Raw genomic sequence first — 54,833 nt, 5'->3', positions numbered from 1 at the left:
CATCTAATACATCTACTGGTACTAACGTGTTTATCGTTGCTCCTGTGACTACTTCATTGTCCGCTACTGGTGGTAAACTTACAGATAAATTAAGAGATATCGTCTGAGATAAACATTCGTTATCTGGATGTGTAATTATAACCTCATAAATACCTGAATTTGAAACTGTAACAGTTCCAAAATCAAATGTTTGACCGGTGGCTCCTGATTCTGTTGGTGTGACTGCTACAGGACCTCCACCGAGACCATTATCATAAGTCCATGAATAAACCAAATCGGTAGTTACATTAGATCCTAATCCATAATTTGGTAAAAAGTTTGGTGCACCATCCCAAGAAGTAGTCTGTCCTGAAACAGCATTTGACATTACAGTAAAATTATCTCCATCATTTAATGAAAGTGTAGTTGGTATAGAAGTATCACTTACTGTTAAACCAACTGCTATTACTTCATTTCCTGTAACACCGTTATAACTACCTGCTATAATTGTACCTCCTGTTGTTACTTGACCATCTGAATTAAAACCATCACCATCTATAACACCATCACTATTTGTATCTATAGCACCAGATTCTAATGAATCCGGGCAACCATCATTATCTGAATCTGTATCTAAATGATTTGGTAAGCTATCACCGTCTGTATCCCTAGCAATGCAATATTCTAATTCGTAAAATTGCATAGTCACATCACCACTATTACCATTCTGTTTTCCTACAGTCAACTGAATTTCTGTTACAGGTCCTTGAATTGAAACTGCGATACTATTGCTTGGTGCATTTGCACCACCTGCAGTACTCACAGCACTTTGTCCAGTAATTGTAACATTAGCACCAAGATTTAAGTCTGACAATTGTACAGGTACAATTTCGACTCCATTTAAAGCTGTAAAGTCAACTCTATCACTGTTATCTAAACCACCAAATTTAAAATTGACATTAAAAACTTGTTGAGAAAATGTATAGGTGTAAACCGCAACATCTCCGTTTGGAAAATCTGTATTATCTGGTTGTGTTTCAATATAATCACCAGAAACTCCAGCAACAGCCTCGCTATACACACCAGCAGACCATTCGGCTGTACCAAATAATTCAAAAGTTGCATCAAGACTTACGCCACTAGAAAGACTAAAGGGATAAATATCTGTTAAACTGGCTGTGGCGGTACCTCCGTTTGTTCCTGTATCATTATTTGTAAAGGCTTGATTTAAATCTACAAAACCTGAGGAACATTCTAATTCATTTATATCTAAAATACCATCATTATCATCGTCTAAATCTACTGAATTATTTACACCATCACCATCTGTGTCAGGTAGAACTACGAATGTCGCAGTAGCAGTATCACAATTTTGTGGTGTTGTTACTGTACATATTGTATAAACAATTGAATAAGATCCAATAGGACTACCTGCTGGTACATTTAAATTTCCAGAAGTATCTATAGTTACTCCAGATCCGTCATCGTCATCCAGAGTTATAGTCACATTTGATGCAACTGCTGGAGAACCGTTTACTATATCATTTACAATTACATTACCAGCTACACCACCAACTCCTTCTGTTAAACCTGATGAAACAAAATCGTCATTAACAGCATCAATAACAGTTACTGAGTTTGGATTAGTAAATGTTATAGGCTCAAATGCGAGTGCAAACTGTCTTGCCGTGGTACTTGTACCTGAATCTCTTAAAACACCTGCCCTATAAGTAAATGAAGATAATGAAGAATATTCCGTTTTTGCAAGAAATTGAGAATTTGCATTTATGCCAGGATTAACCAAATCTGTTGAAGCCTCAAATCTTCCCGACGGTAAGTAATTTAATTCTGAAGGATTATTTAAAACATAACCTCCAAAATCGCTTATAATTACATATTCTCTAATGTTTGTATTACTACCATCAATATCTAATGAATATGCATCTAATTCTATGAAAATAGGTAATGAGTTATCAGAATTTAGAACAAACTCAAACAAAAATTCTACAAAGCCACCATCGGCAGATCCGTTTACTATAGTACCACCATTTATCTGTACTATTGGGTCAAAACTCGACAAACCATTACCGATATGGTCTGCAAGGTCATCAAATTGAGTTAATATTGCAGCTTGAGAATTTGTAATTGTAACAAGTGCGTCAACATCTATTCCATCTGGTGTTGTCGTTACATTTTGAAAACGGTATTGCGTTCCAACCGCCAGATTTGTTCCTCCGTTAACTATTGTAGGATTTCTAAAATCTAATGTCACCTGAGCTTCTAAAGAGCCTAATCCAAAATTAAGAAAAAATGTAAGTAAAAATAATTTAATTGCAACGATAGGTTTTGTAAACAAGAAACAGGTAGAGATTTTCATATTATTGAAGAGATAAAATTATAATAGGATGTGAGTATTTTGGATTTTGAATATTTAAAATAAGTGTAATTAAATGCTAACAAAACAAAGAAAGAGTTTTGATGAAATACCGTTTTAAATCCAAAAAATCTGTTGAAATGAATCAATATTAATAGCTATTAGTTAAACATAATATGTTATAAGACGACCGAATCTATTTAACAAAATTTAACAATCGAAATTTAATGAAAAAAAAAATTAAATTATTGTAGGAATTATTCTATTCTTTTTTTAATCGATAAAACACGCATATTGTCGTTTAAATACAATGCTCTTTTTACTTACAATAAATCTTTATCTTTTTATCATATTGCGTTATAGGTAGTTTTGTTTAAAGTATAAACTAAAAAAAATGTATCAGTTTACAGTTAAAACAATATTTTTGTGTCACTAAAATTTAGACTTAATGAGTTTCTTATCAGAAATACAAAGACGCCGAACCTTTGGTATTATTTCCCATCCAGATGCTGGTAAAACAACGCTTACCGAAAAGCTCCTTTTATTTGGTGGTGCCATACAAGAAGCAGGTGCTGTTAAAAGTAATAAAATAAAAAAAGGCGCTACGAGTGACTTTATGGAGATAGAGCGCCAACGAGGAATTTCTGTAGCAACATCTGTTTTAGCTTTTGAATACAATGGTATAAAGATAAACATACTAGATACGCCTGGGCATAAAGATTTTGCAGAGGACACTTTTAGAACCTTAACCGCTGTCGATAGCGTTATCGTTGTAATTGATGTGGCAAAAGGTGTTGAAGAACAAACGGAAAAATTGGTGGAAGTTTGCCGTATGCGTAACATCCCGATGCTTGTTTTTATAAATAAATTAGACCGAGAAGGTAAAGATGCGTTTGATTTACTAGATGAAGTCGAGCAAAAACTAGGCCTAACGGTTTGCCCATTAAGTTTTCCAATAGGTATGGGATATGATTTTAAGGGTATTTATAATATTTGGGAAAAGAATGTAAATCTTTTTACTGGAGACCCTAAGAAAGACATTGAAGATACGATAGAGATTAATGATTTATCTTCACCCGAATTAGATACATTGATAGGTGAAAAACATGCAAATGAATTACGAGAAAATATTGAATTAGTTAGTGGTATTTATCCAAAATTTAATAAAGAAGATTACTTAAAAGGCACTCAACAACCTATGTTTTTTGGCTCCGCCTTGAATAATTTTGGAGTAAGAGAACTACTAGATTGTTTTGTGGAAATTGCACCAAAACCTAGACCAAAACAAAGTGAAGAACGATTGGTAAAGCCAGAAGAAAAAGATTTCTCAGGATTTGTATTTAAAATTCATGCAAATATGGATCCAAATCATCGTAATCGTTTAGCTTTTGTTAAAATCGTATCAGGTGAGTTTCATCGTAATAACCCATATTTGCATGTGCGCAATGGAAAGAAAATGAAATTCTCTAGTCCAAATGCGTTTTTTGCAGAAAAAAAAGAGATTGTTGACATATCATATCCTGGTGATATTGTTGGGCTGCAAGATAGTGGCAATTTTAAAATTGGAGATACACTTACCGAAGGAGAAATCCTAAATTATAAAGGTGTACCGAGCTTTTCTCCTGAACATTTTAGGTATATCAATAATGCTGATCCAATGAAGTCTAAACAGTTATATAAGGGCATTGACCAACTTATGGATGAAGGTGTTGCGCAATTATTTACTTTAGAACTTAATGGACGTAAAGTTATAGGCACAGTTGGTGCCCTACAGTATGAAGTAATTCAGTACCGATTAGAACATGAGTATGGTGCTAAATGTACATACGAAAATCTAAATGTACACAAAGCATGCTGGGTTGACCCCGAAGATTCAAAAAGTGAAGAATTTAAAGATTTTAAGCGCGTAAAACAACGTTTTTTGGCCAAAGATAAAAGTGGACAATTGGTATTTTTAGCAGATTCTATGTTTACTTTACAAATGACTGAACAAAAATATCCAAATATTAAATTTCATTACACCTCTGAATTTGATTAAAATTCCTAAAAATGAGGTAAAACTTATTTTTAAGCGATTTAAGAGCGTTTAATTATTTTTCAATAAAAATATATTAACACTTTTTATTATAGGCTTAATTAAACTGAAAATAATCAATTTTCGATAGGAAATAATTATAGTAAAATATGGTTTAATTCAATGTATCAATAACTAACAAATCCTTCTTTTCGAAGGATTTGTTAGTTAAAATTATTTTTTTATTGAAATTACGCTTGCCCAGTTGGCCCAAAATTAATTGGAACTTGTGGTTGCTCGTAATCTTTAATAGTTCCATGTGCTTGCTCAAACCGTTTCACATTTTCGTTTAAAGCTTTTACAAGTCGCTTTGCATGTTGCGGCGTTAAAATAATTCGTGATTTAACTTTACTTTTTGGGGTTCCAGGCATAATGTTAACAAAATCTATTACAAACTCCGATACCGAGTGGTTTATTATTGCTAGGTTAGAGTAAGTACCTTGGGCTACTTGCTCATCTAATTCAATATTAATTTGTCCTTGTTTTTGTTGTTTTTTATTATCTGACATAATATTATGTATTTTCTATTTAATTATTTTTTATTTAAAAAGCCTTCAAACTAGATTGTATGAAGGCTTTTAAAACTATATTCTCATTATCTTGAGATAAGAGTTGCTACTACTAATTGTAGTTCATTTCCTCTTTATGCTTCATCATTTCATCAAACTCCGACTTAGAACCTACGATAATATTTTCGTAATCTCTAACACCTGTACCGGCAGGAATTCTATGACCTACAATTACATTCTCTTTAAGACCTTCTAAAGCATCAACTTTACCATTTACAGCGGCTTCGTTGAGTACTTTTGTTGTCTCTTGGAACGATGCTGCTGAAATAAATGACTTAGTCTGCAGAGATGCTCTTGTAATACCTTGTAGGATTGGTGTAGCCGTAGCTGGACTCGCATCACGAGCTGTTACTAAAGCTTTATCTTCTCTCCTAAGGATTGAATTTTCGTCTCTTAACTGACGTGTTGTTACAATTTGACCTGATTTTAAATTCTCAGATTCACCAGCATCTTCGACCACTTTCATTCCGAAAATTTTATCATTTTCTTCGATGAAATCTGATTTATGGACTAATTGGTTTTCTAAGAAAATTGTATCACCAGAATCAATGATTCTAACTTTACGCATCATTTGTCTTACAACAACTTCGAAATGCTTATCGTTAATCTTTACACCTTGCAAACGATAAACTTCTTGTACTTCGTTTACTAAGTACTGCTGTACCGCTGAAGGTCCTTTGATGTTTAAGATATCATTAGGTGTAATAGAACCGTCTGATAATGGCATACCTGCTTTTACATAATCGTTTTCTTGTACAAGAATTTGATTAGATAACTTTACAAGGTATTTCTTAACCTCGCCTAATTTAGACTCAATTATAATTTCGCGGTTACCACGCTTAATTTTACCAAAAGAAACAACACCATCAATCTCTGTTACCACAGCTGGGTTAGATGGATTACGTGCTTCGAATAACTCTGTTACACGTGGAAGACCACCTGTAATATCACCTGCTTTTGCAGACTTACGAGGAATCTTCACTAAAATTTTACCGATGTCAATTTTATCGCCATCGTCAATCATTATGTGTGCACCTACCGGCAAATTGTAAGAACGAATAGTTTCACCCTTTTTATCTTCAATCAGTAATGTTGGAATTAACTTCTTGTTTCTAGATTCTGAAATTACTTTCTCTTGGAAACCTGTTTGCTCATCAATTTCAACTTGATATGTAACACCTTGTTCGATGTTTTCGTACTTCACCTTACCAGCAAATTCCGAAATAATTACACCATTATATGGATCCCATTGACAGACTACGGTACCTTTTTTAATTTTGTCACCTGGCTTAACAAATATGTGAGAACCATAAGGAATGTTGTTTGTACTTAAAACAATACCTGTTTTAGCATCTGTTAACTTCAATTCTGAAGTACGAGATATAACAACATCAACTTCATTGCCTTCATTGTCTTTACTTTTAACAGTTTTAAGATCTTCGATTTCAGCAATTCCATCAAACTTAGCAACTAACTTATTCTCTTCAGAGATGTTACCTGCAATACCACCTACGTGGAATGTACGTAACGTTAACTGTGTTCCTGGTTCACCGATAGATTGTGCGGCTACTACACCTACAGCTTCTCCTCGTTGTACCATTTTACCAGTTGCTAGGTTTCGTCCATAACATTTAACACAAATACCTTTTTTAGCTTCACAAGTCAATGGCGAACGTACTTCGATAGATTCTACAGGAGAGTCACCAATTTTCTTAGCAATAACGTCATCGATATGCTCGTTTGCAGAAACTAAAAGCTCTTGCGTTAATGGATTGTAAACATCATTCACAGATGTACGTCCAACAATTCTTGCTTCTAATTTCTCAATAATTTCTTCATTCTTTTTCAATGCAGAAACCTCAATACCTCTCAGAGTACCACAATCTTCTTCGTAAACAATTACATCTTGCGATACATCTACCAAACGACGTGTTAAGTAACCCGCATCGGCCGTTTTAAGAGCCGTATCCGCAAGACCTTTACGTGCACCGTGAGTTGAGATAAAGTATTCTAAAATTGAAAGTCCTTCTTTAAAGTTAGAAAGAATTGGGTTTTCAATAATTTCTCCACCACCTGCATTAGATTTTTTAGGCTTTGCCATTAATCCACGCATACCTGTTAACTGACGAATCTGCTCTTTAGATCCACGAGCTCCGGAGTCTAGCATCATAAATACCGAGTTAAATCCTTGCTGATCTTCACGAATACGCTTCATAGATAGTTCAGTTAACTCTGCGTTAGTAGATGTCCATATATCAATAACTTGGTTGTAACGTTCGTTATTAGTAATAAGACCCATATTATAGTTACCCATAATACCATCTACCTTTTTATTAGCCTCATCAATCATTCCGTGTTTTTCTTGTGGAATAATGATATCACCTAAACTGAAAGATAAACCACCTTGGAAGGCAAATTTGTATCCTAAAGTTTTAATTTCATCAAGGAATGCAGCCGTTTCTGGCACACTAGTCTTTTTAAGAATTCCATGTATGATATCTCTTAAAGACTTTTTAGTTAATACCTCATTAATATATCCTGCTGCAGCCGGTACTTTTTCGTTGAATAATACACGACCAACAGTTGTTTCGATAATTTGAGTTGTTAGCTCTCCTTCCTCGTTAAAATCTTGAGTACGGACTTTAATACCAGCATTTAAGTCAACTTTCTTCTCATTGTAAGCAATTGTTACTTCATCTGGAGAATAGAATGTTAAACCTTCACCCTTAACAGTGTAATCCTTATCTGTTTTTCTGTGCTTGGTCATGTAATATAAACCAAGTACCATATCTTGAGAAGGTACTGTTACTGGCGAACCGTTAGCTGGATTCAAAATATTATGCGAAGCCAGCATTAATAGTTGTGCTTCTAAAATAGCCTCTGGTCCTAATGGCAAATGCACCGCCATTTGGTCACCATCGAAATCAGCATTAAATGCTGTACACACTAATGGGTGTAACTGTATTGCTTTACCTTCGATAAGTTTAGGCTGAAATGCCTGAATACCAAGCCTGTGTAATGTAGGAGCACGGTTTAGAAGAACTGGATGTCCTTTTAAAACATTCTCTAAAATATCCCAAACTACAGGCTCTTTTCTATCTATAATTTTCTTAGCAGATTTTACTGTTTTTACAATTCCTCTTTCGATTAACTTACGAATGATGAACGGCTTATAAAGCTCGGCTGCCATGTTTTTTGGAAGACCACATTCAAATAATTTTAATTCTGGTCCTACAACAATTACCGAACGTGCAGAATAATCAACACGCTTACCCAATAAGTTTTGACGGAAACGTCCTTGTTTTCCTTTTAATGAATCTGAAAGTGACTTTAATGGTCTATTAGAATCTGTTTTAACCGCAGAAGACTTACGTGTATTATCGAATAAAGAATCTACTGACTCTTGAAGCATACGCTTCTCATTACGTAGAATAACCTCTGGTGCTTTTATCTCAACTAATCTTTTTAGACGATTATTACGGATAATTACACGACGGTATAAATCATTTAAATCTGAGGTTGCAAAACGACCACCATCTAAAGGCACTAAAGGTCTTAATTCTGGTGGAATTACAGGAACAGCCTTCATAATCATCCACTCAGGTCTGTTTTCTCTGTTTAAATTTGAGTCTCTAAAAGCTTCAACAACTTGAAGACGTTTTAAAGCTTCAGTTTTACGCTGCTTAGAAGTTTCGTTATTTGCCTTGTGACGTAAATCGTAAGACAACTGGTCTAAGTCAATACGTGCTAAAATGTCTATTAAACATTCTGCACCCATTTTTGCGATAAATTTATTTGGGTCTGTATCGTCTAGATACTGATTTTCCTGTGGAATACTATCTAAAATATTAAGATATTCTTCCTCAGTTAAGAAGTCCATTTTTTGCAATGGTTCTCCTTCAGCATTCATTGCAATACCAGGTTGAATTACCACGTAACGTTCGTAGTAAATAATCATATCTAATTTCTTAGAAGGTAAACCTAGTAAATACCCAATTTTGTTTGGTAACGAACGGAAATACCAAATATGAGCTACTGGCACAACTAAATTGATGTGTCCTACTCTATCTCTACGTACTTTCTTTTCTGTTACTTCTACACCACAACGGTCACAAACAATACCCTTGTAGCGAATTCTTTTATATTTTCCACAAGCACACTCAAAATCCTTTACGGGACCAAAAATACGCTCACAAAACAAACCATCACGTTCTGGTTTGTGTGTACGATAATTTATAGTTTCTGGCTTTAATACCTCACCACGGGATGCTGCTAAAACAGACTCTGGTGATGCTAAACCAATAGAAATTTTATTAAACTTCTGTACTGTATTCTTATCTTGTCTTCTTGCCATGTCTTTATAGTATTCAGTAGCAGTCACAGTTTTCAGTATTTACACACTGTAAACTGAGACTGATAACTGTAAATTTATTCTTCTAATCTAATATCTAATCCTAATCCTTTCAATTCGTGCATAAGTACGTTGAAAGATTCAGGTAGTCCTGGCTCTGGCATTGGCTCACCTTTTACGATAGCTTCGTAAGTTTTTGCTCTACCAATTACGTCATCCGATTTTACGGTTAAGATTTCACGTAGTGTACTTGATGCACCGTATGCTTCAAGTGCCCAAACTTCCATCTCACCAAAACGCTGACCACCAAATTGGGCTTTACCACCTAATGGCTGTTGCGTAATTAATGAGTAAGGACCAATTGAACGTGCGTGCATTTTATCGTCAATCATGTGACCTAACTTAATCATATAGATAACACCTACTGTTGCAGGTTGATCGAAGCGGTCACCAGTTCCACCATCATATAAATATGTATGACCAAAACGTGGTACACCAGCTTCATCTGTAAATCCATTGATTTGATCTAAAGTTGCACCATCAAAAATTGGAGTTGCATATGTGCGACCTAATTTTTGACCTGCCCAACCAAGTACCGTTTCATAAATCTGACCAATGTTCATACGAGATGGTACACCAAGTGGATTTAACACGATATCTACAGGAGTTCCATCTTCTAAGAAAGGCATATCTTCTTGACGAACGATACGAGCAACAATACCTTTGTTACCGTGACGACCTGCCATTTTATCACCAACTTTAAGTTTACGTTTTTTTGCAATGTAAACCTTAGCTAATTTAATAATACCAGCTGGTAATTCGTCACCAACAGATATTGTAAATTTCTCACGACGTAAAGATCCTTGAAGATCGTTTTCTTTGATTTTATAGTTGTGAATCAAGTCTGCTACCATTTCGTTTGTAGCATCATCTGTAGTCCATCTTCCTGAAGTTAAATGTGCATAATCATCTACAGCGTTTAACATTTTCAAAGTGTATTTTTTTCCTTTAGGAATAATTTCTTCTCCTAAATCGTTATAAATACCTTGAGCAGTTTTTCCGTTAACAATTGCAAATAACTTTTCAACTAAAATATTTTGAAGGTCATCAAATCGCTTATCGTAAGCATCTTCTAACTTTTCAATATCTTCTTTGTCTTGCGCTCTTTTTCGTTTATCTTTAATTGCTCTTGCAAATAACTTCTTGTCAATTACAACACCATTTAAAGATGGCGATGCTTTTAGAGAAGCATCTTTTACATCTCCAGCCTTATCTCCAAAAATTGCACGTAAAAGCTTTTCTTCTGGAGTAGGATCAGATTCACCTTTTGGCGTAATTTTACCTATTAAAATATCTCCTGGTTTAATTTCAGCACCTACGCGAATCATTCCATTTTCATCCAAATCTTTTGTAGCTTCTTCAGAAACGTTAGGAATATCATTAGTTAATTCTTCGTTACCTAATTTGGTGTCTCTAACTTCTAATGAATATTCATCAATATGAATAGAAGTAAATATATCATCACGAACTACTTTCTCAGAAATCACAATAGCATCCTCGAAGTTGTAACCTTTCCATGGCATAAATGCCACTTTCATATTTCGACCAAGTGCCAATTCTCCTTTTTGGGTAGCGTAACCTTCACAAAGTACTTGTCCTTTTTCAACTTTATCACCTTTTTCTACAATTGGCTTTAAGTTGATAGAAGTTCCTTGATTGGTTTTTCTGAATTTAACTAAAGGATAGGTTTTGGTATCGCTATCAAAGCTTACCATAGCTTCTTCTTCAGTACGTTCGTATTTAATGGTAATTTTTTCTGCATCTACATATTCTACAGTACCAGCGCCTTCAGCGTTGATTAATACTCTAGAATCTGATGCCACTTGACGCTCTAAACCAGTACCAACGATTGGGGCTTCAGGACGTAATAAAGGAACGGCTTGACGCATCATGTTAGACCCCATTAATGCACGGTTGGCATCATCGTGTTCCAAGAATGGAATTAAAGATGCAGAAATCGATGCAATTTGGTTTGGAGCAACATCTGTGTAATTTACATTTGAAGGATCAATTACTGGGAAATCACCTTCTTGACGAGAAATAATTTTCTCTGGAAGAATTTTTCCTTTTTTATCAACTTCAATTGTAGCTTGTGCTATTAACATATTCTCTTCCTCTTCGGCACTCAAATATGTTGGCTCATTTTTAATATCTACAACACCATTTTCTACTTTTCGGTATGGCGTTTCAATGAATCCCATTGGATTCACTTTAGCGAATACAGATAATGAAGAAATCAAACCAATGTTTGGTCCTTCTGGTGTTTCAATAGGACATAAACGCCCATAATGTGTATAGTGAACATCTCGAACCTCAAACCCTGCTCTTTCCCTAGATAAACCTCCAGGTCCAAGAGCTGATAAACGACGCTTGTGAGTAATCTCTGCTAATGGATTGGTTTGGTCCATAAACTGAGATAACTGGTTTGTACCAAAGAATGAATTAATTACTGAAGATAATGTCTTCGCGTTAATTAAGTCAATAGGAGTAAATACTTCGTTATCACGAACATTCATACGCTCACGGATAGTACGTGCCATACGTGCTAAACCAACACCAAACTGAGATGATAACTGCTCACCAACTGTACGTACACGACGGTTAGATAAGTGATCAATATCATCAATCTCTGCTTTAGAGTTTATAAGCTCAATTAAATATTTTATGATGGTTATGATATCAACTTTAGTAAGCACTTGCTTATCCATACCGATATCTAAACCAAGTTTTTTATTCATTCTATAACGACCAACTTCACCTAAAGAGTAACGTTGATCAGAGAAAAATAATTTATCTATAATACCACGAGCTGTTTCCTCATCTGGCGGCTCAGCATTACGTAGTTGACGATAGATATGTTCAACAGCTTCTTTTTCAGAATTTGTTGGATCTTTTTGTAATGTATTATGGATGATTGCATAATCTCCTTGTTGTCCACTTTCTTTATGAAGTAGAATAGTTTTTACACCAGCTTCAAGGATTTCTTCAATATTTTCTTTATCAACGATTGTATCACGGTCTAAAACAATCTCGTTACGCTCAATTGATACAACTTCACCAGTATCTTCATCAACGAAATCTTCATGCCATGTATTTAGTACACGTGCAGCAAGTTTGCGACCGATAACCTTCTTTAAACCAGATTTAGAAACTTTTACCTCTTCCGCGAGGTCAAATATCTCCAAAATATCTTTATCTCTTTCAAAACCAATAGCTCTAAAGAGAGTAGTAACAGGAAGTTTTTTCTTTCTATCAATATAAGCGTACATAACGCTATTAATATCAGTAGCAAATTCTATCCAAGATCCTTTAAAAGGAATTACTCTTGCTGAATATAATTTAGTACCATTTGCATGAAACGACTGGCTAAAGAATACACCAGGTGATCTATGCAGCTGAGACACAACAACTCTTTCTGCTCCATTTATACAGAAGGTACCGCTAGGTGTCATGTAAGGAATTGTTCCTAAGTATACATCTTGAACAATAGTCTCGAAGTCCTCGTGTTCAGGATCTGTACAATACAATTTCAAACGTGCTTTAAGTGGCACACTGTATGTTAGTCCTCTTTCTATACATTCTTCGATTGAATATCTTGGTGGATCAATAAAATAATCCAAGAATTCTAATACGAATTGGTTTCTTGTGTCGGTAATTGGAAAGTTCTCCATGAAGGTATTGTAAAGCCCTTCATTACCTCTTTGATCAGATTTTGTCTCTAATTGGAAAAAATCCTGAAAGGATTTTATCTGAATATCCAAAAAATCTGGGTATTCAGTTCTATTTACAATCGAGGAGAAATTTAATCTTTCAGCTTGTTTTGCTAACATCGATGAACGCGTTTTTGATTAAAAATAATGTAAAAAGTGTACATAATATTTATATACACAAAATGGTCTAGGCATTATCCCGCTTTTTTAGCGGGATAAACCTAAACCTTGTCTTGTAGGTATTAAGTAAGCTTACTTAAGCTCAACCTCAGCACCAGCTTCTTCTAACTGTGCTTTTAAAGCTTCAGCTTCGTCTTTTGAAACGCCTTCTTTAATTGGGCTTGGTGCATCGTCAACTAGACCTTTAGCTTCTTTTAATCCTAAACCAGTTAATTCTTTAACTAATTTTACAACTGCTAGTTTAGAACCACCAGCTGCTTTAAGGATTACGTCAAATTCAGTTTGCTCTTCTGCAGCGTCTCCACCAGCAGCAGCGCCACCAGCAGCAACAGCTACTGCAGCAGCAGCAGGCTCAATACCGTATTCTTCTTTTAAAATATCAGCTAATTCATTAACCTCTTTTACAGTTAAATTAACTAATTGTTCTGCGAAATCTTTTAAATCTGCCATTTTTCTATCGTTTTTGTAAGTGTGTTTTTATTTTAATTTTTAAGTGCGTAATTGTTAATTATCCTTCTTTTTCAGATAATGTTTTTAAGATACCTGCAATAGTTCCACCGCTTGATTTAAGCGCAGAAATAACATTTTTAGCAGGAGATTGTAATAATCCAACAATCTCTCCAATCAATTCTTCTCTAGACTTGATATCCACTAAGGCATCTAATTGGTCGTCTCCAATGTAAATTGACTCTTCAATAAAAGCGCCTTTTAAAAGAGGCTTTTCTGACTTTTTACGGAAAGCTTTAATTACTTTAGCTGGACCATTACCAGTTTCAGAATACATTACAGAGGTATTGCCTTTAAGCGTTGATGGTAAATCTCCAAACTCTTTGTCTGAAGCTTCCATTGCTTTTTCTAATAATGTATTTTTTACAACTGCTAACTGAACATTTGCTTTAAAACATGCTCTACGTAAGTTTGAAGTATCTACAGCATTTAATCCAGATATATCTGTTAAATATATATTTGTATTTTCTGCTAACTGAGTAGTTAACTCATCAATTACTAGGGATTTTTCTTCTCTTGTCATAATATTATAAGTTTAACTACTATCCTATTTTTGTTTCAATTGAAATACTTGGACTCATAGTACTTGACATGTAAATACTTTTTACATAAGTACCTTTAGAAGCTGTTGGTTTTAGCTTCATTAAAGTTGTAAGTAATTCGTTTGCATTTCCAACAAGTTTGTCTACACTAAATGATGCTTTACCAATTGGTGCGTGAACAATACCTGTTTTATCTACTTTAAAATCAATTTTACCAGCTTTTACTTCACTAACCGCTTTGGCTACATCCATAGTTACTGTTCCTGTCTTAGGGTTTGGCATTAAACCTCTTGGGCCTAATACTCTACCTAGTGGTCCTAACTTACCCATAATACTTGGCATTGTAACGATTACGTCAACATCTGTCCAACCATCTTTAATTTTTTGTAAGTATTCATCTAACCCAACATAATCTGCACCTGCTGCTTTAGCTTCGTCTTCTTTATCTGGAGTTACTAATGCAAGAACCTTCATATCTTTACCTGTACCATGCGGTAATGAAACCACACCACGAACCATTTGATTTGCTTTTCGTGGATCTACGCCTAATCTTACGGCTAAATCTACAGAAGCATCAAACTTAGTATATGTAATTTCTTTTAGTAAAGCTGAAGCTTCTTCTACTGAGTAAAGTTTATTTTTGTCAACTTTAGCTCTAGCTTCTTTTTGCTTTTTTGTTAATCTTGCCATTTTAAAAATTTTAATTTGGTGCTTCACCACCTTTAACAGTGATACCCATCGATCTTGCTGTACCTGCAACCATTTTCATTGCTGAGTCTATAGTAAATGCATTTAAATCTACCATTTTGTCTTCAGCAATAGTTTTAATTTGGTCCCAAGTTACTTTTGCTACTTTTCGTCGGTTAGGCTCTCCTGAACCTTTTTTTAATTTGGCCGCTTCTAATAATTGTACTGCTGCTGGTGGAGTTTTGATTACGAATTCAAAAGATTTGTCTTTGTAAACAGAAATTACCACAGGTAAAACTTTACCTGGTCTATCTTGGGTTCTAGCATTAAATTGCTTACAGAACTCCATGATATTAACTCCAGCGGCACCTAAAGCGGGTCCAACCGGCGGCGATGGATTCGCTGCGCCTCCCCGAACTTGTAATTTAACTACTTTGTCTAGTTCTTTTGCCATTTTTGATTTTAATATTGTGCGATGTTTTTATTAAAAATTGAAGCTTAAAAAACAATCGCGATATAGTGTAACAATTATTAAACTTTTTCTACTTGCATATAACTTAATTCTAATGGTGTTTTTCTTCCAAAAATCTTTACCATTACTTCAAGCTTACGCTTTTCTTCATTTATTTTTTCAATAGTACCATCAAATCCATTAAATGGTCCATCAATAACTTTTACAGTTTCACCGATAGTAAATGGTATCGCAACATTTGAATCAGCTTCTAAAGACAATTCATCCACTTTACCTAACATACGGTTAACTTCAGATTGCCTTAAAGGAACTGGTTCACCACCTTTAGTTTCTCCTAAAAAACCAATAACGTTTGTAATTGATTTAATAATATGAGGAACTTCTCCACTTAAATTGGCCTTTATCATAATGTAACCAGGAAAATAAGTACGTTCTTTATTTACTTTTTTTCCGTTACGGATTTGAATAACTTTTTCAGTAGGCACTAAAACCTGGTCAACAAAATCACCTAAACCTAATCTAGAGATTTCATTCTCAATGTAAGTTTTAATTTTGTTTTCTTGGCCACTGACAGCCCTAACAACATACCATTTTTTATTTGTGTTCTTTTCAGACATGTAATTGATGTGTTGTTTAATTAATTATTCCAAAATAATATTTAATCAATCGACTAAAAACAGTATCAATTCCCCAAATAGCTAATGAAAATAATATGGAGAAAACCGCTACAACAACTGTTAGCCTTTGCGCTTCTGACCAAGGTGTCCACGTTACATTATTCTTTAGCTCTCCGAAAGATTCTTTTACGTATGTTATTAATCCTGCCATTTGATTTATTTATTATTGCACGGGTTGAGAGACTCGAACTCCCGACACCTGGTTTTGGAGACCAGTGCTCTACCAACTGAGCTAAACCCGTTTATTAGAGTTTGCTATACATCACAAAACACATGGGATGCGCTAAACCCGTAAACATAAATCAAGGTATCCCGAAAAAAACGGGACACCTTAAGATATATTTAGATTTGTATTAGTCTAAAATTTCAGTTACCTGACCAGCTCCAACAGTACGTCCACCTTCACGGATTGCGAAACGTAAACCTACATTCATTGCAATTGGCTGAATTAAATCAACAGTAATTGTTAAGTTATCACCAGGCATAACCATTTCAACTCCATCAGGAAGCGCAATGTTTCCAGTTACGTCAGTTGTACGAACGTAGAACTGTGGACGGTAATTGTTGTGGAATGGTGTGTGACGACCACCTTCTTCTTTCTTAAGGATATAAACCTCAGCTTTAAATTTCGTATGTGGAGTTACTGAACCCGGTTTAACGATTACCATTCCTCTAGAGATTTGAGTTTTCTCAATACCTCTTAAAAGAATACCAGCGTTATCTCCAGCTTCACCTCTATCTAATATTTGACGGAACATTTCAATACCAGTAATTGTAGAGTTTAATTTCTCCGCACCCATACCGATAATCTCAACAGGATCTCCAGTGTTAGCTACACCAGTCTCGATACGACCAGTTGCAACAGTACCACGACCTGTAATAGAGAATACATCTTCGATTGGCATTAAGAAAGGCTTGTCCATATCACGTACAGGCTCTTCAATCCAGTTATCAACAGCTTCCATTAATTCCATTACTGTGTCAACCCACTTTTGCTCACCATTAAGTGATCCTAAAGCAGAACCAGCAATAACAGGACCATTATCACCATCGTATTCGTAAAATGATAATAAATCTCTAATTTCCATTTCAACTAATTCTAATAGCTCTTCATCATCAACCATATCCACTTTGTTCATGAATACAACGATACGAGGAATACCTACTTGACGTCCTAAAAGGATATGCTCACGAGTTTGTGGCATTGGACCATCAGTTGCAGCAACAACTAAGATAGCACCGTCCATTTGCGCAGCACCAGTAACCATGTTCTTTACGTAATCCGCGTGACCTGGACAGTCAACGTGGGCGTAGTGACGATTAGCAGTTGCATACTCTACGTGAGATGTATTAATTGTGATACCTCTCTCCTTTTCTTCTGGAGCGTTATCAATTTGATCGAAGTCTTTTGCTTCTGATAAACCTGCATCAGCTAATACTTTAGTAATAGCAGCAGTTAAAGTTGTTTTACCGTGATCTACGTGTCCAATAGTACCTATGTTAAGGTGTGGTTTTGAACGATCGAAAGTTGCCTTTGCCATGTTTAATTTATTTTAATCTTAATTTATATTAGTGTTCAATTTTATACTTAAAAAAAAGAGCCAATGACGAGATTTGAACTCGTGACCTCTTCCTTACCAAGGAAACGCTCTACCCCTGAGCTACACCGGCATAAAGATTTATCTTTATTACCTTTTATAAAACAAGGTAGTATCCCTGCTTTCACAGGAATACTTTCTCTTGAGCGAGAGACCGGGTTCGAACCGGCGACATTCAGCTTGGAAGGCTGACGCTCTACCAACTGAGCTACTCTCGCAATTGTTTACAGTTATTTTACTAACTGAAGGTATTTTCATAATTTAGATGGATTACCGCGCTTAGCTAAGTTATCCGCGAAAGGAAACCCTTCACTAAAAACCTGAAAAATTAGTCGATTAAAAGCTAAGCTTCAACAACTACTTATCTGGTTTTTATTGTGGGGAGAGCAGGATTCGAACCTGCGAAGTTAAAAACAACAGAGTTACAGTCTGTCCTCGTTGGCCGCTTGAGTATCTCCCCAATCATCAATTTTTAAGGCTGCAAAAATACAACATTAAAATTGATTTTCAATTCTTTTAAAAGAACATTTTTTTCTATCGAAAAAAAGAGCCGATGGAGGGACTCGAACCCACGACCTGCTGATTACAAATCAGCTGCTCTAGCCAGCTGAGCTACATCGGCTTTTTACTTCTTTTTAAGGTTAAAATTTAACCATAAAAAAGTCCGCTATTTCTAACGGACTGCAAATGTAATGCTTTATTTTTTTTTTCAAAACATTTTTGAAAAAATTTTAATTAAGAATGTGAACGTAGTTTCTCCTTGCGTCGTTTTAGTTGCCTTTCTAACGAAGAGGCTACAAGGTCTGCGCCTTCCTCAAAAGACTTTGATTGCTTCTTAACGACAAATGTATCTCCTGGTACGCTAAGCTTAGCCTCAAATATTTTATTTTCTTTATTACTCGTATTCTCAACTTTTAAGTAAACGTCTGTTTGAATTATTTTGTCATAAAACTGATTCAATTTTTCAAAACGCTTTTCAATAAAGTTTTTCAATTTAATATCTGCTACGAAATTGATAGATTGTGTGTTTACGTTCATGAGCTTACTTTTTTAGTTAGTTGTTATTTCTTGGGTGTGCTTTAGCATGCACTTTTTTTAGTTCGGCAATACTATTATGTGTGTAAACCTGTGTGGCTGCAAGGCTAGCATGTCCTAGTAATTCTTTTACCGAATTTATATCTGCTCCTTCATTAAGTAAATGTGTAGCAAACGAATGCCGAAGCACGTGAGGACTACATTTTAGTTTAGAAGAAACTTTACTAAAATACTTATTTATTACTCTATAAACAAGTGTTTCATAGACTTTTACTCCTTTTTCTGTAAGAAACAAATTTTCAACATCTAAGATTTTTGGAAGTTCATTTCGGTACGTATAGTAGACTTTAAGGGATTTTATAACTGAAGGTATTAAAGGAATGAACCGTTCTTTATTTCGCTTTCCTAAAACTTTAAGCATACTGCTATTAACGTCTATATCTGAAACCTTAATATTCACCAATTCTATACGACGTATACCTGTAGCGTAAAACATTTCTACAATAAGTTTGTCTCTAGCACTTTTGAAGTCATTAACATCATTTAAATTTTCTAAAACCACTTGAAGTTCTTTTTGTGAAAATGGAACTTGAACCTTTTTTTCTGTTTTTAATGCTTTATGAAGCTTAAGCGGGTTCGAAGAAATTTCTTTTATCTTAATTAAAAATTTATAAAAGGTATTTAATGATGATACTTTCCTGTTAATGCTTCGGTTTGAAATTCCACTATTAACCAATTCAACTATCCATTGTCTTATTAAGCTATATGAAACATCTTTAATTGAAGCTTGGTCGTGATTAGAATTTAAGAACTCTTGAAAACTCTTTAAATCATTTTTATAGGCAGTTACTGTATGCTTAGAATAATTTTTTTCTAGCAGTAAATAATCGAAAAATCTTTCTTGAAGCATTATAAAAGGTTATAAACTTAAAAATAGGTTTTATTTTTTCAGAATGAAATTTTAAAACATAAAAAAAATCCCAAACATTAAAATGAATGGGATTTAGTTTAAATATCTAACCTGATATTAATCTTTATATAACGATGCTCTTTGCGACAAATCATCTATCAACTGCTCATCTTCTTCACTTTCTAGAAGGACATTGTAATTTTTCCAGAAATCCTTGTTATATGGTTTGGTTTGAAAAATATCCATATCCCAAGGCTTATTTTCTAATTCGGCTCTTATAATTTCTCTATCTAAAATAATTTCGGAAAATAGAATTTCTTGTACTGTGGAATAATAGCGTTCTTCTCTATTATATCTATCGATTTCTTTTTGCGATACTTTTCTATCCGTCTTTAAACCTACATTTACCAACTTAGGCGTTTCGTAATAAATATAATTTGGGTACATTTTATCATTATACTCATTGTAATTAATGACTAACTTATGATTGGTTTGTGTCCCAAACAAACGCTTACTTCTACTTTTCTGTTGGGGTGATGCTGCGACTAACTCATACTCCACTTTTTTAATGGCGTAATTATCGTAATAAATATACAACCAACCTTGAGCCTTATAGCCATCGTTGTAGATACCCTTAGTTTCAAGATTAACAAAATCTACACTTTCATCAATTTTGATTTTATAGATTTTACGTCCATCATCAACCAGAACCGTATCCAATTCAAACTGATGTGTTTTCAACATATTTTCTCCAAAAAGTGCTTTTTCATCTTGCACATTTCGAAACATATTTAACTTTCCTTGAAATATATTTTGAAGTCCGTTAACGCGCGTATCATTCCATTTAATAGCTTTTACCAATTGAGCTTTTGTAACATCATTTCGGCGAATATCTTCAGCTTTTAATCTCTCACGACCCTTATTACGATTTCTATAAGAGACGTATGAAAAAATACTATCAACGTCTCGCAAATCATAACTCTTTCGCATTTCATCTACATTAACCTTTAAATGCTCTGTGCTTTTGCTTCCATAACCAGAATCGTAAACAGTTATTGCACTTTCTATAAGCCATTTAAATTCTAAGCTATTTTTTTCTCGATGACGTAAAAAACCACGTTGTAGATAAGACGAATCTGGCAAAGTTTCAGGTAACTTTTCTATAGCTTTTTGCACGATTCCATTTCCAGTGGTAGGTCTTGGATCAGCAACAATAACAATTTCATCTAATGTGGCTATGTCTTCGTATAAAAGAATATCATTAGAACCGTCGAATTCATTAACTGGTACCTTAAAACTTTTGTATCCAATAGATGAAATGACAAGTGTATCTCTGAGATTTGCATTCGGAACATTTAAAGCAAAACGACCATCGGAATTACTAATTGTACCAATGGTAGTATTCTGAATGTAAATGCTTGCATTTTCAACAGGAAACTCTAAATCGGCATCGATAAGTTTTCCTTTTATTTCAGTTTGAGAAAATGAAATAAATGCTGAAAAAAGTAGCGCAAAAGCGCATAGAAATTTAAAAGAATTAAAATTCATTATAAGTTGATTATTTGTATTTCTATTGACGTCATGACAAAATCCATTCCGTTTTACTCAAAAATCGAAATTTAGTTTTAATAGAACTCCAAAACTAATCAAATTATTTTATGTTGCTGGCTTATAATCTTTATCGTCAATTACCATTTTAGCGATAATTTCACGTAAAATCTCACTTGTGCCACCACCAATTGGTCCTAAACGGCTATCGCGAGACATACGTGCTAACGGATATTCTTCCATGTAACCATAACCGCCTAAAAACTGAAGGCACTGATAAATTACATCATCAGCCATTTTTGTAGATTGAAGCTTTGACATGGTTGCTTCTTTAACGACGTAGTCACCCATATCTAAACGTTTTGCTACATAATAGTTAAATTGTTTGCAGATTTCCATTTGTGTTTCGCAATCTGCATAAGTATGTCTTAAAGCCTGAAATTTATCTATTGTTCTTCCGAAAGCAGTTCTTTCAGACATGTATTGCTTAGCATATTCTAAAGCATATTCTGCTCTAGCATGAGCGTTAATGCCCATAATTAATCGTTCTAAAGCAAAATGCTGCATAATGTATGGAAAACCCTGATTTTCTTCTCCCATTAAATTTTCTGCAGGAATTTCGACATTATCAAATGCTATTTCTCCAGTATCTGAAGCACGCCAACCCAACTTATCTAGTTTAGTAGCAGAAATACCTTTAGTATCTCTATCCATTACAAAAATGCTAATTCCTTTATTACCTAATTCGGGTTTTGTTTTAGCGGCAACAATTAAATAATCACTATAAACACCGTTTGTAATGAATGTTTTTGAACCATTTATAACATACGTGTCTCCCTTTTTTACAGCTGTTGTGCGCATACCGGCAACATCACTTCCGCCAAAAGGTTCTGTAATGCACAAGCATCCTATTTTATCACCAAGTGCGCTTGGTGTTAGGTATTTCTCTTTTTGTTCGTGATTGCCTTCTTTATTAAGATGGGTCATTGCTAAATAGGCATGTGCCCAAATGGCTGCAGAAAATCCACCAGAATTAATGCGTTGCATTTCTTCTAATAAAATTACCGTGTAAAATAAATCTAAATCTAATCCGCCATAAGCTTCTGGAGTTGCTAAACCGAAATAACCCATATCGCCAAATTTCTTCCAAATGAAGCGTTCAATTTGTCCAGTTTCTTCCCATTTTTCAATATGCGGAACAACTTCTTTTTTAAGAAAATCGCGTAAGCTTTCGCGGAATAAATCGTGTTCTTCTGTAAAATATAATTTTGACATTTTTTAGCAATTTTATTACAGAAACAAATATAATCTAATAATCTGTAATTTTTTGCTTGGGAATTGTTCAACTTTTGTTAAATCCTCAATATTTTTGAATCCTTCTCGAAGTGTTCTTTCTTCAATTATATTATTTGCTATTTCGTAATCTATATGTGGAATAGTTACTAACTCATCACGTGTAGCTTTATTTAAATTAAAAGTTATAATCTTTCGAGGTGTTTTTACCGTAAATTGATTTGAGATACGCTCTATCACTTCGGGTGATAAACCCCAAATTTCAGAAAGTTCTGCTTCAGAAATAAAACCACCATTTTTTTCACGATACTTAATTATATTTGAAGAAAGTTTTTCGCCAACCCCATAAACTTTTCTGAGTTCTGTTGTTGTGGCAACATTCAAGTCAATCTTCTGTGCGTATGTTTTTGGTGTGTTCGAATTTTGAAAAGAATTTTTTGAATAGTTTTTCGGTTTTGGATTTGTTACCCAATCTGGAAATTTAAAATACGGCGAAATTTCAACAAACAAAGAGTCTGAAACTTTTGTAACCGTTTGAAATTGCTTGGAAGAATTTATCCATTGATTTTTTTCTCTAAATTGATGTAATCTATCAATTTCTTCATTAGACATTCCTAAAGAATAACCTTTGTAATCGGTTATAAAATTTGGATTGAAAGGAAATATTTTTGGCTGTCTCGCCTCGATGGCTACTTTACGAAGCGAATCTACTTCTTGCCTATAAACATTTAGTTCTTCTTGATTTGGTGCTACTACTTCATCATCAGAAAAATCTACAAAATGATAAATGAGCTGCGCAATAATTATCAATAGAATCAACAAAAAAATCCCACTTCGTTTTTGTTTAGAAAACTTTAAGTGGGATTTCATATAAGATAAAATTTGTTAAGCCTTTCTTGCCTTTATGGCATCCATATATTTTTTTAATTCCTCCTTCACTTTTGGTGCTAGAAGAATTAAACCAACCATATTTGGCACCATCATAGCAAATACCATAGCATCAGAGAATCCGATTACAGAACCTAAACTTGCAGCTGCTCCGATTACAACAAAAATACAGAAAATCACTTTATAGGTGTACTCTGTTTTCTTAGACCGTCCAAATAGATAAGACCATCCTTGAAAACCGTAATAAGACCATGAAATCATTGAACTAAATGCAAACAATACAACCGCTACAGTCAATACATAAGGAAACCAAGATATTGAAGATTCAAACGCACTTGACGTTAATAAGATAGCCTGTGCATCATTAGCAGGTGGATTTAATGGATCAACAAATCCTGTAATAATCAATACTAATGCTGTCATTGTACAAACAACTACAGTATCAATAAATGGCTCTAGAAGTGCAACCATACCTTCACTTGCTGCATATTTTGTTTTTACAGCGGAATGCGCTATAGATGCCGAACCAATACCTGCCTCGTTAGAGAATGCGGCACGTCTAAAACCTTGAATTAATACACCAACTGCACCACCGGCAATACCTTCTGGGCTGAATGCGCCATTCCAAATAGCAGCGAATGCGCTACCAATCATGTCGTATTTAGCGAAGATGACAAATAATGAAGCTGCTACATAAATTGCCACCATAAAAGGAACAATTTTGTCAGTTACTTTTGCAATTTTCTTAATTCCGCCAATAATTACGATACCTACAAGTACCGCCATTACTAAACCAAAAGCCCAACCATAACCATGAAGAAAAGATTGTTCTCCTCCAGTAATATTTTCTACTAATTGAAAAGCTTGATTAACTTGGAACATGTTTCCACCTCCAAATGAACCTCCAATAACAAATATTGCAAATAAAACAGCAAGAACTTTGCCTAAGCCGCCCATTCCTTTAGATTTTAATCCTTTGGTTAAGTAGTACATCGGTCCACCATAAACGGTACCATCTGCTTCAATATCTCTATATTTTACACCAAGTGTACACTCTACAAATTTTGAAGCCATTCCTAAGAAACCAGCTATAATCATCCAAAATGTTGCACCTGCACCACCAATTGAAACGGCAATTGCCACTCCTGCAATATTTCCTAAACCTACGGTAGCGGATAAAGCGGCAGTTAAAGCTTGAAAGTGACTTACTTCTCCTTCATGATTTTCAATTTTTATAGTTTCAATAGCATCTCCACCGGGAGTAGAATCTCCAGCAACTGATAAATCTTCATCTTCTGGTTTATCTAAGTCGTCATACTTGCCTCGTACAATATTTACAGATGTAAAAAAACCTTTAAAGTTTATAAAATTGAAATAAATGGTAAAATACAAAGCTCCCAAAATAAGAGGAAACAAAACCCAGTAAACACTTACAGTATCAGAAAACGGAATTTGATAAAATATAGCTTCAACAAACCAGCCTGTTGCTGCACCAAATTTTTCGTCAATTATTTGATCAATGCCTTTTTCGGCCTCTTGAGTAAAATTTAATAATGGTAATGCTAAAGCAAAAATTGCTAGAAGATATTTCTTCATAAGTTTTTTATTAGTTAGTTTTTTAAAGTAGCCGACAAGATGCTAAAAAAAAACGAAATTTTAAAGCTTGACACGTTAAAAGTAGTTGCAAATTATGCAATATCGTATTGAGAATTTAATTTTTCAATTTGCTCTGGTCGACCTAGTACAATTATTTTTGAACCCTTGACAAGCTTAATATGTGCCTCAGGATTAACGATATATTCGCCATCAGGATTTTTAAAACCTATTACTGTACAACCTGTTTTTTGCCTTAAATCTAAATCTATTATTGTACACTCTTTAGATGCATCGTATAGCTTTTCTACGGCTACTTCTTCAATGTTTACGTTTTTAGCACCTACGTATGATAAATTGTCTACAAACTCTATTAAATCTGGAACAACAACCAAAGACGCCATGTGGTCACCACCAATTCTATCTGGTAAAATAACATTGTTTGCTCCTGCAAGTTTTAATTTGTTATAAGATGTTTCTTGCGAGGCTCTAGAAATAATTTTTAAATCCTTGTTTATTTGACGGGCAGATAAAACCACAAATAAATTATCTGCATCATCTGGCAATGCACAAATTAATGAATTGGCTCTCTTTACGCCTGCTTCAATTAATACCTTGTCCTCATTTGCATTGCCATGTACAAAATCAACACCTTCATCTTGGCTAGCTTCAATTAAGTCTTTGCTTTGCTCAATAATTACAAATGGCTTTTTATAGGTCAGTAATTTTTTTGCTGCTTGCTTTCCGTTACGACCATAACCACAAATGATAATATGATTTGATAATTTATCGATTCTGTTTTGCATTTTTCGTTGTTTTATGTCTTCAAAATTATTTTTACTTAAAATAAATTCTGTTATGATGGATATGGCGTAACCCAAAATCACCACACTAGAAAGAATTAAAAATATAGTAAAGATTTTAGCATTTGTATCTAAAGGGTTTACTTCACCATAGCCAACGGTGGTAACAGTTATAACCGTCATGTAAAAAGCATCTATCCAGGTGTAATCAGACATAAACCGGTAACCCAAAACGCCAACGCCTAATACAAAAAGTAATAAGGCTAATGCGGTATAAATTTTTGACTTAAATAAAGTTATAATAGGATTTATCATATCTATAAATCAAAAACCGAAGTTCGTTTAGTATAAATTATATCTTTAATTCGCATCCAAAATGCCAAGAATAAATAGAGTGCAAAACCGAAACCAACTGTAACAAAAGTTAGATACATAAAAGTTGTTCGTACAATTTTAGCACGAATGCCTAAACGGTCTGCGATACGCTGACATACGTAATAACCACGTTTCTGGAAGTAATGCAATAAGTCATAAAACCATTTCATACTGCAAGGTATTTATTTTTTTGCTATCAATTGATTTCCAACAGCACATTGTAAGCATTTATTTTTATCGCAATACTCAGTTTTTAGTTGAATTAAGCCTTGCGAGGTCATTGCCGATTTCTCCATTGGTCGTAACTCTAAAAATTTATTTACAATACCATTGTTTTCAATCTTTATAGATTTTATAAGTTGAAAAATAGATTGGTCATCCATTTTACCTTTAAACTTTAAATAGCTAAATTTTACTGGTAAAATGGTATTGATAAGTAATAAATCTATAAATGGTTTGGATAATTTTTTCTTTACTTTTTTTGAAGTCTTGCTGAAAGTATAATGCGTTTCCCAAAATTCTGAAGTTTCTATTTGAAATAACTCATAAAAGTTTTCTTTAGCTTGAAGCTGAATCACCTCCGAAAATAAATTTGAATACGTTGCATACAAAACAGCTAATTGAGATAATCGGATTGTTGGAAAATTTGGTGGTCTTAATCTAAAAAATTGCAATGGCATTACGCCACGATTTTCTAAACCGAATTTCTGTTTTAAAAATGAATACCGTTTCTGTAAATCTTGAACATACATATCTTCAACTTCATCTTCCAATAAATTGGCCTGACCAAAAAGCAACGCTTCTATATCGGTCTGATTGGTTTTTACTTTTCTTACAATAGAATAGTCAACAGAATTAGCCAAACTTTTAAACGGTTCGCCATTGACTTTCAATCCAAAATTCTTCAATAACATTTTAAATAAAACGGCTTCCCAATCGTTTTTAGATTCTTGAAGTAATTGCTCAATTTCTGTTGATTTCCGCTCTAAACGTTCAATATACAATCGCTCTAACCAACTGTTGAATTTAAAATCATCGATGCTTCCGATATCACTTTCGCAATTAATCCAAGTTTTTGAATTCAGTAGACTTTTATAGTTATTAAAAAGTGTTTTATCTACATAGTTACTAATTTCTAAAGTCGGAATTTCAGTATTGTCTTTTCTAAAAATCTCGGTATCGTGTTCCCAAACCACATGTAAAATTACATTATCGTAAGCTTCGTCTTTTTCATGATTATGCACATACCAATCCGACGATTTTATATGAATCTCAACATTACCTGCCCATTTTTGTCCGTCTATTTCTAATTGAGAATTGAAGAAATCTGGACCAGCATTATGGTTATGCTGACCTAAACTGATGATGTTAATAAAGGAACCTTCAACCGTTTTTAATGCTTTTGATTGAAATCGCTTATATTTCCAAATAAAATGAAGGAAGTCTTCTTGCATGCTCTAAAATAAAATTTTAAGCCAATACAGACAAATCGATTTACTCAATTTGTATCAGCCTTCACTTATACTTTGTTTTAAGTAAAAACGTTTAATTTGTAGAAATTAAAACCAAAAACGCGATGAAATTATTTATTTACAGCTTGTTAATTTTTCTTTGTTTAAGCACGCAAATAGTACAAGCACAAGAACAAATAAAGATTGATGAAAATACAATTATAAAAAATGATGAAGGTAACGAGATTACACTTCAGCAATTTATGATTTTAATGCGTACTGGCGATTGGACTATTAAGCCTAAAACAGATTCAACAGGAAAGCAATATTTACAAATGGTTAAAACAACCGCTGAAGAAAAAGCAGAAATGCTCGAAATGATGGCTGATTCTAACAAACTAAACGAAAATGTTGGTAAAGAAGCACCAGATTTTTTATTTACTGACCTTAACGGAAACATAATTAGTAAGGCCAATACAAAAGGCAAAGTAGTCGTATTAAATTTTTGGTTTACAACCTGTCCGCCTTGTATCCAGGAAATCCCAGAACTCAATGAAGTTTATAATACTTTTAAGTCTAATGAGGATGTTGTTTTTGCTTCTATCAGTTTTGAAGACCCAAACAAAGTGGAGCGTTTTTTAAAAAAGAAACCAATTAATTATCCTGTCGTGGCTTATGCGAGAAAAGAAATTTCAAAATTTAATGTAAGTGGTTATCCAACAAATACGGTCATTGGAAAAGATGGAAAGTTTACTGAATTTATCGTTGGTGGTTTTCCTGGTGTTGGCGAGAGTATTTCTGAAAGCATTAAACAAGCATTAAAGAAGTAATTTTAGCCACTAGCTTTTAGTTGTTATTATATTAAAAAAAATCCCGAGCAATGCTCGGGATTTTTAATTTAATTTTATTAGTAATTACAACGCACTAATAATATCGTGTTTTGTTATAATATGATGTTTTCCATTTTCTAAATCTACTAAAACAGCATTGTTATCTTTATTAATTAATTTTGAGAGGTCTTCAATTTTAGTGTTCTTTTTTACTATTGGGAATGCTGCGCCCATTACTTCCTTAATTGGCAAGTCCGAAATGTCTTTGTCTTCCATATAACGTCTAAACAAATCAGACTCGTCGACAGAACCAACGTAACCCGTAATATCTTCAACGGGTATTTGAGAAATTTTAAATTTTCGCATACGCTCAATAGCATGAGAGACTAATTCTTCTGTTTTTACAGTAACCAAAGGTTTGTCTTCGTGGTCTTTTATTAAGTCTGCCGCAATAGTTACTTCGTCTTCTAAAAAGCCACGCTCACGCATCCAATCGTCGTTAAACATCTTACCAACATAACGGCTTCCATGGTCATGAAATAAAACGACTACAACATCATCTGGTCCAAAATGTTCTTTAAGCTGTAATACACCTTTTATAGCAGCACCAGCGGAATTACCCAAAAACATACCTTCTTCTTTGGCCAATTTCTGCGTATAAACTGCTGCATCTTTATCGGTTACTTTGGTAAAGCCATCAATAACGCCAAAATTAACGTTTGCAGGTAAGATGTCTTCTCCAATACCTTCGGTGATGTACGAGTAGATTTCGTTCTCATCAAAAATTCCAGTTTCGTGATATTTTTTAAATACCGAACCGTAAGTATCTATTCCCCATATTTTTACATTTGGGTTTTTCATTTTTAAATAACTACCAACACCAGAAATGGTTCCGCCAGTACCAACGCCAACAACAAAATGCGTCACTTTACCGTCTGTCTGTTCCCAAATTTCTGGACCAGTAGATTGAAAATGTGCCTTACAATTACTTGGATTATCGTATTGGTTTACATACCACGAGTTTGGTGTTTCTTCTGCTAATCGTTTAGAAACTGAGTAATAACTTCTTGGGTCAGTCGGTTCTACATTGGTTGGGCAAACCACGACCTCAGCACCAACAGCTCTAAGAATATCCATTTTTTCTTTAGACTGCTTATCACTTAAAACAAATACACATTTGTAACCTTTGATGATTGCTGCTAAAGCCAATCCCATTCCTGTATTTCCGGATGTGCCTTCTATTATTGTTCCTCCAGGCTTTAGTCTTCCGTCTGCTTCAGCATCTTCTATCATTTGTAAAGCCATACGGTCTTTTACCGAGTTTCCAGGATTAAAAGTTTCGTACTTGGCCAGAACCAAACATGGTAAATCCTCAACTAATTTGTTCATCTTTACCATTGGTGTATTACCAATAGTTCCTAGTATATTTTCTGCGTAATTCATTTTCAAATCTATTATTTTACTTTAAGGTAAAATGTGTTCGCCGTTAAAGTATTTCATAAATAATAAAATAAGCCTGAGGCTCGTTTCATAATCTTATTTTGCGACTGCAAAGGTAATGGAAAACTAGAGATTTAATATTAAATGTATGTTACGATTACAGATTTAGGATTTTAATCTAATCGAACCGTATTGCTTTTACTGGAGAAATTTTTGAAATTATGACCGAAGGTATTAAAAGCATAAGTGAGCAAATTACAAATGTTCCGATATTTAGAATTAAAATATAATCTAAACTAATATATACAGGAGCTTCAGTAACGTAATAGGTATCCGGATTTAAAGGAAATAATTTAAAATATTTTTGAACGAAAAGCAGTCCTAAACCAATGATGTTTCCCCAAAGCAAACCTAAACCAATCAAATAAGATGCGTTATAGATAAACACTTTTCTTATTGACCAATTAGAAGTTCCTAAAGCTTTAAGTATACCAATCATTTGGGTACGTTCTAAAATAAGTACCAACAAAGCTGTTATCATATTTATGCCTGCAACCAAAATCATAATAGCGATAATGCCATAGGTGTTTTGGTCAAAAATCTTTATCCATTCAAAAATTAAACTATATTTTTTGGTAATGGTTGTTGATTTCATTAGCGACGGAATTTCACGATAAACCAACTCGCCTTTTTCTTCAATTTTAGAAAAATCATCGATAAATACTTCAAAAGCACCAACTTCATTTTTTTTCCATTTATTGATACGCTGAATGTGTCGGATATCGGCAATACAAAACTTTTCATCCAACTCTTGAAAACCCGAATTGTATATACCAACAATTTTAAAATTAATGATTCGTGGCGGACGTTCGAGATTATCTCCAAATAAAGTTTGAAATGAATCTCCTATTTTAAAACCTAGTCGATTTGCTAAATATCTTGAAATTAAAATCTCGTTATTCAATTCATTTTTAAAATTTGGAAGACGACCATCTATTAAAAATTCTTCGAAATAATTCCATCTATAGTCTTTACCTACACCTTTAACAACAACACCTTCAAAATCGGTTTCGGTTCTTATAACAGTAAACTTATTAGCTGTACCTTGAATATGCGTAATGCCTTCTATACTGTTGAAATTAGGGTAAAAATCTTGCTCTGTTGAAATCGGAACTTGAGATTCATCTGATGCATTCGTGTCGTAATTATCGATAATGATATGTCCGTTAAACGCTACAACTTTATCTCTAATTTTTTGCTGCAAACCTAAACCAGTAGCAATAGCAATAAGCATAACGATAATACCAACAGCAATTGCGGCGATTCCAATTTTAATTATTGGCGCCGAAACACTACTTTTATAAGATTTACTGCCAATTATACGTTTGGCTATAAACAACTCAAAATTCAAAATCTGATATGGGATTAAATCTGCTCAAAAATACAGTTTTATTTAAGATAACGATTGGCATTTTATTTATTGTTCTGGCGTGCGGAAACGGTAGAAAGTCTGAAGTTGGAAGTTTGAAGTTGGAAGTTGAAAGCGATTCAACTGAAGTTGAAAATTCTGAAATTATAGTTGGTGCCAACCGAGTTGAGAAATATTTACCGTTGTTAAAGGGAAAGCATGTTGGCATTGTGGCGAATCAGACTTCGGTGATATTTGAGGAGAAAACTGAGATGGAAATGAAACCTCATCCGAGCTTATCTGGACAATATGGAACATTTATAATTTCAACTTCAATCCATGAGCATTTAGTCGATTCACTCCTAAATTCGAACATAAATATCACTAAAGTATTCTCACCAGAACACGGTTTTAGAGGAAAAGCAGATGCTGGCGCTCATGTTGAAGATGGTGTGGATAAAAAAACAGGTTTGCCTATTTTTTCACTTCATGGAAAAAACAAAAAACCAACAACAGAACAATTGAAAGATTTAGATATTGTGGTTTTTGATATTCAAGATGTTGGTGTGCGTTTTTACACTTACATTTCTACATTGCATTATGTTATGGAAGCTTGCGCTGAGCAGAATATCCCTGTTCTTGTCCTAGACAGACCAAATCCAAATGGGTCTTACATTGATGGTCCAACATTAGAGAAAGAACACAGCAGCTTTTTGGGCATGCATCCGATTCCGCTTGTTCATGGTATGACTATTGGCGAATATGCGCAAATGATTAATGGTGAAGGTTGGCTTGCTAACAAAGTCAAAGCTGATTTAACCGTGATTCCTGTTAAAAATTACAGTCGAGATATGACTTACAGCTTACCTATAAGACCATCTCCAAACTTACCAAACGACCAGTCTATTTTGCTTTATCCAAGTTTAGGTTTGTTTGAAGGTACAACCATTAACGCTGGTCGTGGTACAGAATTTCAATTTCAACGTTATGGCGCTCCATATTTAGATACGATGAATTATAAGTTTAGTTATACGCCAAAAGCAAATTTTGGGTCAAAATATCCGAAACATAAAGGGGAAGTTTGTTATGGCGAAGATTTATCTGAGGTAAAAGTTGAAAGAAAATTTACCCTTACATATATTATTGAAGCTTATAAAAGTTATGCAGGTTACAGTAATAAAGATAAATGGGAATTTTTTAATACTGAAAATTTTACAAAACATGCTGGAACCAAGAAATTACAAAAGCAGATTGAGTCTGGTAAAACAGAAATAGAAATAAAAAAAACTTGGGAAAGTGACTTAGAAAGCTTTAAAAAAATGCGCGAGCCTTATTTAATCTACAATGGCCGTTAGACTTTCATTAAAAGGTCTTGGAAATTCTTTGAGCACATTTACAACGAATACAATTTTAAGAGGAGATTGTATAGCTACCATTACGTTTCTCCCTTTTTTAAGACGGTTAAGTGGTAATTTATATGAGTTACCATCAACTCTTACTTTTACTCGACCTTCGTCTTTACGATTTGCTGTATATAAATAATTTATCTTTCTTTCACTTTGAAGAATTAGTGTGTCTTTAGTTGCATTTAATTTATGAATTAGTCCAGCAGCTTGTAAATTGTAATTTTTATAAATCACAGCATTTCCTTTTCTTTTTTGAGAAAAAGCAATGTTTGCAAAGCAGAGACAAAGAAACACAATGAGAAATCGGGGGAAATTCTTCATTATAATTATTAAAAGAAACTAGTTGATAATTAATTAATGATTAATATACGCTATAAAATTAATTTTAGATTTATAGTGTTCTTTTTTTTCGACGAACTACATATTTTTTAATATTTCTATTAATCGGTTTGGATAATCAGTAATAATTCCATCTACATTAAAATCTAACATCTTGTGCATGTCTTTTTCCTTATTGACTGTCCATGGAATAATCTTAAAATTTTGATTTTTATATTCTGAAACTAACGCTTTAGATAATAATTTAAAATATGGACTTATTATTTCAGGCTTATACGACAATTGGTCTAGTTTTTTTGAAATAGACTCATCCTCATCCACTAAAATTGCCACTTGCATTTCTGGAGACTGTTTTTTAATTTCTTCGAGGATTGTTAAATCAAAAGATTGAAGATTTACGCGACTCCCAAAGCCTTCAGACTTAATTTCATTCAAAACTAATTTTACATATTCTGAAGGTTGTGGCGTATAAATACCATAATATTCAGGTTTGGATTTAATTTCAATATTTAATCTTACATCGCTTTGGTGTTGCTTTACCAAATCAAAAACCTCTTTTAATAGAGGTTTATACACTTTTACTTTAGCTTGCTTAGGAAATCGTGAATGAAGCTTAGTCCCACAATCGAACCGTTTTATGTCGTCATGTGTCATCTCGTAGAGATTAAACTGCTTATCGTTATTTTTTGCAATAGGATTGCCTTCTGGATTTAAACAAATAGTCCGACTCATAAATGGTTCATGTGTCACGATAACTTGTTTATCTTTAGTTATAGCAATATCTAATTCTAAAGTATGTACACCTAGCTTAATGGCGTATTCAAAAGCTGGTAATGAATTTTCTGGAAACAATCCTCGGCAACCACGATGTCCTTGTATATCTATTTGAGATTTAAGCGAGCAACTCATCATAAACGCTAAAATAATTACACTAAATTTAAGCTTCAGAATCCGAGGCAAGTGTTGGTTTTTCATATTTCTGAAACGGCTGCTTTAGCAAATCTTTAATGTTACTATTCTTTTTCTTGTCAGGAAAAACATCAACGCCATACTTTAAATTTTCTCTTTCCATATACATATACGTCCCAAATAATCTGTCCCAAATAGAAAAGATATTCCCATAATTTGAATCAGTGTAAGGCAAGCGGTAATGGTGATGAATTTTATGCATATCTGGTGAAATCAGTACGTAACTAATTATTTTATCAATTGACTTTGGCAACTTTATGTTTGCATGCGTAAACTGCGTAAATATTAGAGATAATGCCTGATATAGCATTACAATTGCTATTGGTGTACCAACTACAAAAACACCTAAAAGTGTAAATGCAAAGCGGATAACACTTTCTATTGGATGATGTCTGTTAGCGGTTGTCGTATCTACGTTATGGTCTGTGTGATGCACCAAATGGACCATCCAAAGTGGTTTTACTTTATGCTCAACAAAATGGGCGAGGTATGCACCAAAAAAATCGAGCAATAAAACACCAAGAAAAACATATAACCACAATGACATTTCTGGCAACCAATTGATGATTCCAAAATCATTAGCTTTTACCCAATCTGCAGATTTTAATAGTAAAAATGCTAAGCCAAAATTTACAATAATAGTTGTTAGTGTAAAAAAGAAATTTGGCAAGGCATGTTTCCATTTTTTATAATCAAATTTAAAAAGTGGTAAAGCGCCTTCTAAAAGCCAAAATAATGTAATCCCGGAAACTAAAATTAAGCTTCTATGAGATGACGGAATGGTTTCAAAATAAGAATATATAGTTTCCAAATTTCTATCTATTAATGTTAACAATTAGCTGTGCTTGTTTCAAATTTAGTAAAGAAATTTCTTTTTCTAAAGTCTTAAATAACTCTATATCATTTTCTAGTCGATAAGCTGTATATCGTAAAAAAATAACTAAAGCGATGTTGACTTCTTCGATTGGTGCTTCGTACTTTTTTAAAGCTCTTAAAACTTTTCGAGATTTTCCTTTTACAAGCTCTTGTTTTAATTGTGTAAAATACAGACGTTGCGATAAACTGTTTTTATCTTTTGAATCACCTTTACTTAAAAATTGTCTTGCTTCTTGAAAATACAAATCTGAAAGCGCTAAAATTTCTGAGCGGACTTTATCATTTATTAAAATACTGTAATCTATATATTTTGAGGCCAAGTAAAATGTTGAGTAGAAATCCTTATTTCGTTGATAGTTGGTAATTTCTTGTTTAATGTAAGAAGTCTCTAAACCGTATTTAAAGATAAATTTTGAGAGGTTAAGAAGTTCTGTGTATGCACCCGAGGTTCCCACAATGTTACCGTTAGCATCCATAACTTTAAGTGTATCGTCGTTAAATTTATCGATGTAAGATTGCTTACGTTTGCCATCAATCTCTGCAAACAAGTGGGCATAAACTTCATCGCTAACTTTTACTAAAATAAAATACTGGCTTAGCAATTCGGACAGCTTTGGTTCTGCAAATAAATTATCTATGAATACATTTTTTCCGTTTTCACTTCTTACCACAATTGGCAAGGGATATTTTGAAGCATTTTCCCAAACCATCAAAATCATTTTATTACTTTCTCGAGCACGTAATTTGGCAATTGGCAAGGACACTAACCAATTATCATCCACAAACTCTTCATCTTGAGCTAAAGTTGTTTGACCTATAATTAGTAAACTAAAAAGTATTAAAAGCTGCTTCATCTATTTATATTTTAATCCGTTCTTTCATTGCTTCGACAATATTAAAAGCTGCTGGACATATGGCTACATTTTTTAAAGTTAGATTAGAAATTTGCTGAAATTTCTTTCTGTCTGTATGAGGAAACTCACGGCAAGCTTTTGGTCTAACTTCATAAATAGAACAGTAATTATCTGCTCCTAAAAATGTACATGGCACCGATTGCAGAACGTAATCATTTTCCTCATCTAACCTCAAAAACTGTTCCGTAAACTGCTGTGGTTTCATTTTAAAAAACTTTGCAATCCTAGTAATATCCTTATCGGTAAATAATGGACCAGTGGTTTTACAACAATTAGCACATTCCAAACAATCTGTTCGTCTAAATTCGGCATCATGCAACTCTTGCATTATATAATCGAGTTGTTTTGGCGGCTTCTTTTTTAGTTTCGTAAAAAACGTTTTGTTTTCCTTATGCTTATCTTTGGCTAACTTCGGGAGTTTATTGATTTGGTCTTGCATAAAGCAAATTTAACTAAAGTTCTCGATACATATCGACGAAAAACTTAGGTCATTAAAACTGAAAAAAACTTATGGAAAAAGACATCTTCGGAAAAGCATTATTAGATTTTCAATCAGGACAGTATTCTGAAGACATTATAACCTGGACAAACATTTCAGACAAAGATAAATTGCCACTACCCTATTTATTTAGAGCATTTTCCAAAATGCCAAAAATAGAACAAAAAGCGCTACAACTCGTAGAAGGAAGTGCACTCGATGTTGGTTGTGGCTCAGGAAGTCATTCATTGTATTTACAAAAAAAAGGGATTGAAGTCAAAGCTATTGATAGTTCAAAAGGTGCTGTTGAAGTTGCAAAACGAAGAGGAGTAATTAATATAGAATGTATATCTCTTTTGAGCTATTCTGAAAAACAATTTGATACTATTTTACTGTTAATGAATGGTACTGGTATATTTCAGGAGATGCAGCAAGTAACAACCTATTTAAAGCATTTAAAATCTTTACTAAAACCAAACGGACAAATACTTATTGACTCTTCGGATATTAAATATATGTATGGTTTTGAAGAAGAAGTTGAAGTTGAAATAGGATTCGAAAATAATGGTCGCTATTATGGCGAATTAGATTATTACCTCAGCTATAAAAACGAAGAAGCAACTCCAATGAAATGGCTTTATCTCGATTTTGGGACTTTAAAATTAGCTTGCAAAACAGTTGGATTGCAATGTAAAAAAGTTGAAGATGGAGAACATTACGATTACCTAGCGAAGATTAGCATTTAGTGTTTCACCAATAGAATCTGCTAATTGCGCAACTTGCATTTGTTCTTTACAAATATTTACAGAAACTAATTCTTGCTCGTGTATAAACTCTACTAAGCAAGTATCTTTTGATAACGAATTTTCTGAAATTAAAATGTCTCTATTATATAGATTAAATTGATAGTATGCTGGACCTTCTAAGCCCAAACATCTTGTTTCTTCAATTTTATAGTCCTTTAAATGCCATTTTCGGTTTAACTTGCAATCATCACCTACAAATTCTACAATAGTTTCTTGAGTTGCATCAATAGTATTATCTAGCATAGACGATATTGATGTAACACACAAATAAAATCCAAAACACAAAGCTACAAGTACAAGCAAATCAGCAAAACTTGTCTTTTTAATTTTCCTTTTCATATCCTAAAAATAAAGAATGAAAAGAATGAAAATTGAAACCAATAGCTATAGAGTTAATTAAAAATGGGTAAAAGCACTAAAGCGTCACTAAAGCGTCACTAAAGGAAAATTTTGAAAAACAAAACAAATAAGTAATTGAGATAGGATTAATCAACAATTACAATCCATTAAAACTTTAAACTTTAAGTTTTTAACTCTTGACTATTGTTTTACTCCTGCAACAAAAGTACTAACAACCTTAGTTTCAGGAATAGCCTTTGCTTCAACAGACATAATATCTTTATCCAAAATTATAAAATCAGCAAATTTCCCAACCTCGATGCTACCTTTTTCGTTTTCTTCAAAATTAGAATACGCTGCCCAGATAGTCATACCTCTCAAAGCTTCTTCTCTAGTTAAGGCGTTTTCCATTTGAAAACCACCTTCAGGATATTGATCTAAATCTTGTCTTGCTACCGCAGCATAAAACGTTAACATTGGGTTGACACGTTCTACAGGAAAATCAGTTCCAAGAGCAACTTTTCCATATTGATTTAAAAGATCTTTAAAAGCGTAGGCACCTTTCATACGTTTTTCACCGATTCGTTCTTCCGCCCAATACATATCACTCGTCGCATGAGTTGGCTGAACCGAAGGAATAATATCATTAAACTTTGGAAAGTCTTCATCCGAAACTACTTGAGCGTGCTCAATTTTCCAACGACGATTTGGCTTTCCTTTTAAAACGTCTTTGTATGTATCTAAAACCGCATGATTAGCAGAATCACCAATAGCATGTGTATTCATTTGATATTCGGAATTTGCGATGCGTTGTGCTGTTTCTTTTAATGTTTTAATGTCATTTACCAACAAACCAAAATGCCCGGGTTTATCACTATAAGGGTCGCGCATCATAGCGCCACGAGAACCCAATGCACCATCTGCATAAAACTTAAATGAACGTACGCTTAAATAATCCGTTTTTACAATACCTTTATTAATGTAATAATCTAAATTTTTTGGTGTTGCCGATGCCATGGCGTAAACGCGCATCTTTAAATCGCCTGCTTTTTGTAAACTGTCTATAAGATTTATCGCTTCAATACTTAAACCTGCATCATTTACAGTCGTTAAGCCCAAATCGAAACACACGTCTTGTGCATCCATTAATGCTGTAATCGCTTCTTCTTTTGTGGACACTGGCCAATGATTCATCACCAAAGATTCAGCATTATCTATAAGCACACCGGTTACTTTTCCATTATCTAAAACCACTTCTCCACCGTCAATTTTACTTTCAGCAGTAACATTTCCTAAATCTAAAGCAGCTTGATTTGCAAGAATGGCATGACCGTCGACACGTGTTAAGGCAATTGGCGTATCTGGAAATAGTTCATCTAACTTGGCCTTATTTGGAAAACTTTTATCTTCCCAGTCGTTTTGGTCCCAACCACGTCCCATAATGTAATCTGCATTTTTTTCTTTTTGAAAATCGACCACGCGCTGTACAACCTCATCGTAGCTTTTAGTACCCATTAAATCAACTTGTTGCAGGCCAATTCCGAGGTTTAAAAAGTGACAATGTGCGTCAATTAACCCAGGTGTTATGGTTTGCCCATTAGCATCAATTGTATTTTCTGATTGGTATTTAGAAGTTATCTCTTCTGAAGTACCGACAGCTATAAACTTTCCGTCTTTTATGGCGAATGCCTCGGCTTTGTTGAAATTATCATCGACAGTATATATATTGGCGTTTGTGACAATCAAATCGGCTTGCTCTTTTTGGCTTTCGCAAGAGAAAATTAATGCGGTGGCTAAGAATAGGATTAGTTTTTTCATGGTTGTAATATTATTATATTTTGTAAAGTACATCGACTGCGCTCAGTATGATATTTGGTTACAGTGTAAAAATAAGAAAAGCGACTCGGACTCGGACGCTTTTTAGTTTATCTAACTGAATTTATTTGAATTGTTAAAAACCAACCTTCCAAACTTTATCAGAAGCTTCGAGATATTCTGATAACGCAGCTGAACCATACCACGGAAAAGCTTCATAGTCTAAAAACTTTGCTTTTATCGCTGGGTCAGTTGCTAATAATGCTTTCGCTTTTTCCATATCAGTTTCATTTAGAATAAAAATACCTCTGTAGTTCTTGTCATTCTTCCCTATTGGTCCGGCTACGACTAATTTACCCGCTTCAACCATAGTATTCATATTTGCCATGTGACCTGCAAAGGCTTTATCAATTTCAGTTTTATCAGTGGATGTATTTGTTCCAGTTTTCAAAATCACAAAAATATAAGATTTCATGCCTTAGTCGTCTGCACCTACTTTTTTGGCAAGTGCTTCGTCGTATTTTGGATTTGTTTTCTGTGCGCTTAATTGGAAAAAAATACTAAAAAACATTAATAGTAATAAAACTTTTTTCATTTTATAAGATTTTAGAATTCTAAAATAAAGATTATTTAATGACTGGCACTCAAAATTAAAATTTGAAGTTAAATGATGAAATATCGAGATGAGATAAGCATAAGAACGCGTGTCAAAAATCGAACTGATATGTTGCCCCAGCCAAAAATTGAATACCTTGAACTGGGAAATTTTGCCAACGCTGATAATCTTGATTTGCAATGTTATTAACCTTTCCGTAAACCGATAAATAGTCAGTAACTTTATAACCCACATGAGCATTGGCATCAAAAAAACTATCTAAAGTCACTGTAGTTCTCTGTACAGGCGCCAAGGTTCCCAAAAGTACAGCTTCATCCTTACGCTCGCCATTAAAAAATACACTTCCACCCATAAACCATTGCTTTGAGATTTGATAATCTAAAAACACAGAACCTGTTATGTTAGGTAAATTCCAAGCTTCGGATTGCGCATCTGTATTGTAATTGAAATAATCACCCTTTATGGCTAATTTAAAATTTCGATTAACATCAATGTTTAATTCGCCGCCAACTGAAAAGGTTTTTACATCGTCATAAACCACATTGAATGAATTCCCGAATTGGTAATCTTCTGTTGCAAAGGTTTGTGCATCATTAGTTTTAAATAAAGCCTTATTCTGTTCTGCAAAATAATTTCCTTTAATGTTATAGCTTACACTATTAGAAAGCTTTCCTTTTAAGCCAATAAAGCCATGATATTGCTGGTCTGTTGGTGTTACTAATAAGGTTGGTGAAACAAATGGGTTTTGCTGTACAAAATCGTAATAAGAATTCTGAATTAACTCTCCAGTAACACCAGCGTAACCAATTAAAATATCATTAACCAAACGGTAAGATGCTTCGATATTTGGATAGATGTAAAAATTATTATCGCTGATTTCAGTATTATTTAGATACGTGAACGTTAACCCCAAATCGACCGTTAAATCATCTTGCTTTAATTGATATGTTGGCGATAGACTAAAATTTACATTGCCATAGTTTAATTCCGTATTGGTATTATAATTTCTATCAAAATTACCGCCGATATAATCAATTTTCAGTTCGGTTTCAACTTGCTCGCCACTTATTGGAACATCAAATGCAGCCTTAGCAACAAATCTATTTTCGCCAGAATCTCGGTCGTCTCCAAATCGTCTGAATCTTACACTTCCATCTTTAACAATCGCATCATTAAAATTAAGTTTTCCACCAACGTAAAAACTATTGTATTTAATTTTAGAATCTATAGTATTTGCCTCAGCTTGACCGAAAAATTGTTGTGGTAAACCGTACCAATTGTAAGCCATGAGTTCTGCGCCAGCATCCAACTTCCAACTAAAATCATTCAGTCTTTGAGAATAGTTTAAACTGAGTCCGGTTTTTGAAAAATCATCGTCTATGAGTAAACCGTCGATTCCACCTTGAGATGAATGGTGGCTAAAATAACCACCAACGTTTTCGCCGCTACTTAGCTCATGATTAAGATACACTTCACCTAAAATTGTGGTGTATGTTCCGAAGCCTAAAGTAGCGTAATTGTCATATAATTTTACTGGTTTTGCCTTATCTACCTTTGCCGCTTTTCCTTTTGCTGGTGTAAACGTTGAAGCCACAGGAATTGAAAAAATATTGTATTTAACCTCCTTTTTGGTGATAGCATTAGCATCATCCAATGATGGCTTATCCTTTATTTTAAAGGCATCTGAAATTGTTGGCGTATATGGTTTTACAACATTTACCGTTTGGTCGTCCAAAGTGTCTTTTGTGCGCTCTTGGGCAAACATAACCGTTACGATTAGCGTTAGTAGTAGGGTTAATTTGAATTTGATTTTCATTCTGTTTTTCTTTTGATGATGAGATGCTGAATCAAGTTCAGCATGACAAAAATTTTAATTTTTGTCTGATTCGATTGATGAATTTGTTTTCGCTTCTTCTGATTTTATAATATCTAGTTCGCGTTGCGCTTCGGCGACGACATCCTTAAATTCTGGAAAGCTTGAAATGACACTTTCCAAAATATAGGTCGCCTGAAAAGCATCGTCTAAGGCGTAATAATTCTTCGCCATAACCACTAATCCTTTTGCAGAATACAACTTGTAGCTACTATAATCTTTTGCTAATTTTTGAACTATTGTGTTTGACTCTACATACTTTCCATCTTTATTTTTGAAATAGGCGTTGTAATACAAAGCTTCGGCAGCAACACTTCCGCTTGCTGTTTTTTCAACTTTAGCGTAAGCCGTTTGAGCTTTATCTTCATTACCACTTTCCCAAGCAGAACGTGCAATTATTAATTGCGCATCGTTTTCAATTTTAGCATCTAAGTTGTTATTCTCTAAAACTTTTTCGGCATAATTTTCAGCCATTGCAAAATCTTTAGTTTGGTAATAGGCATTCATTAAATTGGATTGCGCGTAGATAATATTTTGCGGATAATCGGCTTCGTTCTCTAATTGCTTTAAGACTGAAATGGCTTCTGACCAATCAGAATTGTTCAGATAAATTTCGCTCAATTTCACAGTTGCCTGTTCCGTGTATTCATTTTTTGCGGCGTTTACAACGGCTTTGTAATGTGGTTTTGCATTATCGAATAGCTCTTTTTTGTAATACAATTGCGCTAAATAAAAATGCGATTTTACAGCATGAACTCCGTTAGGAAAACTATTTAAATATTTATTAAACTGCGATATGGCTTGGTCTGTATTGCCATCTAAATATTGCTTTTCGGCAGCGATATAAGTTGTGTTATCGAGTTCTGCATCGGTGATTTCGACATAATCTAAAGTCTTTACCCAACGCGCATATTCGTCAACACGACCTAAATCGATATATATTAAACGTGCCGTGCCGACAGCTTGAACGGCTTCTTGCGAACCTGCAAAATCATTAGCTACTTTTTTAAATTTACTCAGCGCTAATTCATTTTCATTGCCATTATAATACACTAAACCTTGACGCAACAATGACTTAGAAATAAAGGCGCTTCGTGGATATTCTGTATTCAATTTATTGTAAATCGCCATTGCCTTGTCTGTATCGTTGGCTTTGACATAAGCATTTGCTAAAGCATACATGGCATCGTCTCGTAATCCGGATTTTGGATAGCCAGAAATAAAGCTTTTCAATTCTGAAATTTTAGTCGAAGCTTTACCCATATATCCATAGCTCATCGCTTTTTGAAATGCCGCATAATCCGTTTCTATTTCGCCAATACTGATGGCTTTTTCATAAGCTGAAATGGCATTAGAATAGTTGCTCGATACAAAATAACCATCACCTAATCTTAAATACGCATCGTTAACTCTGAGTTTGTCGTCTGATTTTTCATTTATAAATTTTTCGAAATAATTTGAAGCTTGTCCGTAATCTTTCAGCTTAAAATAAGTGTATGCCAAGTTGTAATCGAGGTTATCATTTTCGGATAAATTTGAAATGCCATCTTGCTGATTAAAGTGTTTAAAACCAATCAAAGCTTCGTTATAATTTGTAAGATTAAAATCGGTTTCCGCCTTCCAAAAGGTTGCTCTTGCTGTAAAAGAGGCATCGCGAGGTTGCGATAACGATTTTTCAAACATTTGTAAAGCATCTGCATATTTGTCTTCGTTATACAATTCGATTCCACGAAAGAAAGCCACTTTTTGATACGCTTCTTTATTTTCGTAGCTGTTTTTGCCATCTAACATTTCCAAAGCTTCTTTGTAATTTTTTGATGTGATGTATGAGTCAATTAACAGCGTTTCAATTTCATCTTTATACAACGTTTTTGGATAGGCATCGAGATAACCTGATAACACTTGCGGTACAGATTGATATGGATTGCCAATCTCGTAACTCAGTTTGGCATAATTAAGCCATGCGTCTTCCTTTATTTTATCATCAAACGGCATTTGTGAGGCGTTTCTAAACGCGTTTAATGCTTCAGATTTTTTATCGAGATTGATATAGCTTTCACCTAAATGATAATAGGCATTTTGCGCTACGGAATTATTGCCGTCTATGATTTTATTGAATTCTGAAATCGCATTTTCAAAATCGTTTTGCTTGTAATACGTGTAACCAAGTTGGTAGAAATCCGTGTTATTCCACTTGCCATCTTTGCCTTTATACGCTTTTAAATATGGTAGAGCTTCTGGATATTTTTCAAGATTAAAATAGCTTTCGCCAATAATTTTAGAGAGTTCTGAAATTTCTTCATCATTACTTTTTGGTAATTGCGCTTTGGCAAGTTCAATAGCTTTTTCAAATTTTCCAAGTTTGAAGTTTAAATCGGCTTGATAATAACTTAGCTTTTCCTTGTACTTCTCGTTGTCTGAAACGGCTTCAAAATACTCATTTGCGGAATCGTAATCGTCACCTTCATACGCCATAAAGCCTAAATAATATTTAGCCTGTTGAGTATATTCTCCATCTTCTTTTACACGATTTAAATACTTTGTCGCACCATTTTTATTCTTTGTTTTGTATAATGTATAACCGTAATTAAAGTTGAATTTATCTTGCTCTGACTTTGAAATACTCCTATCATCAACCTTTTCGTACCATTTTCGGGAACGCGAATAATCAGAATTTTCAAAATAATAATCCGCCACATCTAAATAAGCCGTGTTTCTCTTGGTACTTGTTGGATATTCTTCTACGAAATCCTCTATTAAATCGTCGGCATTTTTCTGATTTAATCTTACCGCACAATTGGCGATGTAATAACTACAGTCAGACTTTAAAACCTCGTCTTCAGTTTGGTATTTAATATCATCAAATAAAGACTGAGCCGCTTTGTATTGCTGATTATTGTAAAGCGTAAGTGCTTTTTGGTATTCTTTAAACTGACTGGTATAAATGGCTGTTTCTTGGGCAAACCCAAAAGAGAAACAGAGCAAAAAAAGAAAGGTGATTTGTTTTTTTATAAACGTCATGAGCGTCGTTTTTTGATTTTTATTTTTGATGAGAAACCTCTATTCAAAATTAATAGAAGTCTAACTACTAACGCAGAAAAATTAACATAATTATAAACGGAGTTATCAAACCGTTTTTTGTAAATCTGTATTTCTGAACTGTATTTAGCTTTTCTTGAAGCCAATTATTATGCCAAAATTAAAAACCGTAAATTGAAATTTTTGCAATACTTTTACCTTATAGTTCGTTTTTAATAATCTATGAAAGTCATTTTCTTTTCGCTTTTTATTTTTAGTACATCATTTTTTTGCGATTGCAAAACAATAGGATACATTAATGAATCTAGTAGAGAAGATTTGCTTCTTCAAGATGAATTTAAAACCTCAGAAATTATATTTTTTGGAAAATATTTAGGAGATAAAAATTTTGAAATCATAGAATTACATCGTGGCGAGAAATTAAAAAATTCTCATTTGATTTCTGAAAAGGAACAAATAACAACATGTGATTTTTTCTTTGAAAAGAATAAGAAATATATCATTTTTGGTTTATTGGATGAACAGCAGAAATTGGTCACAAGCGTTTGCAATGCAAACCGAGAAATTTAAAAAAAAACCAAAAAATTCTCATAAAAAAGTACCTAAAATAAAATAACTTATGTCCGAAACTGTTTTACAGCTCAAAAACGCCAATATTTATCAAGCCGAAAATTTAGTATTATCCAACGTTAATGTCGAGCTACAAAAAGGCGATTTTGTATATCTCATTGGTAAAACAGGAAGCGGAAAAAGTAGTTTTATGAAAACACTTTATGGCGATTTAGAACTGACCGAAGGTGAAGGCTCTATCGTTGATTTTAAGTTGAATGGCTTAAAGGAAAAAGACATTCCGTTTTTAAGACGAAAATTGGGTGTTGTGTTTCAGGATTTTAAATTGTTACCAGATAGAACGATAAATGCCAATCTAGAATTTGTATTAAAAGCCACAGGTTGGAAAGAAAAACCAAAAATGACTGAACGTATTTCGCATGTTTTAGACAAAGTTGGTATGGGAACAAAAGGTTTTAAATTTCCGCATGAATTGTCTGGTGGCGAGCAACAACGCGTAGCAATTGCACGTGCATTACTCAACGAACCTGAGCTTATTCTCGCCGATGAACCTACAGGAAATCTAGATCCGCAAACTAGCATTGAAGTTATGGAAGTGTTGCAAGACATCAATAAAAATGGAAATACCATTTTAATGGCAACACACGATTATGCATTGCTGCTAAAATACCCAAGCAAAACGTTTAAATGCGATGAAAATAAGGTGTTTGAAGTGGTGCAGAGAAAAGCTTAGAGATTATTCATCTTCCTTTTTATAAATGTGCGGATTTTTACGTATACCTTTTTTAAAGAATTTACGGGCTAGCATTCTCACTTTTTCATCCACATATAGTATGGCATTTTTAAAAGTTTCATTTGGTCGCGCTCTAAATGTGGTGACATGAAAATCATCTTCGGCATTTAAAGGCTTATCACTAAAGTAGTAGTTAGATATACAACAGCGACTTCTGTCTACATTCACTTTATTAACCGAATGCCACGATGCACTATGCGTTGCCATGACAATTAATCGATTAAATTTACTTTCAATAAGTACTGGCTCCTTTTTTGGACCATTTGGCCAAAGCTCTAAATGACCGCCGTTTTCTTTCTCCCAATTTGGCGTTACATAATAGAGCAGATTTAAAACTCGCCAACGTTCTCTGTTGGCATCATGAGAATTATCGAGATGTGGATGCAAAAAGTTATCTTTTGCCATCAGTGATAAGCCGCCAGCGTATAAAGAATTATCTGCATAAACCGAATCAATTTGGCATAACTCACCGACTAATTTTACAATTTTCGGGTCTTGAAAAGCGTAAATAACATCTTCTAAAAGCTGATGGTGTTTATCCATTTGCGCCGATACGTACTTGTATTCTTTGAGGCTTTTTAGCTCTCTCATTTCAGACTTGTGAGGAAAAACTTCAAAGCATTTTTGAGCAATATTCTCTGGCAATACATTATCAATATAGAAGTAGCCAATATCCGAAGATGAAGTAGTAAACATCTTTGCTATACTTTCTTTTTTAGCTATAATGCTATTGAAGATGCTTTCTACTAGCTGTTCTCTATTCAAAATTAGATTAGTTTATCAATTTAATAAATTGCTCAATAGATTGGCTTGGCGTATATAAATTTAAAATTTCAATTCGGTTTTTGGTTAATTGAAATTCCGACTGAAAACTTTCATTAATAACGGTTTTAAAGGCTTCTTTAGTATTTGCTCTTAGACAAAGACTCAATATGGCTTTATCATCAACAATATTGTCATTTACAATGACATGCTTACCCTTATAAAGCGCATTAAAGACCTTGAGTTTTGTGCCCGATTGCTGATTAGAGTATAAAACATTGACGTGTGCCGTTTCTAATAAATCATCTAAGTCTTTATTTGAAGATAATTCAACATATTTACAATTATCTAAACTATTCATTGTTTGTAAAATAGCTTTAGACAACCTATTGCCTGCTACTATAAATTTATGTTCTAAATCTTTAAAAACATCAAGCAAAAACAGAACAGACAATTGGTTTGAAGGCGAAGTTAAATCGCCATGATACAATGCAAACTTTTCTTTTTTTGAACCAATTTGGGTTTGACTGCTTATTATTTCGTTACCATGAAACACAGGAATAAAACTTGTTTCAGCATTAAAATTTTCAGAAAAATAAGTGTCATCTCTTTGTGAAAGTGTCATTATTTTGTGAACCTTTTTTAATATAGATTCGTAGCGTTTTAGTTTATATGCTTCAAAATAGTGACCCAACTTTTTAACAAAATTGGTTTCACTTTGTGCTAAACCTAAAGAATATTCATGTTCAATATTATGTGTACGAAGATAAATTGGTACATCAAACTTATGCTTAACAAGTACTGATGTGCTGTGTAAACCTTCGAATAAAATAGGTTTATTTATACGCCTTAAATTTGAATAGAGAGCTGAGCTTTGTCTTGTTTTTACACGGTAAGGAATACTAGAAAATAGATTAATTAGAGACGTGTTACGTTTGTAGCCATGCAGTTCTTTACAAAGTTGCTTTAAAGGTCCAACGTCTATCCTATCGGTGTAGAAATAATGTAAATATACGTCAAAGCCTTTTTTTGAAAGCGCTTCAATTTTGTAAAACACATCAATTGCGCCACCAAAATTTGGTGGATATGGATTATCGAACGCTACAATTTGAATAGACTTAACAGACATGAAACAAATCTAAAAATATTTAGAGACTAAAGCTTTAAAACTAAGTTGAAATAAAAGATTATTTTTACCCAAAATCAGCTATTAATGCCACCATTTTTTTCCGTTATCATTCCGCTATACAATAAGGAAAAATATATTTCTGAGACTTTAGAATCTGTTTTAAATCAATCTTTTGAAGATTTTGAAATCATAGTTGTAAATGACGGAAGCACTGATAATAGTGAAGCCGAAGTGCTAAAATTTAAAGACAAACGCATAAAGCTAATTAAACAAAAAAATCAGGGATTATCGCATACTAGAAATAATGCTATTAAATTTTCTGAAGGAAAGTATATGGCGTTTATCGATGCAGACGACACCTGGAAACCCAATCATTTAAAACAGCTGAATCAACTGATTACAGATTTTCCTGATAACGGACTTTATACAACGAGATACACTCTAAAAAAGACCGAAAGCATTTATCACAAAGCCGTTTATAACGGTTTACCTGAAAATTTCAGAGGTGTTGTACCTGACTTTTTTAAACATTCTCTTCAGCATTGTGTCGCTTGGGTTGGCGCTATGTGTATCCCAAAATATGTGTTTGATAATGTTGGTTATTTTGACCCAGAAATCTATTCTGAACAGGATATCGATTTATACATCAGAATAAATTTGAAATATAAAACGGTTTTAGATACCACTAAAATTACATCCATTTACAACCGAACTATGGATGATAATATGTCGCAATTTTCGACTAAAACAGCAATTCCGAAGTTTTTGAATAGTTATAAATCTGAAGAAAAGGACAATAAATACTTGAATCGGTATATGGATTCTAACCGATTTTCTACGGTTGTGTTTTTTAAACTTTCGGGCAATAAAGATTTAGAACGTGAGTTAAAAAAAGATATTGACTACACAAACTTGAACTGGATACAAACTTTGATTTTAAAATTACCGAATCCTCTTGTCAAATTACTTTTTACAATCAAAGACGAACTAAAACTCAACCCATTTTTTGTGTTTAAAACGCGCTAAAAATTATCTATAAGATTTACCCATTGCTTTATAATATTTTGTTCTGTAAATGGGGATTTATAGCTTTGAAGATTCTGATTTAGTTCTAAATAAAATTCTTTATCAATAATTTTATTTAATGCTGCAGTTAATGCTTCTTTGTTTTGGTCGTCTACTAAAATTCCATTTATACCGTTTTCAATAATCTCTGAAGGTCCACTTTTACAATTAAAAGAGATTACAGGTGTTTTTAGTTGAATCGCCTCAATTAACACCATAGGAAAACCTTCACCTTCACTAGACATGACTAATGCTTTTGCCGATTTAATATACTCCGAAACATTTACGCTAAACCCTTTTAAAACAACTTGATTTTCTAAATTTTTTATAGCAATCATATCTTGAAGTTTCTGACGCTGACTGCCTTCACCAAAAATTAATAATTTAAAGTTCTCATCTTTTAAATTAGACTTTTCGTAGCATTCAATCAAAACATCAAATTGTTTTATTGGCTCTAATCTGCCGACAGCGATTATGTAGTTTTCGGCTGTTTTAAAAGCTTCAATTTCCTTGTATTCAGGATAATTGTAAATGACTTCACTATGAAGATTTAACCGTTTTTTAATTTCAGATTTTGCCAGCTGACTAACCGCAACAATTTTATGATTTGGCACCAATGTTTTCTTTGATAACCAAGGGTTATTCACTTTAGGAAAATACATCCACAACTTATAATGATGAACACAATAAATAACCTTAAATGGTCTGAAAATAGCTTTTGAAAACAAAAATTCTTTCCACCAATATCTTCTAATACGATGGTCTAAAATCATATCAAAATTTTGAATTTTAAAATAGGATTTTAATTCTCGAAATGCTTTTAATTTTGAATGCTTTTGTTTGTATAATCCGAAATTATAGAGTTTGCCACTGTAATTGTATTCAACTTCGTTTCGCATGATTACTGTTGTGACATCGTAACCTTTTACAACAAGAGAATATGATAAATTAGACACCATCCTTTCGGCACCACCAGAGCTTAGAGAATCAATTAATAGACAGATTTTTTTACTCATTCTTTGGTTTTAAAATAAGTGTCAAAATCTCTGTTACCAACAACAATTCGTTTATCTTCTTTGTATCTGTTGCTAAAAATACTTTTTTCGGTATTCATACTAGAATGTAAGACTCCAAAAATATGACCTAGACTATCATAAGTAAATTCTGCTGTAAAAGGCCTATTTCTTTTGTATTCGAAATCTAAAGGTTTTTCAAAATCTTTGGATGTCCATAATAAAAAGGGGATTTCGAACATGTTTGGGGTTAAAATCTCTTCAGACCTACCAAAAAAATCTGTACCATAATCATAAATATTTTCGCCATGGTCGCTAAGATAAACCAATGCACTTTTAAGATTTTTTTTGTTCAAGTATTCTATAATCTCATTGACAATAAAATCATTGTATAAAATAGCATTATCATATTCATTTCTAAGCTTTTGACTTTTTGAAACATTTGATTTACTAAAATTATCAAAAGTTTTAGGATAACGATTATCATAGTCAAAGTGTGTTCCAATAAGTCTTAAAACAATTAATTTTTTACCAGGTTCATCTAAAATGTCTCTGTAATCTGGCAACATTTCTTCGTCCAAAACTTTAGTATCTCTATCTATTAAGTGGTTGTAAAACTTAAAATATTTTGAACCAGAGGCAATTTCACTTATGGCATTGTCATGATAACTTATTGGTCGTTGGTTTGAAAGCCAATACGTATTATAACCGGCAGCTTTTAAAACCTGAACGATATCTACCAAATCATCATTATTAGATTTCAGATTTAATGAAGTCAGAATTTTTGGCACGGCTTTTAAGGTAAAAACCTCAGTTGATATCACGTTATCATAAACAAACAAATCATCAGTTCGTTTGCTCAAATTTGGTGTAGTTTCACGATTGTAACCATAGAGTTGCATGTGACTACGGTTTGTAGATTCTCCTAAAACCAAAACCAAAACTTCGTTTTCTGAGCTTATGGTGATATCATTAAGATTAATACTTGGCGTCAGCTTCATGTTTTTTTGCAAACTGTAATAACCATAAGTACCTCTAACGATGTTATGATAGGCGTTACTTTCTATAAGTCCTGTAAATTTTAGAGTAATTAAAATAATACCAGCGCATGCAAAAGCGATGACTGTTGGATATTTACTTTTAATAGTATATTCTTTTTTCCGAAGTATAAAAAAGAGAATAACAAACAAGAAAAATGATAAAAAAACCGTCCAATTAAAATAACCGCCAGCAAATTCTTTCAATTCTTCAGAACCAGATTCCAGCAACAAATACATATAACTGGAGGAAAATGTTGAAGAGACCGCCAAATATGAAGTGGTTTCCAAAATGAAATATAAAATGTAAACCACCAGCAATATATTCTTCAAAAAAGACTTTTGAAAAAATTTAGAATGTACCAATACAGCGATAAGTATAAAGAATATAATGTCTTCTTTGATGTCTTCGATATTGAAAACATCCCAATCGACAAATAAAAAAAAGAAGAGATATTTAAGAATTAATGGCGATGCCAAATAAACCAATTGCTTTAATAAATTATTTGCTTTGAACATCTAAATATTTTTTGTTCTGAGTAAAAATAAACAAACTTACCGCAATAAGATATAGACTACAACTGATAATGTGCGCATAGAATACACCGACCAAATTGAAACTTTTAATAAAATAAAAACTTAAAATATAAAGCGAAATATAAATTATAGCATCTGAAATAAAATAAGCAATAACCATGCGTTTTGCATGAAACTGACAAGCTAAAGAAAAACCTATAATTTTTATAAAGTCACCTATAAATTGAAGATAGAAATATTGTTCTATCTCTAAAAAGTCTTCGGTTAAAAAAAGTTTAATTACAAAAAAACGCATTAAAAATAATGCGAGAAACATTATCAAAAGAAGCGGAATTAAGCGTTTAAAGTAGTGCGCCATAAACAATTTATAACCGTTCTGAGTTTTGTTTTTCGATAGGTTTGGCAATAAATACAAAGTAAAGACCGATGTAAAAAACATCATATAAAATGCCGAAATTTTATTGACTGCTTCCCAATAACCAGCTATAGTTTCGTCATAAGAATTAATTATTTTATTACGAACTAGCAAATAAACGACGCTTATTAAAACTGTTGAATATGCTGCCATTAAAACATATACAGACATTGATTTTATTATTGTCAGTGACATTTGCTTGATGCTAAAAACCACTTGAGATAGTACAAAACGTACATCTTTAAAAACTAAACTTAGAAAAAGTGTAATTACAGAGACACTTACAATGGCTATTAATGCACCGTTTAATTTAAATATATACACCAACCCAAAAGTTAACAAAGCATTAGTAACGCTTACTAAAGACACAAGCTTTGCATAGGTTTTTAATTTTTGTAAACCATTGATAATATAAAGCACCAAAAAATTGACAGAAATAAATGGCAATAGAATTGCTAAACATCTAAAAATATAGGCGTATTCTGTGGTTTTAAATGTAAATTCACTTAAATTTTGAGAAAAAATTGCGAGTAAAATACTAGCAAAAATTGAAAGTATTAGGCTAAATATTACTACTGATGAAATTACTTTTTTTAAATAGGGCTTTTCATCTGAATGCTCAGCAATATGCCTTATGGTACCACTCTCAAATCCACTTGAGGTTAATCCCTGAAGTATTTGAATAACATTTTTAAAATTACCCACCAATGCATAACCACTTGGCCCAAGATAAATGGCAGTAACCTTAGATACTACAAATGAGGAAATGAGTTTTGTAATAACAATGAGCGAATTGTACGATAAAAATTTAATCCACATAAAGGCTCACAAGGTTAGTTGGTAATTAATTGGTTGTAAAAGAAACGGTTTTTAGCAAAAAATATTTTAAATGCTATCCTCAGGAATTATTCCAAATAAAGAACTACTAAAAATAAGAATAACAATACCAAAATAAAGCAAATGCGTAAGGAAATATCCCATAACTACACCTTCAAGTCCAAAAACATCCAAGAGATAAATACTAGAAAAATATAAGGTTACAAATAAAAATATTTCTAAAATAATAAAATGACTAAACATTTTTTTAGCTAAAAATTGGTATGCAATGACCATAGCTAACACCCGTATAAAATCTCCCAAAAGCTGCCATAAAAACAAATCTTCAGTTGGTAAAAATTCATCTGAAAATATAAGCCGCACAACAAACTTTCTCAAAACATACGTAAGTATTAATAAGCCTGCGAAATAAGGTATTAAGCTTTTATAAAAACCTATAATCTCTTTTCTAAATGCTTTTTGAGTATCAATTGCAGATAATTTTGGTACCAAATACAATGCAATAAAAGAATTTATAAACATTAGATAATAATCCGAAATTCGGTTCATGGCTTCCCAATATCCTGCTTCTTTTAATCCAATATCGTCAATAATATAATTACGTATCAATATCATTACAATTGGTAAAGCTATTGCACTCGTTAACGCCATTATAGAGTACGGACTTAAACGAGAAAGCATTTTGGGACATACATTAGCAATCTTAACAAAACCTACAAGATTAGTTCTAAATAAAATACCAACCAATGTGATTAAAAAAATTAGTCCTGGAGTTATTGCAAGAGCTATTAATGCGCCATCAATCCGCTCTTGCCAAATTAATAGTAAGGTAATTAGCAGACCTCCAATTTGCCCTATAAGATTAATAATGAGTAGAAATTTATATTTAGAATATCCGTTCATTATCGCAAAACAATAGGCGTTGAGACTATACAACGGTATCACAAATGCCATATATTCTATGACATATGTATAATCCGAGTTATTAAACAGAAAATAATTAATATCCTCTGCAAAATAGTAGCACATTAAAGCGGAAAACATAGTACTGAAAAAGCCTATGTAAAATGCTGTAGATAAAACTTCGCTCAGCTTTTCTTTTTGCTCCCTAAATTCGGAGGTTAGTTTTACCATTCCTTTGTAGAACCCAACAGCCGAAAAAGATTGTATAGCTTTTAAAAAATTACTAAGATTTCCTATTAAAGCTAAACCTTCGGCACCAATAAAAATGGCAATAAATTTTGAAGTTAAAACTCCTGCGATTATTCGAATACTTAACGTAATTGAATTGAGGTTGGCAACATCAAAGAGAACGTTAGAATTTATGTACCTATTAAATTTCTTCAATGTGAGATAGGGGAAATTTTATTTTGAACAAATCTAATTTTTTCAAAACAAACCACCAACTTAACCTTATAAAATTTAAGCAGTTACTCTTTAGGCGGCTTAATAATGTAATAAATATTTACTGCTAAGATAGCAGCATTTGCAATAATAATAGGCAAGCCTATACGTAAAGTTGGCATTAAAAAACCATAAATAATAAACAAAACACAACCAGACATATTTACCAATCGTAACTTTTTAACATCTTTCATTGTAAATGAAAGTAGCACCATAAGCGAGGCTAGGTAACCGATATATTCTGTACCTGTTATTCCGAATAATTCCATGTTTTTTTTTAGTTTAAGCAGTATTTCTATTTAACTTTTAAGCTGAAAAAAGAGAAATTCTATTGCTAAAATTTCTCTTTTATATTTGTATTAGACTTAATAAAATCCTAATGAACTTTGTTTCGCTTACGGTCAACTTCTTTCAAGAATATTTTACGTAATCTTAAGTGGTTTGGAG

46 protein-coding genes, 5 tRNA genes and 1 pseudogene (1 of these 52 running past the window's edge) are annotated in these 54,833 nt (G+C 33.3%); 7 read left to right on the top strand and 45 right to left on the bottom strand.

Annotated elements, in window-relative coordinates:
• Positions 1 to 2,356, bottom strand: a pseudogene (locus ACFQ1Q_RS09010) (hypothetical protein); the annotation flags it as partial.
• Between the two features lie 445 nt (positions 2,357 to 2,801).
• Here ACFQ1Q_RS09010 and ACFQ1Q_RS09005 point away from each other — a divergent pair.
• Complete coding sequence (locus ACFQ1Q_RS09005; RefSeq protein WP_386130130.1) at positions 2,802 to 4,391, top strand: peptide chain release factor 3; 1,590 nt, start codon at positions 2,802 to 2,804, stop codon at positions 4,389 to 4,391.
• Between the two features lie 227 nt (positions 4,392 to 4,618).
• On the opposite strand, the gene ACFQ1Q_RS09000 is transcribed toward ACFQ1Q_RS09005, so the two are convergent.
• The 24 genes from ACFQ1Q_RS09000 to ACFQ1Q_RS08885 all read right to left on the bottom strand — a co-directional run bounded on the left by ACFQ1Q_RS09000 (position 4,619) and on the right by ACFQ1Q_RS08885 (position 27,679).
• Entirely contained in the window at positions 4,619 to 4,936 is a 318-nt protein-coding gene (locus tag ACFQ1Q_RS09000) for a DUF3467 domain-containing protein (protein WP_386130127.1), read from the bottom strand.
• Between the two features lie 112 nt (positions 4,937 to 5,048).
• Complete coding sequence (rpoC, locus tag ACFQ1Q_RS08995) at positions 5,049 to 9,350, bottom strand: DNA-directed RNA polymerase subunit beta' (protein ID WP_386130124.1); 4,302 nt, start codon at positions 9,348 to 9,350, stop codon at positions 5,049 to 5,051.
• Positions 9,351 to 9,424: 74 nt separating this feature from the next.
• A complete protein-coding gene (rpoB, locus tag ACFQ1Q_RS08990; RefSeq protein WP_386130121.1) occupies positions 9,425 to 13,237 on the bottom strand; it encodes a DNA-directed RNA polymerase subunit beta in 3,813 nt (1,270 codons plus the stop codon).
• A 132-nt stretch (positions 13,238 to 13,369) separates the two neighbouring features.
• Positions 13,370 to 13,747, bottom strand: coding sequence for a 50S ribosomal protein L7/L12 (gene rplL, locus ACFQ1Q_RS08985; protein ID WP_386130118.1), 378 nt, complete (start codon positions 13,745 to 13,747; stop codon positions 13,370 to 13,372).
• A gap of 58 nt (positions 13,748 to 13,805) precedes the next feature.
• Entirely contained in the window at positions 13,806 to 14,327 is a 522-nt protein-coding gene (gene rplJ, locus ACFQ1Q_RS08980; RefSeq protein WP_386130115.1) for a 50S ribosomal protein L10, read from the bottom strand.
• A 19-nt stretch (positions 14,328 to 14,346) separates the two neighbouring features.
• The gene (rplA, locus tag ACFQ1Q_RS08975) at positions 14,347 to 15,036 is read right to left on the bottom strand and encodes a 50S ribosomal protein L1 (protein WP_386130113.1); all 690 of its coding nucleotides are present in this window, start codon (positions 15,034 to 15,036) and stop codon (positions 14,347 to 14,349) included.
• 10 nt (positions 15,037 to 15,046) lie between these two features.
• Positions 15,047 to 15,487, bottom strand: a complete 441-nt coding sequence (rplK, locus tag ACFQ1Q_RS08970) for a 50S ribosomal protein L11 (protein WP_386130110.1) — start codon at positions 15,485 to 15,487, stop codon at positions 15,047 to 15,049.
• A 77-nt stretch (positions 15,488 to 15,564) separates the two neighbouring features.
• Entirely contained in the window at positions 15,565 to 16,122 is a 558-nt protein-coding gene (gene nusG, locus ACFQ1Q_RS08965) for a transcription termination/antitermination protein NusG (RefSeq protein ID WP_386130108.1), read from the bottom strand.
• Between the two features lie 16 nt (positions 16,123 to 16,138).
• Positions 16,139 to 16,333, bottom strand: coding sequence for a preprotein translocase subunit SecE (gene secE / locus ACFQ1Q_RS08960; RefSeq protein WP_386130105.1), 195 nt, complete (start codon positions 16,331 to 16,333; stop codon positions 16,139 to 16,141).
• A gap of 18 nt (positions 16,334 to 16,351) precedes the next feature.
• A tRNA-Trp gene (locus ACFQ1Q_RS08955) sits at positions 16,352 to 16,424 on the bottom strand.
• Between the two features lie 111 nt (positions 16,425 to 16,535).
• Positions 16,536 to 17,723, bottom strand: a complete 1,188-nt coding sequence (gene tuf / locus ACFQ1Q_RS08950) for an elongation factor Tu (RefSeq protein ID WP_386130103.1) — start codon at positions 17,721 to 17,723, stop codon at positions 16,536 to 16,538.
• Between the two features lie 58 nt (positions 17,724 to 17,781).
• A tRNA-Thr gene (locus tag ACFQ1Q_RS08945) sits at positions 17,782 to 17,853 on the bottom strand.
• A 72-nt stretch (positions 17,854 to 17,925) separates the two neighbouring features.
• Positions 17,926 to 17,998, bottom strand: a tRNA-Gly gene (locus tag ACFQ1Q_RS08940).
• Between the two features lie 160 nt (positions 17,999 to 18,158).
• Positions 18,159 to 18,240, bottom strand: a tRNA-Tyr gene (locus ACFQ1Q_RS08935).
• Positions 18,241 to 18,328: 88 nt separating this feature from the next.
• A tRNA-Thr gene (locus ACFQ1Q_RS08930) sits at positions 18,329 to 18,402 on the bottom strand.
• A gap of 113 nt (positions 18,403 to 18,515) precedes the next feature.
• The gene (hpf, locus tag ACFQ1Q_RS08925; protein ID WP_386130100.1) at positions 18,516 to 18,818 is read right to left on the bottom strand and encodes a ribosome hibernation-promoting factor, HPF/YfiA family; all 303 of its coding nucleotides are present in this window, start codon (positions 18,816 to 18,818) and stop codon (positions 18,516 to 18,518) included.
• 16 nt (positions 18,819 to 18,834) lie between these two features.
• On the bottom strand, positions 18,835 to 19,725 hold the full coding sequence (locus tag ACFQ1Q_RS08920) for a tyrosine-type recombinase/integrase (protein ID WP_386130097.1): 891 nt from the start codon (positions 19,723 to 19,725) through the stop codon (positions 18,835 to 18,837).
• 117 nt (positions 19,726 to 19,842) lie between these two features.
• A complete protein-coding gene (locus ACFQ1Q_RS08915) occupies positions 19,843 to 21,273 on the bottom strand; it encodes a carboxypeptidase-like regulatory domain-containing protein (RefSeq protein ID WP_386130094.1) in 1,431 nt (476 codons plus the stop codon).
• Between the two features lie 108 nt (positions 21,274 to 21,381).
• The gene (locus ACFQ1Q_RS08910; protein WP_386130092.1) at positions 21,382 to 22,548 is read right to left on the bottom strand and encodes an acyl-CoA dehydrogenase family protein; all 1,167 of its coding nucleotides are present in this window, start codon (positions 22,546 to 22,548) and stop codon (positions 21,382 to 21,384) included.
• 15 nt (positions 22,549 to 22,563) lie between these two features.
• Positions 22,564 to 23,436, bottom strand: coding sequence for a ComEA family DNA-binding protein (locus ACFQ1Q_RS08905; protein WP_386130089.1), 873 nt, complete (start codon positions 23,434 to 23,436; stop codon positions 22,564 to 22,566).
• Between the two features lie 15 nt (positions 23,437 to 23,451).
• Entirely contained in the window at positions 23,452 to 25,050 is a 1,599-nt protein-coding gene (locus tag ACFQ1Q_RS08900) for an alanine/glycine:cation symporter family protein (protein WP_386130087.1), read from the bottom strand.
• 92 nt (positions 25,051 to 25,142) lie between these two features.
• Positions 25,143 to 26,165, bottom strand: coding sequence for a potassium channel family protein (locus ACFQ1Q_RS08895; protein WP_386130084.1), 1,023 nt, complete (start codon positions 26,163 to 26,165; stop codon positions 25,143 to 25,145).
• A 2-nt stretch (positions 26,166 to 26,167) separates the two neighbouring features.
• Positions 26,168 to 26,395: a PspC domain-containing protein gene (locus ACFQ1Q_RS08890; protein ID WP_386130081.1), complete on the bottom strand. Its 228-nt coding sequence runs from the start codon at positions 26,393 to 26,395 to the stop codon at positions 26,168 to 26,170.
• Positions 26,396 to 26,407: 12 nt separating this feature from the next.
• Positions 26,408 to 27,679 carry a DUF2851 family protein gene (locus tag ACFQ1Q_RS08885; protein ID WP_386130078.1) on the bottom strand — a complete coding sequence of 424 codons (1,272 nt, stop codon included), beginning with the start codon at positions 27,677 to 27,679 and terminating at the stop codon, positions 26,408 to 26,410.
• A gap of 122 nt (positions 27,680 to 27,801) precedes the next feature.
• Between ACFQ1Q_RS08885 and ACFQ1Q_RS08880 the strand changes: the two genes are divergently transcribed.
• Positions 27,802 to 28,506: a TlpA family protein disulfide reductase gene (locus ACFQ1Q_RS08880; protein ID WP_386130075.1), complete on the top strand. Its 705-nt coding sequence runs from the start codon at positions 27,802 to 27,804 to the stop codon at positions 28,504 to 28,506.
• An 84-nt stretch (positions 28,507 to 28,590) separates the two neighbouring features.
• Here the strand turns inward: ACFQ1Q_RS08880 and ACFQ1Q_RS08875 are convergent, their stop codons facing one another.
• Entirely contained in the window at positions 28,591 to 29,949 is a 1,359-nt protein-coding gene (locus ACFQ1Q_RS08875; protein WP_386130073.1) for a pyridoxal-phosphate dependent enzyme, read from the bottom strand.
• 175 nt (positions 29,950 to 30,124) lie between these two features.
• The gene (locus tag ACFQ1Q_RS08870) at positions 30,125 to 31,357 is read right to left on the bottom strand and encodes an ABC transporter permease (RefSeq protein ID WP_386130071.1); all 1,233 of its coding nucleotides are present in this window, start codon (positions 31,355 to 31,357) and stop codon (positions 30,125 to 30,127) included.
• An 8-nt stretch (positions 31,358 to 31,365) separates the two neighbouring features.
• On the opposite strand from ACFQ1Q_RS08870, the gene ACFQ1Q_RS08865 reads away from it, so the two are divergent.
• Positions 31,366 to 32,709, top strand: a complete 1,344-nt coding sequence (locus ACFQ1Q_RS08865; RefSeq protein WP_386130068.1) for an exo-beta-N-acetylmuramidase NamZ family protein — start codon at positions 31,366 to 31,368, stop codon at positions 32,707 to 32,709.
• On the opposite strand, the gene ACFQ1Q_RS08860 is transcribed toward ACFQ1Q_RS08865, so the two are convergent.
• The 5 genes from ACFQ1Q_RS08860 to ACFQ1Q_RS08840 all read right to left on the bottom strand — a co-directional run bounded on the left by ACFQ1Q_RS08860 (position 32,689) and on the right by ACFQ1Q_RS08840 (position 36,297).
• On the bottom strand, positions 32,689 to 33,081 hold the full coding sequence (locus ACFQ1Q_RS08860) for a hypothetical protein (protein ID WP_386130066.1): 393 nt from the start codon (positions 33,079 to 33,081) through the stop codon (positions 32,689 to 32,691). The two genes, ACFQ1Q_RS08865 and ACFQ1Q_RS08860, sit on opposite strands and share 21 nt — an antisense overlap.
• Positions 33,082 to 33,177: 96 nt before the next feature.
• Positions 33,178 to 34,074, bottom strand: coding sequence for a glycerophosphodiester phosphodiesterase family protein (locus ACFQ1Q_RS08855; RefSeq protein ID WP_386130063.1), 897 nt, complete (start codon positions 34,072 to 34,074; stop codon positions 33,178 to 33,180).
• The gene (locus ACFQ1Q_RS08850; RefSeq protein WP_386130060.1) at positions 34,037 to 34,879 is read right to left on the bottom strand and encodes a sterol desaturase family protein; all 843 of its coding nucleotides are present in this window, start codon (positions 34,877 to 34,879) and stop codon (positions 34,037 to 34,039) included. The genes ACFQ1Q_RS08855 and ACFQ1Q_RS08850 overlap by 38 nt, the downstream gene beginning before the upstream one ends.
• Positions 34,880 to 34,883: 4 nt before the next feature.
• Entirely contained in the window at positions 34,884 to 35,798 is a 915-nt protein-coding gene (locus tag ACFQ1Q_RS08845) for a hypothetical protein (protein WP_386130058.1), read from the bottom strand.
• Positions 35,799 to 35,802: 4 nt separating this feature from the next.
• Positions 35,803 to 36,297: a YkgJ family cysteine cluster protein gene (locus tag ACFQ1Q_RS08840; protein WP_386130056.1), complete on the bottom strand. Its 495-nt coding sequence runs from the start codon at positions 36,295 to 36,297 to the stop codon at positions 35,803 to 35,805.
• 71 nt (positions 36,298 to 36,368) lie between these two features.
• On the opposite strand from ACFQ1Q_RS08840, the gene ACFQ1Q_RS08835 reads away from it, so the two are divergent.
• Positions 36,369 to 37,082 carry a class I SAM-dependent methyltransferase gene (locus tag ACFQ1Q_RS08835; RefSeq protein WP_386130054.1) on the top strand — a complete coding sequence of 238 codons (714 nt, stop codon included), beginning with the start codon at positions 36,369 to 36,371 and terminating at the stop codon, positions 37,080 to 37,082.
• Here the strand turns inward: ACFQ1Q_RS08835 and ACFQ1Q_RS08830 are convergent.
• From ACFQ1Q_RS08830 to ACFQ1Q_RS08810, 5 genes are all read right to left on the bottom strand, one after another.
• Positions 37,062 to 37,481, bottom strand: coding sequence for a hypothetical protein (locus ACFQ1Q_RS08830; protein WP_386130051.1), 420 nt, complete (start codon positions 37,479 to 37,481; stop codon positions 37,062 to 37,064). The genes ACFQ1Q_RS08835 and ACFQ1Q_RS08830 overlap by 21 nt on opposite strands.
• 201 nt (positions 37,482 to 37,682) lie before the next feature.
• Positions 37,683 to 39,299 (bottom strand): amidohydrolase, encoded by a 1,617-nt coding sequence (locus ACFQ1Q_RS08825; protein ID WP_386130049.1) that lies wholly within the window; start codon positions 39,297 to 39,299, stop codon positions 37,683 to 37,685.
• Between the two features lie 133 nt (positions 39,300 to 39,432).
• On the bottom strand, positions 39,433 to 39,771 hold the full coding sequence (locus ACFQ1Q_RS08820; protein WP_386130045.1) for a YciI family protein: 339 nt from the start codon (positions 39,769 to 39,771) through the stop codon (positions 39,433 to 39,435).
• Positions 39,772 to 40,003: 232 nt separating this feature from the next.
• Positions 40,004 to 41,728: a TonB-dependent receptor gene (locus ACFQ1Q_RS08815; RefSeq protein ID WP_386130044.1), complete on the bottom strand. Its 1,725-nt coding sequence runs from the start codon at positions 41,726 to 41,728 to the stop codon at positions 40,004 to 40,006.
• A gap of 54 nt (positions 41,729 to 41,782) precedes the next feature.
• Positions 41,783 to 44,806, bottom strand: a complete 3,024-nt coding sequence (locus ACFQ1Q_RS08810) for a tetratricopeptide repeat protein (RefSeq protein ID WP_386130041.1) — start codon at positions 44,804 to 44,806, stop codon at positions 41,783 to 41,785.
• 240 nt (positions 44,807 to 45,046) lie between these two features.
• Between ACFQ1Q_RS08810 and ACFQ1Q_RS08805 the strand changes: the two genes are divergently transcribed.
• Positions 45,047 to 45,394: a hypothetical protein gene (locus ACFQ1Q_RS08805; RefSeq protein ID WP_386130038.1), complete on the top strand. Its 348-nt coding sequence runs from the start codon at positions 45,047 to 45,049 to the stop codon at positions 45,392 to 45,394.
• Positions 45,395 to 45,443: 49 nt separating this feature from the next.
• Positions 45,444 to 46,127: a cell division ATP-binding protein FtsE gene (locus ACFQ1Q_RS08800; protein ID WP_386130035.1), complete on the top strand. Its 684-nt coding sequence runs from the start codon at positions 45,444 to 45,446 to the stop codon at positions 46,125 to 46,127.
• Between the two features lie 3 nt (positions 46,128 to 46,130).
• Here the strand turns inward: ACFQ1Q_RS08800 and ACFQ1Q_RS08795 are convergent, their stop codons facing one another.
• Together ACFQ1Q_RS08795 and ACFQ1Q_RS08790 are read right to left on the bottom strand one after the other, a co-directional pair.
• Positions 46,131 to 46,952 carry a 2OG-Fe(II) oxygenase gene (locus ACFQ1Q_RS08795; protein ID WP_386130033.1) on the bottom strand — a complete coding sequence of 274 codons (822 nt, stop codon included), beginning with the start codon at positions 46,950 to 46,952 and terminating at the stop codon, positions 46,131 to 46,133.
• 7 nt (positions 46,953 to 46,959) lie between these two features.
• Positions 46,960 to 48,078 carry a hypothetical protein gene (locus ACFQ1Q_RS08790; RefSeq protein ID WP_386130031.1) on the bottom strand — a complete coding sequence of 373 codons (1,119 nt, stop codon included), beginning with the start codon at positions 48,076 to 48,078 and terminating at the stop codon, positions 46,960 to 46,962.
• 84 nt (positions 48,079 to 48,162) lie between these two features.
• On the opposite strand from ACFQ1Q_RS08790, the gene ACFQ1Q_RS08785 reads away from it, so the two are divergent.
• Complete coding sequence (locus ACFQ1Q_RS08785) at positions 48,163 to 49,104, top strand: glycosyltransferase family 2 protein (protein WP_386130028.1); 942 nt, start codon at positions 48,163 to 48,165, stop codon at positions 49,102 to 49,104.
• Here the strand turns inward: ACFQ1Q_RS08785 and ACFQ1Q_RS08780 are convergent.
• The 6 genes from ACFQ1Q_RS08780 to typA form a co-directional block, all read right to left on the bottom strand.
• The gene (locus ACFQ1Q_RS08780) at positions 49,101 to 50,159 is read right to left on the bottom strand and encodes a glycosyltransferase (RefSeq protein ID WP_386130025.1); all 1,059 of its coding nucleotides are present in this window, start codon (positions 50,157 to 50,159) and stop codon (positions 49,101 to 49,103) included. The two genes, ACFQ1Q_RS08785 and ACFQ1Q_RS08780, sit on opposite strands and share 4 nt — an antisense overlap.
• Positions 50,156 to 51,712: a phosphoethanolamine transferase gene (locus ACFQ1Q_RS08775; RefSeq protein ID WP_386130022.1), complete on the bottom strand. Its 1,557-nt coding sequence runs from the start codon at positions 51,710 to 51,712 to the stop codon at positions 50,156 to 50,158. The genes ACFQ1Q_RS08780 and ACFQ1Q_RS08775 overlap by 4 nt, the downstream gene beginning before the upstream one ends.
• Entirely contained in the window at positions 51,696 to 52,964 is a 1,269-nt protein-coding gene (locus tag ACFQ1Q_RS08770; protein ID WP_386130019.1) for an O-antigen translocase, read from the bottom strand. The genes ACFQ1Q_RS08775 and ACFQ1Q_RS08770 overlap by 17 nt, the downstream gene beginning before the upstream one ends.
• A 66-nt stretch (positions 52,965 to 53,030) precedes the next feature.
• Complete coding sequence (locus ACFQ1Q_RS08765; RefSeq protein WP_386130016.1) at positions 53,031 to 54,329, bottom strand: O-antigen translocase; 1,299 nt, start codon at positions 54,327 to 54,329, stop codon at positions 53,031 to 53,033.
• A gap of 83 nt (positions 54,330 to 54,412) precedes the next feature.
• Positions 54,413 to 54,655, bottom strand: a complete 243-nt coding sequence (locus tag ACFQ1Q_RS08760) for a uroporphyrinogen decarboxylase (protein ID WP_386130013.1) — start codon at positions 54,653 to 54,655, stop codon at positions 54,413 to 54,415.
• A gap of 107 nt (positions 54,656 to 54,762) precedes the next feature.
• Positions 54,763 to 54,833, bottom strand: partial view of a translational GTPase TypA gene (gene typA / locus ACFQ1Q_RS08755; protein ID WP_386130010.1) — the 3' portion only. Its footprint extends 1,729 nt past the window's final position; 71 of the gene's 1,800 nt are visible here — the last part of the coding sequence; the start codon falls outside the window, past its right edge; its stop codon occupies positions 54,763 to 54,765.

This window comes from Winogradskyella litorisediminis, assembly GCF_042675765.1.
In the GTDB taxonomy this organism is placed as follows: Bacteria; Bacteroidota; Bacteroidia; order Flavobacteriales; family Flavobacteriaceae; genus Winogradskyella; species Winogradskyella litorisediminis.
The sequence above is the reverse complement of the archived record's forward strand: the minus strand, read 5'-3'. Positions and strand labels throughout refer to the sequence as shown.

What these genes read in the sequence shown, in the direction of transcription:
- ACFQ1Q_RS09005 (WP_386130130.1), top strand. Translation starts at nt 2,802, where the DNA reads ATGAGTTTCTTATCAGAAATACAAAGACGCCGAACCTTTGGTATTATT.
- ACFQ1Q_RS09000 (WP_386130127.1), bottom strand. Translation starts at nt 4,936, where the DNA reads ATGTCAGATAATAAAAAACAACAAAAACAAGGACAAATTAATATTGAA.
- rpoC (WP_386130124.1), bottom strand. Translation starts at nt 9,350, where the DNA reads ATGGCAAGAAGACAAGATAAGAATACAGTACAGAAGTTTAATAAAATT.
- rpoB (WP_386130121.1), bottom strand. Translation starts at nt 13,237, where the DNA reads ATGTTAGCAAAACAAGCTGAAAGATTAAATTTCTCCTCGATTGTAAAT.
- rplL (WP_386130118.1), bottom strand. Translation starts at nt 13,747, where the DNA reads ATGGCAGATTTAAAAGATTTCGCAGAACAATTAGTTAATTTAACTGTA.
- rplJ (WP_386130115.1), bottom strand. Translation starts at nt 14,327, where the DNA reads ATGACAAGAGAAGAAAAATCCCTAGTAATTGATGAGTTAACTACTCAG.
- rplA (WP_386130113.1), bottom strand. Translation starts at nt 15,036, where the DNA reads ATGGCAAGATTAACAAAAAAGCAAAAAGAAGCTAGAGCTAAAGTTGAC.
- rplK (WP_386130110.1), bottom strand. Translation starts at nt 15,487, where the DNA reads ATGGCAAAAGAACTAGACAAAGTAGTTAAATTACAAGTTCGGGGAGGC.
- nusG (WP_386130108.1), bottom strand. Translation starts at nt 16,122, where the DNA reads ATGTCTGAAAAGAACACAAATAAAAAATGGTATGTTGTTAGGGCTGTC.
- secE (WP_386130105.1), bottom strand. Translation starts at nt 16,333, where the DNA reads ATGGCAGGATTAATAACATACGTAAAAGAATCTTTCGGAGAGCTAAAG.
- tuf (WP_386130103.1), bottom strand. Translation starts at nt 17,723, where the DNA reads ATGGCAAAGGCAACTTTCGATCGTTCAAAACCACACCTTAACATAGGT.
- hpf (WP_386130100.1), bottom strand. Translation starts at nt 18,818, where the DNA reads ATGAACGTAAACACACAATCTATCAATTTCGTAGCAGATATTAAATTG.
- ACFQ1Q_RS08920 (WP_386130097.1), bottom strand. Translation starts at nt 19,725, where the DNA reads ATGCTTCAAGAAAGATTTTTCGATTATTTACTGCTAGAAAAAAATTAT.
- ACFQ1Q_RS08915 (WP_386130094.1), bottom strand. Translation starts at nt 21,273, where the DNA reads ATGAATTTTAATTCTTTTAAATTTCTATGCGCTTTTGCGCTACTTTTT.
- ACFQ1Q_RS08910 (WP_386130092.1), bottom strand. Translation starts at nt 22,548, where the DNA reads ATGTCAAAATTATATTTTACAGAAGAACACGATTTATTCCGCGAAAGC.
- ACFQ1Q_RS08905 (WP_386130089.1), bottom strand. Translation starts at nt 23,436, where the DNA reads ATGAAATCCCACTTAAAGTTTTCTAAACAAAAACGAAGTGGGATTTTT.
- ACFQ1Q_RS08900 (WP_386130087.1), bottom strand. Translation starts at nt 25,050, where the DNA reads ATGAAGAAATATCTTCTAGCAATTTTTGCTTTAGCATTACCATTATTA.
- ACFQ1Q_RS08895 (WP_386130084.1), bottom strand. Translation starts at nt 26,165, where the DNA reads ATGATAAATCCTATTATAACTTTATTTAAGTCAAAAATTTATACCGCA.
- ACFQ1Q_RS08890 (WP_386130081.1), bottom strand. Translation starts at nt 26,395, where the DNA reads ATGAAATGGTTTTATGACTTATTGCATTACTTCCAGAAACGTGGTTAT.
- ACFQ1Q_RS08885 (WP_386130078.1), bottom strand. Translation starts at nt 27,679, where the DNA reads ATGCAAGAAGACTTCCTTCATTTTATTTGGAAATATAAGCGATTTCAA.
- ACFQ1Q_RS08880 (WP_386130075.1), top strand. Translation starts at nt 27,802, where the DNA reads ATGAAATTATTTATTTACAGCTTGTTAATTTTTCTTTGTTTAAGCACG.
- ACFQ1Q_RS08875 (WP_386130073.1), bottom strand. Translation starts at nt 29,949, where the DNA reads ATGAATTACGCAGAAAATATACTAGGAACTATTGGTAATACACCAATG.
- ACFQ1Q_RS08865 (WP_386130068.1), top strand. Translation starts at nt 31,366, where the DNA reads ATGGGATTAAATCTGCTCAAAAATACAGTTTTATTTAAGATAACGATT.
- ACFQ1Q_RS08860 (WP_386130066.1), bottom strand. Translation starts at nt 33,081, where the DNA reads ATGAAGAATTTCCCCCGATTTCTCATTGTGTTTCTTTGTCTCTGCTTT.
- ACFQ1Q_RS08855 (WP_386130063.1), bottom strand. Translation starts at nt 34,074, where the DNA reads ATGAAAAACCAACACTTGCCTCGGATTCTGAAGCTTAAATTTAGTGTA.
- ACFQ1Q_RS08845 (WP_386130058.1), bottom strand. Translation starts at nt 35,798, where the DNA reads ATGAAGCAGCTTTTAATACTTTTTAGTTTACTAATTATAGGTCAAACA.
- ACFQ1Q_RS08840 (WP_386130056.1), bottom strand. Translation starts at nt 36,297, where the DNA reads ATGCAAGACCAAATCAATAAACTCCCGAAGTTAGCCAAAGATAAGCAT.
- ACFQ1Q_RS08835 (WP_386130054.1), top strand. Translation starts at nt 36,369, where the DNA reads ATGGAAAAAGACATCTTCGGAAAAGCATTATTAGATTTTCAATCAGGA.
- ACFQ1Q_RS08830 (WP_386130051.1), bottom strand. Translation starts at nt 37,481, where the DNA reads ATGAAAAGGAAAATTAAAAAGACAAGTTTTGCTGATTTGCTTGTACTT.
- ACFQ1Q_RS08825 (WP_386130049.1), bottom strand. Translation starts at nt 39,299, where the DNA reads ATGAAAAAACTAATCCTATTCTTAGCCACCGCATTAATTTTCTCTTGC.
- ACFQ1Q_RS08820 (WP_386130045.1), bottom strand. Translation starts at nt 39,771, where the DNA reads ATGAAATCTTATATTTTTGTGATTTTGAAAACTGGAACAAATACATCC.
- ACFQ1Q_RS08815 (WP_386130044.1), bottom strand. Translation starts at nt 41,728, where the DNA reads ATGAAAATCAAATTCAAATTAACCCTACTACTAACGCTAATCGTAACG.
- ACFQ1Q_RS08810 (WP_386130041.1), bottom strand. Translation starts at nt 44,806, where the DNA reads ATGACGTTTATAAAAAAACAAATCACCTTTCTTTTTTTGCTCTGTTTC.
- ACFQ1Q_RS08805 (WP_386130038.1), top strand. Translation starts at nt 45,047, where the DNA reads ATGAAAGTCATTTTCTTTTCGCTTTTTATTTTTAGTACATCATTTTTT.
- ACFQ1Q_RS08800 (WP_386130035.1), top strand. Translation starts at nt 45,444, where the DNA reads ATGTCCGAAACTGTTTTACAGCTCAAAAACGCCAATATTTATCAAGCC.
- ACFQ1Q_RS08790 (WP_386130031.1), bottom strand. Translation starts at nt 48,078, where the DNA reads ATGTCTGTTAAGTCTATTCAAATTGTAGCGTTCGATAATCCATATCCA.
- ACFQ1Q_RS08785 (WP_386130028.1), top strand. Translation starts at nt 48,163, where the DNA reads ATGCCACCATTTTTTTCCGTTATCATTCCGCTATACAATAAGGAAAAA.
- ACFQ1Q_RS08780 (WP_386130025.1), bottom strand. Translation starts at nt 50,159, where the DNA reads ATGAGTAAAAAAATCTGTCTATTAATTGATTCTCTAAGCTCTGGTGGT.
- ACFQ1Q_RS08775 (WP_386130022.1), bottom strand. Translation starts at nt 51,712, where the DNA reads ATGTTCAAAGCAAATAATTTATTAAAGCAATTGGTTTATTTGGCATCG.
- ACFQ1Q_RS08770 (WP_386130019.1), bottom strand. Translation starts at nt 52,964, where the DNA reads ATGTGGATTAAATTTTTATCGTACAATTCGCTCATTGTTATTACAAAA.
- ACFQ1Q_RS08760 (WP_386130013.1), bottom strand. Translation starts at nt 54,655, where the DNA reads ATGGAATTATTCGGAATAACAGGTACAGAATATATCGGTTACCTAGCC.